Raw genomic sequence first — 57,274 nt, 5'->3', positions numbered from 1 at the left:
GTTTTTTATCTGCTGAATCGGTGATTTCGGATAAATAAGTTCAATTTTTTTCTACCTATCTGAAGTTCACTGATTAAATTATTCGATAACGCGATAAATATTTGAAGATTGTTGGCTTTCAAACAACAACTCAATACTCGGCAGAATGGTTTCACCATCCACCACGATGTGTTCAATTTTTTTGACCAACTCAGCTGCATGATGAATGTTGTGCTCTGCAAAGGAACGCAGCATCGCTTTCGCTTCAGTCACTTGGCTAAATTGATCTTTCACCTTGATATCAATCATCTTTGACATTTTTCCTTCCTCTCTCATTATCCAATTTGCAGTTTTTTATACCATAATTAGCCAAGCGATTAATCTTCAAGATGTTAGCGAATTTGGCAATGTAAACTTTTTTATCTGGAGGGATTATAAGAAAAAGAATATTAAACTGAATGAATTGTGCAGACATTAAAAAAGCTCGCATTTCTGCGAGCTCTGTGTTGGATGGCTAGTGCTAGATTTATTGTCTGGTGATAAACATCAAACTCAACTAACTGTCATTGATCCGTCCAACTTATCGGTAGCGTCTTATTGGTTTTACGACCTACCATGAGTTCAATATAGCAGTATTTTTTTAACCGACAATACTCTTTTACACTTCTAAAAGAAGACTTATACAAGATTCCAATTGTCATTTTTTTAAAGCAGATTAGAATATTTCTGGCTTGTCTTACGAAGAATTTTGCATTCATATCATCTTTATCTAATTTATTGATTTCTAGAAAAATACCTTATTAAGCATACAACTTCCCGTTGCATAGACGGCTCAATACTCTCGTTCATAATCTCAATAAGCGCTTTAAAATTTAAGTTGGAATATGATTTTTTATAAATAAAAAATACTTCCGGAAAAGGACGCAATATTCAAAGAAACTGCTGTCATGAATCGATACGACTAATTTTAAAATGATTATTTTTCAAAAAATGGCGACAATTTAATCTCCCATCAATGTCAATTAACCATATTTTTGTCTGATTATTTAATAACTTACATGAGGAAATCAAAATTATTCAATTGATTTTCTGAACGTTAAATACCATATTTTTATTTGCAGCATAGTCAAATATTCAGAACCTTACTCAGCTTTTCAAATTCACCCTATTTACAGCCAAGCGACCTATAAATTCTAAATTTGTTCAAAATAAAAACTCCCACCTAATGGAAATTTAATTTTATATCAACCTTAAACATTGAATATAAATGCAATACAATGCTCATAAATACATCGAGATATATCTAATTTTTTATGTCAGCTAATAATTTTAGGAAATACCTTGATCTCAATTTAAGGCAGTTAATACTTTTATTGGCTATTTTTAGTGTGTCTAGCCTTTTTATTATTTCTCTCATTATTAGCTATCAGATCGTAAAAAATCAGTTAATCGACAATTCTCTTGCCTTAAACGCTGACCATGCACATAAAATTGCATTAAGCACAGACAACCATTTTAGAAATATGCTTCTTGAACTGGACTATAGCGCCAAGATATTAGGTCAAGACTTTAATAACAATGAGCTAAGAGAAGCCGAGGTCAATAAATTAAAATATCAGTCTGAACACTATAACAGTGTTGTGATCAGTGACACCCAAGGCAGACTGATAAACTTTTCGCCGAATATTCTGCATATTGATAAAAGCAAAATACAACATACTCAAGGGATTATTGACTCTCTGCATAAAAAATCGACTTATATATCTTCACCCTATTTTTCTGTGCAAAAAAACATGATCGTGTTTATATCTCAACCTATTTTTGACAAGTCAAATCACTATCAGGGCTTCATCGGTTCAGCGATTTATTTAAAAGAAAAAAATGTAATTAATCAGCTTCTAACCACTTATAAAAATTATAAGAATAGTTATATGTATGTGATTAACAATGAAAATAAAATTATTTTCCATCCCGATCGTGAAAGAATCGGTCAATTGGCCAGCAATAATACTGGTCTGGAATATATGCATGCGCATAAAAATGGTCAAATTCGTTTAATCAATAGCCAGGGCACTGATAATCTGGCGGGTTTTTCTCATATTCCGACTTCAAACTGGATCGTGGTTTCCCAACAACCCACCCATGATTTACTTAAACAGGCAAATTCTATCCTTTATAAATTAGCCGCAGGATTCTTTTTATTTTATCTGCTTGTTTTTTATATTGTATGGCGACTGTCTGATTCTATCTCGGCTCCGTTGAACCAACTGGCAGATATGGCAAGTTTACTGAATCAGGCAGAAATCGGTTCAAAAATTAAGGATATCCAGCCCTGGTACTATGAGGTCACAAAATTCAAGTTAGCTCTACTGCTCAGTGTTCGCAAATTTTCACAACAAATGAGCAAAATGGATCATCATATTAATACAGATCCTTTAACCGGCTTGATGAATCGTCGTGGGTTGAATTATGTCATGACTCACAACATGAAAATGAACATCCCTTTTTCAGTGCTTCTGATGGATGTGGATCATTTTAAAAACATTAATGACAATTATGGTCATGATCAAGGTGATGTTGTCTTAAAGCATATTGCCAAGACGATGCAGCAAAAATTTCGTAAAGATGATATTTGCTGCCGCTACGGTGGTGAAGAATTTATCATTATTATACCGAACAGCAATCTCACTGAAGTGTATGAAAGTGCGGAAAGGTTCAGAAAAGAGATTGCAGGTAAAGAGATTCAGAATATAGGTCACATTAGCATTTCGATTGGGATTGCTTCTTGGCCAGACAGTTCTAAAAATATTCTAGACGTTTTGAAAATTGCCGATAACAATCTTTATCGGGCGAAAGATGATGGCCGCAACTGTGTGCGATACTAATTTGATTTATTTTTCAGTTTTATAGTTTAAATAAATGGTGCGCTCAGCGGGACTCGAACCCACGCCACAGGCTTCGGAGACCTGTACTCTATCCAGTTGAGCTATGAGCGCATCTTTTTTGGATCGCGCACATCATAACAAAAAAAAGCATAAGGTAAAGCAACTATCTCTAACTTCATCATTTTTATGCTTAAGCTTTATACAATGTTCCAAAACAGCAACACAGAATTGCATGTGAATCACTTGGCTTATTTTGCGAGATCACTCACAATATCTCAACTTTTCACCATTTGAGATATTCATGACTGATGCACTGATCTTAAGGGATGTGTCAAAGACCTATCGCAATGGCTTTCAGGCATTGAAAGGGATTAACTTAAATGTACCAGAAGGTGAATTTTATGCGCTATTGGGGCCTAATGGCGCAGGAAAATCTACTACCATCGGTATTATCAGCTCATTAACAAAAAAAACCTCCGGTACAGTCGAAATTTTTGGTCATAATCTGGATACCCACCCCTCTCAGGCCAAACAGTGCCTAGGCGTAGTGCCTCAGGAATTCAACTTTGCCCAGTTTGAAAAAACCTTTGATATTTTGGTGACTCAGGCAGGCTATTACGGCATTCCTAAAAAAATTGCACAGGAACGGGCGGAGCTTTATCTGACCAAACTGGGTTTATGGGAAAAGCGCTCCACTCAGGCTCGCATGTTATCCGGCGGGATGAAACGTCGCCTGATGATCGCGCGTGCCATGATGCATGAACCGAAACTGCTGATTCTGGATGAACCGACGGCTGGTGTTGATATCGAGCTGCGTCGTTCGATGTGGGAATTTTTGAACGAGATGAATGAAAAAGGCACCTCCATCATTCTGACCACGCATTATCTAGAAGAAGCGGAAATGCTGTGTCGCCGCATTGCGATTATCGATCGCGGTGTGATTAAAGAAGACACCACCATGAAAAGCTTCCTAAGTCAGCTCAATGAAGAATCGTTTATTTTTGATCTGGCCGAACCGATTGAACCTTTGCATCTCGATATCATAGGCGTGCGATTTAACCTGATCGATCCGATGACCTTAGAAATTACCATGGACAAGGCACATACCATGAATGATCTGTTCCAGTTACTGGAATCACAGAATATTCAGGTACGCAGTATGCGCAATAAATCCAATCGTCTGGAAGAACTTTTTGTGAAAATGGTCGAGAAAAATCTGGATGGAGCTGCGCAATGAACATTAATCAACTCAGCGTAGCTTTATATACCATTATCTATAAAGAAGTCCGTCGCTTTATGCGCATCTGGCCACAGACCCTGTTGCCACCTGCAATTACCATGAGTTTGTACTTCGTAATCTTCGGTAATCTGGTCGGCTCACGCATTGGAGAAATGGGCGGCTATAGTTATATGGAGTTCATTGTGCCCGGTCTGATTATGATGGCCGTGATCACCAACAGCTATGCCAACGTCTCGTCTAGTTTCTTCAGCTCAAAATTCCAGAAAAGCATTGAAGAACTGATCATGAGTCCGGTACCGATGCATGCCATTTTATGGGGGCATGTATTGGGCGGTGTGATTCGTGGGATACTGGTGGCAATCATTGTCAGTGCCGTGAGCTTATTTTTTGCCGATTTATACATCACTAACTGGTTTGTGACTATATATACAGTCTTGATTACTTCCCTGCTGTTTTCCTTGGGTGGTTTTATCAATGCCGTCTATGCCAAATCTTTCGATGATATCTCGATCATCCCGACTTTTGTTTTAACACCACTGACCTATTTAGGTGGTGTGTTTTATGCTATTTCGAGCTTAAGCCCATTCTGGCAAAATTTATCTTTAATTAATCCTGTCGTGTATATGGTCAATGCGTTCCGCTATGGCATTTTAGGACATAGCGATGTCAATGTTGCCATTTCACTGACAGTGATTACCTTATGTTGCGCCGTGCTGTATGCAGTGGCCTATCATTTACTCTCCCGTGGTTCAGGAATGCGTGAATAATGAGTGTAGAACAATCTCTCCTTGGTAAAGACACCAATTACCCGACAGAATATCAGCCTGATGTTCTGTTTCCGATTTCGCGCGCGCCTGCCCGTGAACAATACGCACATGTCGAAGCGATTCAGCAAGGTGCAGACTGGTGGCATGTATTTGAAATTTCCTGGTTAAATTCAACCGGTGTGCCGCAAGTGGCTATTGGCCGCATTAGCTTGCCAGCGTCCTCGCCGAATCTGATCGAATCCAAATCCTTGAAGCTGTATTTCAATAGTTTGAACTTTGCCAAGTTTGAATCTAAAGAAGCCTTTATCGCGACCGTAGAAAAAGATTTATCTACTGCGGCTGAAGCTGAAGTTAAACTGCAATTGTTTCAGGTCGATGAATTAGAGATCAGCAAGCCGGAAGGTATCTGTATTGATGAGCTTAAACCTGAGCGTCTGGAAAATCATCCAGATGCCAGTTTATTGGCTTTGGATTCGAAGGATGCAGCAGAAGGCGAAATACAGCTGTATTCACATTTACTCAGAAGTAACTGCCCTGTCACTGGCCAGCCGGACTGGGGAACAGTTTTTATACGTTATCAGGGTAAAAAACCTTGTTATAAGAGTATTTTAGCTTATATTATTTCCTACCGTCAGCATAATGGGTTCCACGAACAATGTGTGGAGCAGATGTTTGCCGATATCTGGCAACAACTGAAACCAGAAAAGCTGATGGTCTACGCAACCTATACACGCCGTGGTGGATTGGATATCAACCCTTGCCGTGTATCGGATTTAACATGGATGCCTCGCCCTATTCGTTTAGCGCGACAATAAAAAACATTGAGGTTGAACAATGCCATTTTTTGGGTTTATTCCTTCTGCAGAGCTTTTAAATACAATTCAGACTGCACAAAAAAACAAAAATTCAAGTGAGCCGCTTTACCCATTGCGTGATAAAACCGCATTGATGATTAATGATGAAATTATTGATGCGATTCTCACCGAGCTAGTGCGTCGCTTCCCTGCCAGTGATAAACGCGATACTGCGGAAAAACTGGCTGGCTATATTAAGTCGACTGTTGCGGTTTTGCTGAAGCAGCTTTTGAGTAAAGCGCCGAATGATGTGGTCAGAGAGTCGATTGCATTCTCTGAGCGCAGTCTGTTTAAAGATCCTGAAGGACATTTCCGCATTGGTGAGTCACTGGATGCCAGTCTGGTGACGAATTTAAAGCATCATTATGCGGAACTTAAAGCCGGTCAGAGTATCGATAAACAAGCGTTCAGTAACTTGTACAAGCAATTTGGTGAAGCGACAGTCCGACATTTTATGGTCGACTTTAATAAAACCCTGGATCTTGGCATGATCAAACGTAAGGCAGCAGATATTGGCGCATCTGCAGTGATCAAGGCTATCAATATGGCAGCAGATAAAATTATTCTGAATTTGAATAAAGATGAGCTGCGCGCCATGGCCGAATATCACGACACTTTGTTCTATACAGAATAGTTTTAGATAGCATGATTTCAAGATTCTCTGTAAATCTTGAGGAATTAGCCTGACTTCAGTCAGGCTTTTTTATGATCAGTGAAATAGCTTGTTACAGATAAGCGGCTCTATAAGACAGACTGCCGTAAAAATAGCCAATCCATCGCTATTTTTGTATAAGCGGCTAGGTCTCTTATTCATCCGAATGTTATCTTTAATCTGGCACTTTAAGCCTCACGATTGAAAAAATTTTATCAATCTTTTTCATGGCATGATTCAAATGACATCGCCAGCAACTCATCAAAAAACTGGAAATCGTAGCAAGATGTTGAAATCAGATTTTTATAAAAAGTTTAAGCAGCTTTCAATCGCACTTACCGCATTTGGTCTCAGCAGTTTGAGTCTGGCCAACGATTTCCAATATCACCCTTCTTATGCCGCTTTTAAGCAGAACGCCATGCAGAGCTATGGGCTGAGTGCCCAGCAAGTAGATTCCGCCATGAGCGGGACGCGTAATTTGCCTAATATTATCAATATCATGAATCGCCCAGGTGAAAGTAAGCCTTGGTATTCGTATAAAACTAACTTCTTAGCTGAATCTACCATTCAGCGCGGCGTACGTTTTAAACAGCAATATGCAGAAACGCTTAACCGTGCTGAACAGCAGTTTGGTGTACCACAGGCGATCATTCTGGGCATTTTAGGTGTAGAAACCGGTTTTGGTAGCAACAAGGGCTCTTTTGTCACTCGTGATGCCCTAGCAACCTTAGGGTTTGGCTATGAACGTCGTGCCCAGTATTTTCAGGATGAACTGGCTGCTTTAATTGCCTGGTCGTATAGAGATGGTGTTGCCACCTCTTCTGTGGTGGGTTCGTATGCCGGCGCTGTTGGCTATCCGCAGTTTATGCCGAGCAACATTCCAAAATTCGGAGTGGACTACGATGGCAATGGTCATATTGACCTGCGTAACTCAGCGGTAGATGCGATTGGTTCGATTGCCAACTATCTGGCACAGCACGGCTGGCAGCGTAATCAGCCCATTGCCTTTCCGGCACGTTATACCGGTTCAAATCCCGATGCCGTGATTGCCAAAGATCTGACTCAACCTATGCCTTATGGTGTGTTAAAAACGCAAGGCATCAGCCCAATGAATCCAATCGTAAAAATTGACGATCTGGATCTGGTCAATGTAATTCAATTACAAGAGAATTATGGCTCGATTTACTACATCACTTATCCAAATTTTCAAGTGATTACCACTTATAATCGTAGCCGTATGTATGCTACTGCTTTGTGGTTATTAGGTACCGAAATTACCAGCCGTTAACACTGAAAATTAATATAAATTATGAAAGTCAACATTTTTATGGGTTAATTTGTGCATATTTTAAGCAATTTCAATATTATGTTACAATATTGATTATTTTTAGATCAATCATTGTTTATTTTGCGTTCTTTTTTTAACTATTTTAATTAAACACTAGACAGGGTGTTGCTGGCATGAATATTATCCATTTCGTTAAATGTAGTTGCATAAGTTAAATATCAGGCATGTTTACATGGTTTTTCAGCCATTTATGAACAACCAATAGATATGCTGTTAGGAGTTGATTCGATGCATTCTTCAATTTTGAAGTCTTTTATGGCCATTGCCACGATCGTCACGCTGACGCAATCGCAGGCAGATATGGTTCCGTCATCTTCATTCACCAATGAAAATGACAATTCGCGTCTTGCAACGCGAGTACTCAATAAAGAAGCTCAAAGCTTCAATTCAAATTTCACAAATTTGAACAGCCTTTCAATCACTGAGCGTTCGGGCGATAAAGTTCGCCGTGAAACCATTGCAGCGAAAATTGAACTTCCTGCAGAAGAGCCTTCAGTGATTGAAAAACTGAATACAGTGGCTTCTAATACTGTACGTAAATTCAGTCAGACAGGTACAGCGTCTTGGTATGGTCGTCAATTCCACGGCCGTAAAACCGCAAGCGGTGAAACCTTTGACATGAACGCAATGACAGCTGCTCATCGTAGCCTGCCATTGAACTGCTATATTCGCGTAACCAACCGTAATAACGGCAAGAGCGTCGTGGTTAAAGTAAATGACCGCGGTCCTTTCCATGGTAACCGTGTTGTTGATTTATCTTACGGTGCTGCGAAACAGTTGGGTATTACCAGTGCCGGTACTGCAAAAGTCAGTATTGAACGTGTCGCTGGTCCGAATTCTTAAGATTTGACCTGCAACACATTTAACAAAAGCCACAGTAATGTGGCTTTTTTATTGTGCTCATTTTTACAGAAGAATATAAACGCCTCTGCTCAGCACTATCTTAAAGTTCTTTCAATAAAATTTTGGTAGGCTCATCCTGCCTAATAAAATCCCTTCACCTGCATGATTAACTTTTGACCATATCCGGATTCTGCTTTATATTTCCAGATAAGCAAAACATGTTCATGGAATGGAGCGAAGAATGAAAACAATATCTGAATGGTTTGATGAATATAGTGACAGCCATCAAAATAAAACCAATAAGCTGATTCACTGGGTTTGCGTACCGACCATCTATTTTTCGATTATTGGCATTCTAGCGCATTTCAGCGCTTTGCTGACTACCCTGCTACTGGTTTTGGCTTTTATCTTCTATGCACGCCTAGATCTTGTTTTGGCAGTAGCGATGGCTGTATTAACGTTGGTGATGGCTTGGCTCATCTGGATTCTGCCAGTCGGTACCGGTTTCTTTATTGCCCTGTTTGTCTTAGCCTGGATTGGCCAATTTTATGGGCACAAAGTGGAAGGTAAAAAGCCTTCGTTCTTCAAAGACCTCCAATTCCTCCTCATTGGCCCAATTTGGTGCATGGATGCCTATTTAGGTAAAATCCTACCGAACTGGAAATCGCGCCATAACAGCGCAATTATGAGGGTTTAAACGCCATATTCGATTTATCCAATTGGAAGAACCTTATTGATAGGTTCTTCCTTGATGTTTTAACCAGCCATCGACATGTTTTCGCGCAGGGTCATGATGCGTCCAGTGAATCACCCCGCCCTTGTCACTGTATTCATATTCTCCATAAAACTCGACCTGATCCTGTTTTTGAATACTCTGAATACGCGGTGCCAGATCGATATTATGTGCAACCAGTACAGTTTGGCCATTTGGTAATTCGAGGATAAACTTTTGATGGCGCGATCCTTCATGATCATCTGGCAAAACGGCAATCACCTGCCCGCTTGAACGCACTTGTAGATCACTCTGGCGCTGTTGAAACGCCCGTGCAATTCGGTCCAGATCATCAGTCGTTTGAGAGGGTACTAAATTAGGCTCTGAATCAAGCGTTTCAGTTGTAGTATCAGATGCGGATGGAATAAGTGGTTGGGATTGTTGTAGATCCAGGCCCAGATAAGCAGCAATCAACAGTGCAATGACTGCACCGATGCTCAGATTGGTTTTATTTGGCATTTTTATAACTTTTTATTAAATGATGAATACATGATCTGAGCTCTATCACTAGACCCAAATCCTGCTCTTGAATTGCTGATGAAGAATAGACCAGCATAAAAAAGCCCCATCAATCAGATAGGGCTTTTTCTAATTCCTCAGGAATTATTTTGCAGCAGCTTGAGCAGCAGCAACTTCTTCAGCGAAGCTCATTTCTGCTTTTTTCTCAATGCCTTCACCAACTTCGAAACGAACGAAGTTTGCAACTGTAGTACCAGTTGCTTTAAGAACGTCCGCAACTTTCTTGTCGTTGTCGATTACGTACATTTGACGCTCAAGCACAACTTCATTCAAGTATTTCTCAACAGAACCTACAACCATCTTCTCAACGATATTTGCTGGCTTGCCAGATTCAAGTGCTTTCGCTTCAGCAATTTCTTTCTCTTTCGCGATAAGCTCAGCAGAAACGCCTTCAGCATTTACAGCAACTGGGTTGAACGCAGCAACGTGCATTGCCAAGCCTTTACCTGTAGCTTCATCACCAGTGTAAGAAACAACAACACCGATTTTAAGACCGTGTTTGTAAACTGCAAGGTTTTCGCCTTCAACAATTTTCGCACGACGTACTTGGATGTTTTCACCGATCTTTTGAACAAGAGCGATACGCGCTTCTTCAACAGTTGCACCATCTTCTAGTTTCAATTCAGCGATTTGAGCAGGATCAGTTACGTTTGCAGCAAGTGCAGCAGCAGCAACTTTCGCAGAGAAACCAGCAAAGTTTTCGTCTTTTGCAACGAAGTCAGTTTGACAGTTAACTTCTAGAAGAAGTGCTTTGTTGCCGTCTTGAGCAATTGTGATTGCGCCGTCAGCAGCAATGTTACCTGCTTTTTTAGCAGCTTTAGCTTGACCAGATTTACGTAGGTTGTCGATCGCTAGTTCAACGTCGCCGCCCGCTTCTGTCAAAGCTTTTTTACATTCCATCATTGCAAGACCAGTACGATCGCGCAATTCTTTAACCATGCTTGCTGTAACTGCAGTCATGTTTATCTCCTAAATTCGGTAGAAAATGAATTCTTTTTAGAACAGAAACGGCCCAGAGGAGTTCTCATGGGCCGCCTGCATACATAACGCTTACTTTGCCACCATCACATGTCGCAAAAATGACAAGCTAGCGTCAAACGCATTAAGCCTCAGAAGCTGGAGCTTCTTCTGCTTTAGCTTGTGCATTTGCTTGTGATTGAGCATATTCTTTACCAGCAAGAATCGCATCAGCCATAGCAGAAGCATAAAGTGTTACTGCACGGATCGCATCATCGTTACCCGGGATAACGTAGTCTACGTTGTCTGGGTTAGAGTTTGTATCAACGATACCGATTACAGGAATACCAAGGTTCTTAGCTTCTTTGATTGCAATCGCTTCGTGATCAACATCGATTACGAATAATGCGTCAGGTAAACCACCCATGTTTTTAACGCCGCCTAAGCCACGCTCAAGTTTTTCCATCTCACGAGTACGCTCTAGAGCTTCACGTTTAGTCAGCTTAGCGAAAGTACCGTCTTGAGATTGAGTTTGAAGGTCTTTTAAACGGTTGATAGATTGGCGAAGTGTTTTCCAGTTCGTCAACATACCACCTAACCAGCGGTGATCTACATATGGTTGACCAGCGCGTTGAGCTTGTTCACGGATGATCGCAGAAGCTGCACGTTTAGTACCAACGAACAAAACTTTGTTCTTTTTGCTAGCCAAGTTGTTAGCAAAGTTCAAAGCATCATTTAACGCAGGAACAGTGTGCTCAAGGTTGATGATGTGAATTTTGTTACGCGCACCAAAGATGTAATCACGCATCTTTGGATTCCAGAAACGAGTTTGGTGACCAAAGTGCGCGCCAGCTTGAAGAAGGTCGCGCATGCTTACGTTGTAATCTGCCATTTTCTTTACCTTAAAGTTTGGGTTAGGCCTCCATATACCCGCATTCTCCACCCTAAAGGGCACCCAGAGTAATGTGTCGATATATGTGCGGATTTTTTGCCTCATCGCACAAAGCCCGTGAAATTTATTCACGAAAAAGCATTTGATAAAATGGGCGGCTATTTATACCATAGTCACACACAAATTTCCAAAAGTTTTTAGAGATCATGAACAACACTTATCAAGCTCCACGTCGACTCATCAAAACCCCTGACGAAATTGAAAAAATGCGTGTGGCAGGGCGACTGGCGGCAGAAGTTTTGGATATGATCAAACCGCATATTGTTCCGGGTGTCACCACTCTGGAACTTGATACGATTTGTCATGACTATATTGTCAATCAACAACAGGCGATTCCAGCATGCTTAGGCTATGGCGCTGCACCGGGTCGACCTGCCTTCCAACATACTATTTGCACTTCTGTGAACCATGTGGTGTGTCACGGCATTCCATCAGACAGTAAAAAATTGAAAAAAGGCGACATCCTGAACATTGATGTGACCGTGATTAAAGATGGCTACCATGGTGACACCAACATGATGTATATCGTGGGTGGTGAAACCACTATTCTTGCCAACCGTCTATGTAAGGTAGCGCAAGAAGCTATGTACCGGGGTATTGAAACTGTAAAACCGGGTTCAACTATTGGCGATATTGGTCATGCCATTCAGCAGTATGTTGAATCTGAGCGTTTTGGCGTGGTACGTGAATATTGTGGTCACGGTATTGGTACGACTTTCCATGACGAACCGCAAGTGCTGCATTATGGTCAACCAGATACTGGCATGGTGCTTGAAGAAGGCATGACCTTTACCATTGAGCCAATGGTCAATGGCGGCGACTGGAAAACCAAATTACTCGGTGATAAATGGACAGTGGTCACCAAAGATCATTCATTATCGGCACAATATGAACATACGATTCTGGTGACCAAAACCGGCGCGGAAATTTTAACAGCACGCCCGGACGAAGATTTGTCACGCTTTAGTGCGTAACCACAACATCAACAACACAAAATGGTCACTTTAAAGTGGCCATTTTTATTTTATATTTCATGCATTCGTATGCATGACCGAGATGTAAAAAGTCTCCCCTTGCCTGCTTCCAGCGCATCGAAATTCAAGATAAAGTTCGGCCAATACACCATTTTTTCCTTAAAGTTTTCCAAATTCTTTTGCCCTATCTGCACCATTTTAGGCTAAGATAATGTGCTTTTTATTTTTTAATCCCTATAAGAAGGAATACTGCCGTGGACGTACGTCTCTCTGATCGTGTGAATGCCATCAAACCGTCCCCTACGCTTGCTGTGACCAACAAAGCTGCTGAATTAAAAGCTGCAGGTCACAACGTGATTGGTTTGGGCGCAGGTGAACCAGATTTTGATACCCCTCAACACATCAAAGATGCAGCAATTGCAGCGATTAACAACGGTTTCACCAAATACACCGCTGTTGACGGTACGCCAGGTCTTAAAAAAGCCATTATTGCTAAATTCAAACGCGACAATAACCTAGACTATGCAGCAAACCAGATTCTGGTTTCTTGTGGTGGTAAGCAATCATTCTTTAACTTGGCTCTTGCTTTGTTAAACAAAGGTGATGAAGTCATCATCCCTGCACCATTCTGGGTAAGCTACCCGGACATGGTGATCATCGCTGAAGGTGTTCCTGTTATTGTGAAATGTGGTGAAGAACAACGTTTCAAAATCACCCCTGAACAATTAGAAGCTGCAATCACTGACAAAACACGTCTAGTAGTATTGAACAGCCCGTCTAACCCTACAGGTATGATCTACACTAAAGCTGAGCTTGAAGCGCTGGCTGACGTACTGCGTAAATACCCAGAAGTATTTATCGCATCTGATGATATGTACGAACCAATCCGTTGGGATGACGAGTTCTACAACATCGCAACAGTTGCACCAGACCTTTATGACCGTACTATCGTATTAAACGGTGTATCTAAAGCCTATGCAATGACTGGCTGGCGTATCGGCTACGCAGCGGGCCCTGCTAAACTTATTGGTGCAATGAAAAAGATCCAATCTCAGTCAACTTCAAACCCAACTTCAATTTCGCAAGTTGCTGCTGAAGCTGCCTTGAATGGTCCTCAAGATGTACTTGAGCCAATGATTGAAGCATTCAAACGTCGCCATGACCTAGTTGTGAAAGGCTTGAATGACATTCACGGTATTTCTTGCTTGCCTGCTGATGGCGCATTCTATGCATATGCCAACATCAAACCGTTGATTCGTGCCAAAGGTCTTAAATCTTGCACAGAATTCTCTGCATGGTTACTGGAAGAGACTGGCGTTGCAGTGGTTCCTGGCGATGCATTCGGTCTTGGCGGTTTTATGCGTATCTCTTACGCTACTGCTGACGAAGTACTGGTAGATGCCCTTGCTCGTATCAAGAAAGCTGCTGATTCTATCGAAGGCGTTGATGCTGCGATTGCTTCAATCGAAGCTGAAAAAGCTGCAAAATAATCTAGCTTCCTAGATAAAAAAACCCGCGAATTTCGCGGGTTTTTTTATGTTCTTCAACATGTATTAAACAGTGAGTCGTATTCGCTTATAGCTCAAGTATTTAATGAGCAAACAAACAAAACATAGACTTGCTGCAATCGTGTACGCAATACTCAACATCCACCAAAAACCATGAATCCCCAATGCATTGCTTTGCCAATTGAACAGTGTCATTGGATGATACGCCACATACCAACCACCACCTAAGCCCACGACCAGCACCGTACTGATAAAAATAAACATCGGTCTGACAATTCTCGCCAGCAACGTAGCATTGCCAAACTAATCACCAGTAGCTCATCAAAGATATGCATCCAACACATTAACAAGATCGATGCCAAGGCTAATGTAATCACCTGCGCATCATTGCTAAATAACCCTACAATCCAACTATCTAAACCCCAAATAGTCAACATGACAACGATAGCTATTAGCATCACAGCCATCAGTGCCCGTTTACTGAGTTGCCATGCAGCATCAATCTGCTCCGCACCGATTTTAGTCGACACCAAAATACCGAAGGCGGATGCCATCGACATCGGCAACATAAACATCAAGCCCAATAAACCAAGCATCACCTGATGTGCATTCACTACAATGTCACCCGAAGGCAAGATCAGCAAAGCAATCGCGCTGATGGCAAATACATCCACAAAAGTCACCACCGCATTGGGCAATCCAATTTTTAAAATTTTCCACAAAGTCTGCCAGTGAAAGAAAACACCAGACCACTGGATCTTTAACTTCCGCTCAAGGAAGAAAAAATAGTAAACAAACAACAGTACCCACTGCACAATCAAATGTGCCATGAATGCACCTTCAACCCCATAGCTTGTAACATAACCTTCAATGCCATAAATCAAGACATAAGCCAAAGCCACTTTGAGCAGTAAATAGATCATATTGGCGTAGAACACGCGCTTAGCCTGCCCACAGGCTTGGGTTAAAATATATAAAATGCGCAACAATAAATGCGCTGGAATCGTCCAAGCCAACAGCCACAGACATGACACAATCAATGCCTGTAAGGCCGCATCTGCCTTTAAAAAATGAAGTAAAGGAGTTGCATGATTAAACAGGTACATCGCAACAGCAGAAATCACCAGTACAATCAAAATACTTTGCTTCACAATACGCTGTATATCCGCATAATCCTGACGCCCATTGGCTTCTGCCAGCTCTTGCATCATGCCCTGTAACACCCCAATACCCGTCACAAAGCACAAAGAATAAACAGACAAACAGACAAACAGACAAACAGACAAACAGACAAACAGACAAACAGACTGCCAATGCAGCCACATGCTGAGGTGAAAAATGTGATAGAAAAATCACGTCGAACAAACTACTGAGCATAATAATGGCATTACTGAGAAAAATAGGCACCCAAAGATGCAGAAACTTTTTCATTACCCTATCACTCGATTTTTTAATTCTTTTATAAGATTCGTTTTTTGGCAGATTATTTAGATCTGAGATATTTCATTAGAAATGTATACCAGTATCCTGCCATAACTCATTCTATTTCTTATTTTTTATAAAAATGACTTTACTCAGGTGCAGGCAATGTACTTCTTACAAAATAATCCGCCATTCCTATACCAGATTGCTATTATCGATGTCACAATTTTGAATTAAATCTCAACAACTCAAGAATAATGACAGGAAAATTACAATGAACCCAAAAGAAATGAGCGGTTTAGCATTACTGGAAGCGATGCGTGATGAAAAAATCCCGGCCCCAAGTATTAGCGAAACCATGTCGATGCAACCAGCAGTGATTAAAAGCGGACATGTAGAATTTAAGGTAAAAGCTGATCATCGACATTTAAATCCGCTTGGCGGCGTCCATGGTGGTTTTGCTGCAACCGTTTTGGATACCGTGACAGGCTGCGCGATTCATACTTTACTTGAAGCAGGTGTCGGTTATGGCACCATTGATCTGAATGTAAAGATGTGCCGCCCCATACCTCAGAATCAGCCACTGAAAGCCGTAGGAAAATCAATTAATCTCAGTAGAAATTTAGGTATTTCTGAAGGTCAGATTCTGGATGAAGAAGGTCGCCTGTATGCTCATGCCACTGCGACCTGTATGATTATTCGGACTGAATGAATATTGGTAGCCTGTACAATTCATCAGACACTTCATTTAAATAATATTACTTTTCGCCTGCCCTGCTTTAACAAATGACAAGCGTGGTCGAGTTAAGCCTTGAAACTCAAAATAATGCTTGGAAACATTGGCTAATTCCACATCTTGTGTTTGTGTTGTTGAGGCTTGCCACGCTTTAGACTGATTAGTACCTGTCAAAAGATTACCAGAAATGGCATAGATATAAAGGTCTTTGCCTTGCTCTTTCAGATAGTCTGCATTCAGGAAAACTTCAAAGTTAAATTGACTTTCAGTTTCTACCAACCATTTTTCTGCAAACCATAATTGCAGCAAATCACCTAAATAAAGTGATTTTTGCGCCAAAGGCCATAGCGTGATATGAGCGTCTTTAACCGGGATATAATACTGTGCAGGATCGGCAATAATCTGAAGATAGTTTTCTTGATAATAAGCCAGTTGAGAGAAAATTTGAGGGATGCTGAGCGTATTCATTCGCTGTCTCCGATTTAGCCATTTTTGTGCTGGCAAGTAGGTTTAAATCCACACTGTTTGACCATTTGGTCAAACGACTTTATGGTTTTAATCTAGCAAGTGAAATTTATTCTGACAAGTATTTTTCGTAAAATTTATGCAATTGCCCAAATTAAAAACAGACAGGCTGTATTTATAATAAATATGATAATTTTTGCTTGACCCCCGTCAAAATCTCTCTATAATCGCTTTCAGATTCTCCAATAGCTCAGTCGGTAGAGCGACGGACTGTTAATCCGCAGGTCCCTGGTTCGAGCCCAGGTTGGAGAGCCAAATTCAAGAAAGCCCACTCATCATGAAGTGGGCTTTTTTATTATCTTAAAATTTGACGACTTGTTATTTTCAACTATTTAAAATGAATAATTATTTTCAATCCCTCATAAAATTCGATATATAAATACCCCTCTTTTCAAAATTTTGAGATATAAAAAATCCCCCATGCATGGAGGATTTTTAAACTGTCACCGAGATTAAGCCGCTTGAGCCGGAACACCGCTATGAAAACGGAAAGTTTCATCAGGCGCGAGAATTAGCTGTTTTTCAACTTCACGAATATGTAAGATTCGCTCCTGAATACCCTCTTTCGGATTTTTCAGTTTTGCTGTGGTTGCCACATCCATTGCCAAAGCCAAATAGTCTTCAAAATGGCGAGATTCGGATTTGAGCAGGTAACGGTAGTAACGTGCCAACTCATCATCAACACGCGAAGCAAGCGCGTAGAAACGCTCACAGGAACGCGCTTCCACAAAGGCACCAATCACCAAGACATCAATCAAGGCTTCAGGCTCAAAAGTGCGGATTTCCTTACGCAAACCACCAGCATAACGCCCTGCACTCAAGTTCTGCCAAGCCTGACCGCGCTTGTTCATCAATTCAAGTACTTGCTCATAATGCAGCATTTCTTCACGCACCAGCTGTGCAAGCTTCACCTGTAGATCAACAAAATAGCTATAGCGAAACATCAGGTTCATGGCCGTGCTGGCTGCTTTTTTTTCACAGTTGGCATGATCTTGCATCAAGATTTCAAGATTTTCGACCGCCATATCCAGCCATGCTTGCGGTGTTTCACAACCGAGGAAAGCAATCACCGGCTGCATCAGTTCATCATAATTAATATTCGACATAATTACTCTAATCTTAACGCGCTGACTTAATCACGGCTTTCATTTGCTGAACCGCTTGTGCCAGACCAACAAATACCGCATCCGCAATTAAAGAATGACCGATATTGAGCTCATGAATCTGTGGAATCGCAGCAATCAGCGTCACGTTATCCAAATTTAAGCCATGGCCCGCATTTACCACCAAACCTTTAGATGCAGCATATTCAGCACCTTTCACAATGCGTTCCAGTTCCGCTTGTTGCGCTTCTGGAGTTTCTGCATCGGCATAGGCGCCTGTGTGAATCTCAATCGTCGGTGCACCACAAGCAACTGCTGCATCAATTTGTGCAAAATCGGCATCAATAAATAAAGATACATCACAACCAATGGCTTCCAGCTCTTGAGTCGCGGCTTTTACAGCATCAAAATTACCCACGACATCCAGACCACCTTCAGTGGTCACTTCCTGACGTTTTTCAGGAACAAAGCAGACATGCTGTGGCTTGATTTCCTTGGCAAAGGCGATCATTTCATCTGTTACCGCCAACTCAAGGTTCATACGGGTTTTTAACGCAGGACGCATACGACGCACATCGTCATCCTGAATGTGACGACGGTCTTCACGCAAGTGCAAGGTAATGCCTTCTGCCCCTGCCTGTTCGCAGATCAATGCAGCATTGACTGGGTCTGGGTACGTCGTACCACGTGCTTGTCTTAATGTTGCGACATGGTCAATATTGACACCAAGTAATGCAGCCATAATTTTTTCCTAACTACGATTGAGATTGAGAGTTTTGAATCCAAAGTTGTCGACTTTTTAATGGTCGATCACCGAGCAAGGCCGTAATCACCTGTCGATACAGTTTCGTCAGTAATTGTAACTGTTCCGGATTAAAATCCCCACCATTTTCATGCGTCAACATGCTTAAAATCTGTTGACCAGACATGGTGAAGCGTAAGGCTTTGGCCGAAGGCATAAAGCCGGCATTGAGCTGAAAATAATAGTGCTGTAATGGATCAATCTGCGCCTGATTGGCATCTACCGAAAAATCCAGACCATAACCGAGTTCTTCCAACAAAACATGCTCAAACTGGCGCAAGATCTGTTTTAAATATAAATTTGGATTGGATTGTGCGGATAACTGCTGCAATGCAGTCAAGGTCTCAGCATATTTGGCAAAAGTTTGCGGCATTTCGACTTCTAAAGGACATAGCCGCAACAGGATTTCATTCAAATAAAAACCCGAGAAAAAAGCATCGCCAAAAAAGAAAATCGGCTGATTGACAATTTCCAGTTTAGTAAAGTTTTTAAGTTCGGATTTACCTGAAGCTTGCAAACGAATGGGCTGATACTGCGGTGGTGGCATTTGCCTGAGAATACCATCTACCCTGCCATATTCCTGGGTGAATAAATGCACAATATGACTGCGTTCACGGTACTTACGATGATGAATCAAATAGCCATGCAGTACTTCGTTACGCATAAGCGGGTACTTTAATCCTTATCTTTTTTTGATTTTTTATCATCTTCTTCGTCATCCCCATCCGGGATCACTGCACCCACAACAGCCGCAGTACCTTTGACTGCGACTTTTGTGGTTTTATAAGCCACCTTGACAGGAACCGTGACCACTTTATGAATACAGCCTTGCAGGAATAAAACACATACAACCACTGCCAACACTTTTATCATCACGGTATTCCTTAAAGGGTCTTACAAATTTTTATCGCTTAGATATCACTATAACCTAAGCTTTTTAATGCACGCTCATCATCAGACCAGCCACCTTTGACTTTCACCCAAAGGGTTAGCATTATTTTTTGCTCGAACATTTTTTCCATGTCGAGACGCGCATCCATACCGATTTTTTTCAGTTTGACACCTTTTTCGCCAATCACAATGGCTTTTTGGCTCGGACGATCGACAAAAATCGTGGCATCAATATAGGTACAGGCTGCTTTCATACGACCGGTTTTTTCATTCAAGACCGGCTCTTCAGTTTTGAAGGATTCGATCTGAACGGTCAAATCGTATGGAAGCTCTTCACCCAGCTGACGCATGATCTTTTCACGGATAATTTCAGACGCCAGGAAACGCTCTGAACGATCGGTCAGTTGATCCAGTGAATACAGTGGTGGCTGGAACGGAAGATACTTGGCAATCGTGTCACGTAAATGTTCAAGATTGGCACCACGAAGTGCAGATACCGGTACGATTTCCGCAAAGTTCATCAGCTTTTCCCGTTCACGAATCAGCGGCAGAGCTTCATTCTTGTTTTCAAAAGTATCCAGCTTGTTGATCACTAGAATCACTGGCATTTCAGCATTTTTTAGCTTTTCCAGAACCAGATCATCGTTTGGCGTCCACTTTTGTGCATCCACCACGAATAAAACCAGGTTCACATCACGCAAAGCCGAATGTGCCGCACGGTTCATCATTTTATTGATGGCACGGACTTCTTTTTTATGCATCCCCGGTGTATCGACAAATACAGCCTGAGATTTTTCACGTGAATCAATCCCCACGATTTTATGACGTGTGGTTTGCGGTTTACGTGAAGTAATTGAAAGCTTCTGACCCAGAATATGGTTCATTAAGGTAGATTTACCCACATTCGGGCGACCGACAATGGCCACAAAACCACTACGATAATCTGATGGGATTTCGGTGCCTTGTGCACTAAAAAATTGACTAATAAGGTCGTGACTGTCGCTGTGCGACTCGTGATCAGCATCAATGTGATCGGAATGAGTAGTCATTAAGACTTATGCTCCAAAAGTTTCAAAATATCCGCCGCAACGGCTTGTTCAGCAAAACGCCGGCTCGCGCCTTCGCCTTGCATAGTCGGTAATCCCGCAATCTGGCATTCCACTTTAAAATGCTGATTGGGTGCATCACCTTGAATATCTACAACCTCGTAAACTGGGAGAGGTTTCTTACGTGCTTGTAAATACTCTTGTAAGCGAGATTTAGGATCTTTAAGCTGATCTGTCGGCTCAATATGATCTAAATAGGGCTCGTACCATTTTAACACAATCGGTTCTAGCACAGTGAGATCACCGCAGTCGACATAGATTGCGCCAATAATGGCTTCTACTGTATCTGCCAGTATAGACTCACGATGATGACCACCAGATTTTAATTCACCGGTACTGAGAATTAAATTCTGGCTCAGTTTTAAATCATTGGCGATTTTTCCTAATGCTTCCTGACGAACCAGGGTTGCACGCATACGCGTCAACCGGCCTTCATTTTCGCTTGGATAGGCATTAAAAAGATAATTCGCAATGATCATCCCTAAAAGAGAATCGCCCAGAAATTCCAGGCGCTCGTAGTTGTGTTTATGACTGACTGAACGATGAGTCAATGCCAGTTTCAGCAAATCAGCCTGTTTAAACTGATAGCCGATTCGTTTAGCAAGACGTTCATCATTTAGCTTTGACTGTGCTTTGATCAAACTCTTTCTCAAACTTCATCACTAAATCGATATTCATTATGAAATTTTTACGAATTTCATAATTCTTGTGCACCTGTAAACCATCGGTATTGGTAACTTTGGCAATTTCGTCAAACTTCAGATCACGAATATTATTCATTTCTAAACGCTGACTCATCTGTTGACGGAATGTTTCTGGCGTTATATTGGCTGGAGCGCTTTTTAACAGCGCCTCAATCTCACCATCTACCATACGATCATCGAAGTATGGCCCCCACACTGCAATCGCCACTTTTGCAAGAAATGCAAAGCCCACGATTGCAAATAAAACCCCAATATAAGAAGCACCTTGTTGATGTCTCATTTTTATTTTCCTTATTGAAACAATTAATCGATTGTTCCGTTTCGACCAAACGATGGCAATTTAAAGCCAGGTTCTTTATGCATCCAGATATAGAAGGCACGACCTGTTAAGTTTTCTTCCGGAACAAGCCCCCAAAAACGACTGTCAGCACTCTGATCGCGATTATCCCCCATCGCAAAGTAATGACCTTCTGGCACTTTCACTTCCCAATATAAACCATTTTCACCTGAATATTTACCATTTTCCAGATAGTTAATAAAAGGTGCCTGACGAGCGACATTCACACCTTCCAGCTCACGCATGGTAAAGGTATGCTCACCCAAGGTTTCTTTATGATAAATGGCATTTGGAGTATCTAAACGGTCTTTTTCGCGGCTAAATTCTACTGGAACTTTCGCCACTTTTTCACCATTAATGCTCAACTGGCCATGATCATAAACAATATGATCGCCTGGCAAGCCGACAATACGCTTGATATAACTGATGGTCGGTTGCGGTGGATAACGGAATACCGCTACATCACCACGTTCCGGGCTGCCGGTATCAATAATTTTGGTATTGACCATAGGCAGTTTGATGCCATAGTCAAATTTATTCACCAGAATAAAATCGCCGGTTTCCAGCGTCGGCACCATCGAATCGGATGGAATATTAAAAGGTTCATATAAAAACGAACGCAGTACCAGCACAATCGTCAGTACCGGCCAAAAGTCATAAGCCCAGGTGATAATGAAATTCTCATGGCCTTTGCCTCGGGTTTGTCTTTGTTTCAAAACAAACTTGTCTAGCAACCACACTGCAACAAAAAACAGGGTCGCAGGCACAAGAATCAAATTAAAATCAAAATCCATGGGCTTATATCCTTATTATTTTAGCGTTCGACTTTTAATACGGCTAAGAACGCTTCTTGCGGGATTTCTACGCTACCCACCTGTTTCATGCGTTTCTTACCTTCTTTCTGTTTAGACAGAAGTTTTTTCTTACGTGACACGTCACCACCATAACACTTCGCCAATACGTTTTTACGCATCGCTTTCACAGTCGAACGTGCAATGATTTGCGCACCAATTGCCGCCTGAATCGCGACATCAAACATTTGACGTGGAATCAGGTCTTTCATTTTTTCAACCAGTGCAATACCACGATGGCGTGCATCGTTACGGTGACAGATCATCGCCAAGGCATCGACTTTTTCACCATTGATCAAGACATCTACTTTGACTAAAGAGGAGCTTTCAAAACGGACAAAGTTATAGTCGAGTGATGCAAAACCACGTGAACAAGACTTCAATTTATCAAAGAAATCCATCACCACTTCGGCCATTGGAATTTCGAAAGTAATAGAAACCTGATTCGCCATAAACTTCATGTCTTTTTGCACACCACGGCGCTCAACACACAATGTCATGACGTTACCCAGGTATTCTTGCGGCACAAGAATATGACATTCAGCAATCGGTTCACGCAGATCTTCAACGGTTGAACCATCCGGCATTTTGGATGGACTGTCGATATAAATCGTCTGACCATTCTTCATCACCGCTTCATAAATTACAGTTGGCGCAGAAGAAATCAGGTCAAGATCGTATTCGCGTTCCAGACGCTCCTGTACGATCTCCATGTGCAGCATGCCCAAGAAGCCACAGCGGAAACCAAACCCGAGTGCATCTGAACTTTCAGGTTCAAAGAACAAGGCCGAGTCATTAATTTGTAGCTTATGCAATGCTTCACGGAAAGGTTCAAAATCGCTGGCATCAATTGGGAATAAACCGGCATAAACCTGCGGTTTCACCTTTTTAAAGCCCGGTAATGTTGCCACTTCAGGTGTCGCTGCCAGAGTAATCGTATCACCGACCGGTGCACCGAAAATATCTTTAATACCTGCAATGACAAAACCAACTTCACCCGCTTCCAGCATACCGGTTTCAGTATGTTTCGGGTTAAAGATACCCACAGAAGTAATGATGTGCGTTTGACCTGTTGATTTAATCAACATTTTGTCGCCTTTACGCACACGACCTTGCTTGACCCGAACCAGAGAAACCACACCCAGGTAGTTATCAAACCATGAATCTACAATCAGGGCTTGCAATGGTGCTTCACGATCACCTTCCGGTGCAGGAATTACATTGACCAGTGTTTCAAGCACACCTTCAATACCCAAACCTGTTTTTGCAGAACAGGTCGGCGCTTCTGTGGCTTCAATTCCGATAATGTCTTCAATTTCCTGAATGACACGTTCAGGTTCGGCTTGCGGCAAGTCGATCTTATTCAGTACCGGAAGTACTTCCAGACCTTGTTCAATTGCGGTATAGCAGTTGGCAACAGACTGTGCTTCTACGCCCTGCGCTGCATCTACCACCAGCAAGGCACCTTCACAGGCAGCGAGCGAGCGTGATACTTCATACGAGAAGTCGACGTGTCCCGGTGTATCAATAAAGTTCAACTGATACTCTTGACCGTTGGGATGAGTATAGTACAAGGTTACCGAAGTGGCTTTAATGGTAATCCCACGTTCGCGCTCAAGCTCCATTGAGTCAAGGACTTGAGCCTGCATTTCACGATCTTGCAAGCCGCCACAAGTTTGAATAAAGCGATCCGCTAGGGTCGATTTACCGTGGTCAATGTGCGCAATAATCGAGAAGTTACGAATGTTTTTAATATCAACAGATTTTTTAGCTTGCGCCATGGGTTACCTTGAGAAAAAACACGCTATGTAATTTAAAAATATTACATAACAAAAGCCGAATAGAAATTGCGAAGGATTATAGCAGAATGGTGATCTAGAAAAAGAATTATATTTTTTCCTTTATTCCCTAGGTCGCGTACACCTCAGTCAGATGAAATCTGGATCACCATGATTAGAAAATAGCTCCCCAGCTCCACTTCTTCCTCAATATTATCAAAGTGTACTGATCAAACTGGAAAATGTTGCCTCATTAATCCAGATGTAAAGTTGAAAAGTCAAAAGGATTTACATGCTCTGAAAGTGGCTGATAAGCCTGAGTAAAAGTTGGTGACATACGCTTTGGACGCCCCGTGGCCATTTCGATACAAGCCCATTGCGTACTGCCGTTAAACAACAGGGTCTGATCCTGTGGTCGATAAAATGCGTATTGTCTAAAGGAATACAGGGCATTGATATCATTCAGCCAAGTGCGCAGAATAATCTCGTCTCCTTCAAAAGCTGCCTTGCGATATTGCACCTGATGTTCAACTGCGACCATGGCATGTTTCAGCTCTACATATTGCTTGAGTCCCAAGCCCAGCTTTTCAATATGAGCGGATGCGACATCCTGCATCCATTGCACATAGATCACATTGTTCACATGACCCAATCCATCAATATGTTTGGCTTGAACCGTTAATGCAAGATCAAAAATACCGCTCACTGTGCTGTTATCCTTTCCATGATTTTAAGGTTATAGAGTCTACCGAATTTATCGCTGCGGTAAATTGCAAAAAATAAAAAACCGCTTCTACAAGCGGTCTTTCATGAAAATCCAGCAATTTTATGAGATACGCATGCCGACCACAGCAAGCTGACCCTGACGAATTAAGGTCACGCGCGCGATGCTACCCTTTTTCAGTTCAGACACCTCTTGCACAAACTGATTGGAATTCAGTACTTTCTGGTTATTAATTTGCGTGATCACATCATTCGGCATAATTCGTGCCTGTGCCGCAATACCACCCGGTCGTACATCCTGAATCACCACCCCACCTTTAATTTCTAACTGCGTCAGCTCTGCCGGACTAAGATCACGAATTGAAACCCCGATTACTGGCCCTTTGTTCGGCTGTGCCTGCGTGCCTGCTTTTGCTGGGGTATCATCTGGTGCCGCACTTAAAGTCGCTGAAAGATTACGACGTTTATCATCACGCAAGATTTCAAGCTGTACCTGCTGCTGGGGTGCAGTACGGTTCAGATAGTTCAACAATTCACTGGTACGTGAAATTGGGGTACCGTTGTATTTTAAGATGACATCACTGGCACGCAGACCTGCACGTGCAGCCGGTGAGTTCGGTGCAACCTGAGTCACCAAGGAACCTTCAGGTTTAGGAAGGTTATAAGATTCCGCCAAGTTACGGTCGATATCCTGCAAACTCACCCCCAGATATGAACGCGTCACTTTGCCGTTCTTCTTCAGCTGATCTGCAACTTCCATCGCGACATCAATCGGAATCGAGAAAGACAAGCCCATATAACCACCGGTTCCACTAAAGATCCGTGAGTTAACACCGACTACTTCACCACGCTGGTTAAACAGAGGGCCACCGGAATTACCCGGGTTTAGAGCTACATCGGTCTGGATAAAAGGTACTGCGGTTTCACCCATCATATTACGCATTTTGGCACTGACAATTCCGGCAGAAGCGGAATAATCAAAACCAAATGGCGAACCAATGGCAAGTACAGGCTCACCAACACGTAAGCGTCCTACATCCCCTGTCCGTAATTCTGGAAAATTCGAACCACTTACCTTCAGCAAAGCTACGTCGGTACGTGCATCACTCCCTACAACAGTGGCATCAATTTCACGACGGTCATTCAGGGTAATGGTGACTTTGGAAGCATCTTCAACCACATGGTGATTGGTCAGCAGATAGCCATCCTTGCTGATAAAGAATGCACTGCCATAACCGGTTTTTTCCTGCGGCATACGCTGCTGCGGAATAATCACCTGATTGCCAAAAAAGCGGCGCAAAATTTCCGGCACTTGTTGTTGTAAGAGCTCTTCTTCGCTCATTTTTTTAACGACATTGACACTGACTACAGCAGGACTGACCTGCTCCACCAGATTTGAAAAATCAACCGGCGTGACCGCCTGCAACTGTGCAGCACTCATGGTAAGGGTCGCTGCAAATAATCCTTTTTTTAAGTCTAGAATTTTCATATAAATTATTCACTCAAATTGTTGATAAATTTATGTAAATAGGTTTTATCACAAACACTGTAAAGTTTAAGTAATAATATGTTTCAATACTTTATTTTGGGCAATATCTCATTATTAAAGCATTAAGTTAAGGCTTTGATTAATTTTTTTCATCAATAAATGAGCACTTCAACGCTTGCCTTTTGTACAAAAAAGCGCTGTTATTACCAAACTTTTTTTAAAATTAGCTGATGGACATGTCTAATTTATCCCTTACCCATCAATTTGACGTCATTATTGTGGGCAGTGGCGGTGCCGGTTTAAGTTTAGCCTTATCGCTCCCGGAACATTTTAATATTGCAGTCTTGGCGAAATCCACCCTGACAGATGCCAGCACTTTTTATGCTCAAGGCGGCGTGGCCGCAGTACTGGATGAAATGGATTCGATTGAACAGCATATTGATGACACCATGATTGCAGGCGCACAGCTATGCGAAATGAATGCGGTTAAACAGACGGTAGAAGGTGGCAAACCTTCAGTTGATTTCCTGCTGAAACACGGTGTGCAATTTACCCTCGATGAACAGGAACAATTACATCTCACCCGTGAAGGTGGTCATTCACAGCGCCGAATTATTCATGCGGCCGATGCCACGGGTCGTGCCATTTCCACTACTCTGGTACAACGTGCTCAAGAAAAACAGAATATTAAAATTTTTGAAAATTATATTGCGATTGACCTGATCTGTTCACAAAAGCTGGGGTTAGACGGCGATAATCGCGCGCTGGGTTTATATGTACTGGATGAAAAAACTGAAAAAGTGCATACCTTCTTGGCACCATTTACCGCGCTAGCCTGTGGCGGTGCCATGAAAGCCTATCTTTACACCTCAAATCCAGATATTGCTACGGGTGATGGTATTGCCATGGCTTATCGTGCCGGCTGCCGGGTCGCAAATATGGAATTTAACCAGTTCCATCCGACCTGCCTGTATCATCCACAAGCACGTTCTTTCCTGATTACTGAAGCAATGCGTGGTGAAGGCGCTTATCTGCGTCTGCCTGATGGTGAACGCTTTATGCTGCGTTTTGACGAGCGCGCCGAACTCGCACCGCGTGATATCGTGGCACGTGCCATCGACTATGAAATCAAGCGGCTCGGTATTCGTCATGTCTGGCTGGACATTACCCATAAAGATGAAAGCTTTGTCAAAGAGCATTTCCCTACCCTGTATGCTCGTTTGCTCGAACTGGGTATTGATATTACTAAGGACATGATTCCAGTTGTTCCGGCAGCCCATTACACCTGCGGTGGTGTCATAGTCGATGAAAACAGTCAGACTGATATTGTCGGACTCTATGCGATTGGGGAAACCTCTTATACTGGCCTGCATGGTGCTAACCGTATGGCCAGTAACTCACTTTTAGAATGTTTTGTCTATGGAATGAGTGCAGCCAAGCACATTCAGGAAAATTTCAAGGCCGATCAGCCAGCTCCTGCAGTTCCAGCTTGGGATGATTCTCAGGTGACCAACCCGGATGAGGATGTCGTGATTCTGCAAAACTGGGATGAGCTACGTCAGACCATGTGGAACTATGTTGGCATTGTCCGCACGACCAAACGCCTGGAACGTGCGCTACATCGTATTGAAATGCTGAAAAAAGAAATTACCGAGTACTATCAGGATTACCAGGTCAGCAAAAATCTGATCGAGCTGCGCAATCTGGTGCTGGTGTCCGAGATGATCGTGCGCTGCGCCATGCACCGTAAAGAATCTCGCGGTTTGCATTTCACCCTGGATTATCCCGAGCTGCTACCAGAATTACGCAAAACAGTCCTCGTCCCACCAAATTTTGAAGTGGAAACGCCTTTGGTGAATTGTTAAAAGTAGATGGAGATAACATCCTTGGATGATATCTCCTTTTCTTTTTAGATTTTTATCTGCTCAAAGGTAGCTTAGGCTATTTACAGTCAATCTTTTATATTTCAGATAATTAACGTTGTGGTGGAATTGAATATGTTCCGGTCACATGCGCCACAGGTTCATCCTGATCAATCGAATAAATCCAGACTTCTCCCACAATCAATGCTTTGCCCACCTTGATGAGCTTACACTCTCCCCGTATATCTGTTCCACCTGAAGGTTTACGTAAAAAATTGATATTCAAGTTAGTGGTCACAGCCAAACCAACCAATCCAATTTCACCCAGAATCGCGACATAAAGAGCAAAATCCGCCAAGGTCATCATGGTTGGGCCAGAAACTGTGCCGCCTGGGCGCAATTCTTCTGATCTCACCTGATAAAGCAGAGTGGCTCCACGCGGAGAAACGGCTTCAATCCGGCACTTCTCCAGACTTTGCGGAAATTCTTTTTGTAAAAATTGTTCTATCTCAGTTTTGGTCGTTTTCATATGATTAAAAAATCTTCTATATCAGTCTTAATATAGAAGATTCTTCACAGATAAACCTAGAGAAAAATTAAATAAAAAGTATTTTAATTCCAAGCTTATTTTAAATAACTTAAGGCCTGCTCAAATACCTGCTCAGGCGTTTGAGTTGCATCCAGACGTTTGATCCGTTCAGGATGACGTTGCCATAAAGTTTCATATCCCGCTCTCACTTTCTCAAAGAAAGTGACTTTTTCCTGTTCAAAGCGATCCAGCGCACCACGTTCACGTGCTCGGTTCATCCCCAATTCAATAGGCGCTTCTAACCAGAAAGTAATGTCCGGCATGCGTGCGACAAAGTGGTCATTCAGTAATTGCAACTTTGTTTCACTGAGACCCCGACCTGCACATTGATAGGCAAAGCTGGCATCGCTAAAACGGTCACACAGGACAATTTTCCCGGCTTCCAATGCAGGCAGAATCACTTGTGCCAGATGCTGGGCACGCGCCGCATACATCAATAACAGCTCGGTATCATGCGCCATGGTTTCTTCATGATTCACTGTCAACAATAGCGAACGAATCTGCTCAGCCATTGGGGTTCCACCCGGTTCACGAGTCAAAATGACATCTTTACCCTGTGCGATAAAATCTTCATAGATCGAACGAATGAGCGTGGTTTTACCTACACCTTCTGTGCCTTCAAAGCTAATAAACATACTCATTCCTTATTTTTCGAGCGTAAAATCGTCAGATATTCCTGTACGGCTTTATTGTGGTCATTCAGATTGCTCGTGAACTTATGTCCACCATTACCGGTAGCGACAAAATACAGATTGTCAGAATTATCCGGATGCATGGCTGCTTCAATGGCTTTCTTGCTTGGCAACGCAATTGGCGTTGGCGGCAAACCTGAAATAGTATAGGTGTTATACGGCGTCGGTGTGCGTAAATCTTTACGGGTAATATTGCCATTATAATTATCGCCCATTCCGTAAATCACTGTTGGATCGGTCTGTAAACGCATGCCAATTTTTAAACGGCGTACAAATACCCCAGAAACCTGTTCCAATTCACGATCTACACTGGTCTCTTTTTCAATAATCGATGCCATAATCAGCGCGTCATATTTATTCTGATATGGCAGATCAGTTGCACGTTTCGCCCACGCCTCATCCAGTGCTTTCATCTGGCGCTGATACAGATTGGTCAGAATTTTACGGTCAGTTTCACCTTTGGCAAAGAAATAAGTATCCGGTGCAAACAGCCCTTCAGGATGTGAAAACGGAATATTCAATTCTTTGAGTAATTGCTCAGTAGGCAGATGCAGTACTTCTTTGGTGACTAAATCATTTTTCTTCAGGGCATCAATCAGTTGCTTAAAGGTCGTGCCTTCAATTACCAGAATCCGGCTCATCTGGGCATTGTCTGCATCGGAAATCATCTCCAAGACCTGACGGATGCTCATGCCTTGGCGTACTTCATACACGCCCGCTTTCATGGTGTCATGAATCATGATGCGCTGATACAGCTTGAGAATGATCGGGAAACTCACCTGATCTTCTGTGGCCAGACGATCAATAAAACCGGAATAGGTTTGACCAGATTCGATCGCGAGCAGCTGTTTTTTTCCTTCTACAGGATACTCCTTCCACAAACTGCTTTTCAGGATTAACGCCAAGATCAAAGCAATCCCCATCAGGACCAAGGCAATTCTTTTGAAAGATGAGGAGAATCTCGCTTTATTTTTCTTTTTGGCTTTAGGTTTGGAAGCTGACATATTAAGACATCTGGTTTAATCGAAGACGGTTAAAAAGTTCAATACAAGCATTGCCATCCAAGGCGCGCTGCTCAAATTGTGTGACAATTTTCATCGGGCTGAGTGCATTGCAGAAAAACAGACTCCGAATATGGGAAATTTCATCCATACCGATATATCGTTGCTCATAGACAATACCCTGATCTTGCATACGTTGTAGAATTTCTGCACGCATGACACCGAAGACGCCATTATAACGGAGTTCTGGCGTAATCCATGTATTCTTTATAAGAATGAAACAATTACTGCTCACCCCTTCGACAATGCCACCTTGTACATCTGTCACTATTGCCTCAGGCCAGCCGCGTTGATCTGCTTCCTGTTTCAGCAAAACCTGCTCTAGACGGTTTAAGGTTTTTAGCCCTACCAGACTCGGCATCGTCAGTCCTAATGCCTGCTGTAAAATGCCACTTTGAATCTGCTCAAACTTAAAATCCTGTACGGTTTGAGGATAATAAAATAGCCAGAGATCTGCGGGATGATCCGGCAAACTATAACCGCGCTGACCCACTCCACGACTGAGCACAATCTTTAATGTCCCGTTCAGCTTACCCTCTGATTCCCCGAGAAGCTGTAAACTTTCCGTGATCAGATCGAGATTGGCATTCAGGCTTAAGCTCTGATTGCTGTTTTGCAAACGTGTCAAATGACGATCATACAATTCAATCCGGTTATGTCGAATCCGGGCCGTAGTAAAACAGCCATCACCATAATGAAAGCCACGATCCAGCACATCTATCTGGCTGACCTGTTGGGCATTTTTTAAATACAGCATATTTTGCAGCCTCTAAAATGAAAAATTGAGCAGTCAGATTCAGGCTTCACCTATATATCTTTTTTACTCACATCCAATTCTTTTTTAATTATTTTTTATGCAAAAAATCTCAAGCTATTCTTGCCTCATCTAACAAAAGCTAAAAAACTTGAGGCAAAAAATGAACACGCGTAAATTAAAAATTGGGGTACTGGCAGCGCTACTTTCAGCAAGCGCCTTAAGCGTTTCAGCAAAAGATTTCCTGAACGTGTCTTATGACCCGACTCGCGAATTGTACGACAACTTTAATAAAGAATTCAGTGCTTACTGGAAAAAAACCACTGGCCAGGAAGTCAATTATAAACAGTCGCATGGCGGTTCAGGCAAACAGGCACGTGCGGTGATTGATGGTCTGGATGCAGATGTTGTAACACTGGCACTGGCAGCAGATATTGATGAAATTGCAGAACGTGGTTTGCTGCCTAAAGACTGGCAAAAGAAATTCCCGCAGAATTCGACACCCTATACTTCAACCATCGTTTTTCTTGTACGTAAAGGCAATCCAAAAGGAATCAAAGACTGGGGAGATCTGGTTAAACCAGGCATAGACATTATTACCCCGAACCCAAAAACTTCAGGTGGTGCACGCTGGAATTATCTGGCTGCCTGGGCGTGGGCCAAACACCAGAAAGGTGGCAATGATGCCAAAGCACAAGACTTTGTCCGTCAAATCTACAAACAAACCAAAGTACTGGATTCGGGTGCACGTGGTGCTACCACGACTTTCGCTGAACGCGGGATTGGGGATGTATTACTGGCTTGGGAAAATGAAGCACATTTGGCCGTCCGCGAACAGCCGGGAAAATTTGAAATCATTACTCCTTCTCTGTCTATTCTGGCTGAACCACCCGTGGCAATCGTAGAAAAAAATGCCAAGAAAGATGGTAATGAACATCTGGCCAAAGCCTATTTAAATTACCTCTATTCACCTGCTGGACAGACTGTGGCGGCGAAAAACTTTTACCGTCCACGTAATGCGAATGTATTAAAGCAATACAGTACCGTATTCAAGTCCTTAAAACTGGTCACCATTGATAAAGAATTTGGTGGCTGGACCAAGGTTCAGAAACAGCATTTTGACAATGGCGGTGTGTTTGATCAGATTGTCAAAGCCAATCACGCAAAATAATACTTTAAATGCAGTTCATTATGGCCTTTATTCATAAGGCCATTCTTATTTCAAACACTTAAGAGCTTATTTATCTCTTTTTTTCATATAAAATTCATTTTTAATTATTTTTTATGCATAAAGAATAAGTTTATTCTGCGCTTATGTTACAGAACATATCAGAGATTCAGTCCAGATGAGCATTTCAAACACATTAAAACTTGGGGTTTTAGCAGCTGTTATCTCGGCAACCTCATTTGGTGCAGCAGCACGTGATTTTCTCAATGTATCCTATGATCCGACCCGTGAACTGTATGAAGATGTAAATAAGAATTTTGGCAAATATTGGGAAAGCCGTACCGGTCAAAAAATCAATTTCAAGCAATCGCATGGCGGTTCAGGCAAACAGGCACGTGCCGTGATTGATGGTCTGGATGCTGATGTAGTCACGTTGGCACTGGCGGCCGATATTGATGTGCTGGCAGAAAAAGCTAAACTGTTACCTGCGGACTGGCAAAAGAAATTGCCTCAAAACTCGACGCCTTATACTTCAACCATCGTGTTCCTGGTGCGTAAAGGCAATCCGAAAGAGATTAAGGACTGGGGTGATCTGGTCAAACCGGGCGTAGCAATCATTACCCCAAACCCGAAAACTTCAGGCGGTGCACGCTGGAATTATCTGGCGGCTTGGGCTTGGGCCAAACATCAGGCGGGCGGCAACGATAAGACTGCGCAAGAATTTGTTCGTAAAATTTATAAAAATACCAAAGTTCTGGATTCCGGGGCACGTGGTTCAACCACGACCTTTGCTGAACGTGGCATTGGGGATGTTTTACTCGCATGGGAAAACGAAGCGCATTTAGCCCTTCGCGAACAGCCGGGCAAGTTTGAAATTATTACCCCTTCTCTGTCGATTCTGGCTGAGCCACCGGTGGCGATTGTAGAAAAAAATGCCAAGAAAAAAGGCAACCAGCACTTGGCTCAAGGTTATTTGAACTTCCTGTATTCGCCATTGGGTCAAGACCTGGCAGGTAAACATTATTATCGTCCACGTAATGCCAAAGTACTGGCCAAATACAGCCAAGTATTTAAGCCATTAAAACTGGTGACGGTTGATCAGGAATTTGGCGGCTGGAACAAAGTACAAAAGACTCACTTTGAAAATGGTGGTGTATTTGACCAGATCGTTAAAGCCAACAGCGCGAAATAATTTTCCAAGCTGATTGATATAGGAGCATCGACATGATTCATACGCTTATCGTTCCTGGTGTAGGTGGCAGTGAATACAACCACTGGCAAACCTGCTTACAACACCGGCTGATGCGATGCTCCCGTGTGCAGCAAAAGGACTGGAATCATCCGGTACTGGATATCTGGGTAGCAGAATTTGTCAAAACTCTGCAAGCCATTCCAGCAGAGGTTCAGATTGTCGCACACAGCTTTGGCTGTCTGACCAGTATTGCGGCCCTTGCCCAACATCCCGAACTCAATGCAAAAGTAAAAAATCTGCTATTGGTGGCACCAGCTAATCCGGCACGATTTGGGGAAAATGGTTTTTCGCGCGACAGTCAGACTGACTACAGCACCTATTTTCAACAGCTCAAGCTTCAGGTGCCCACCACGTTATTGATCAGTGAAAATGATCCCTGGTTAAGTTTTGAAGATGCCCACATACTGGCCCAAACCTGGAAAATCAAACCAATTAATCTGGGTGCAGTCGGTCATGTCAATGTCGCTTCTGGTTTTGGCCCTTTTCCTGAAATTGAACACTATTTGATTTCAGAAAACACTATGCCCCATATCAGCAAAGTTGATGAGAGCAAGTGTTATTTTAAATTTGCATTTTAGTCGCTGCAAATTATGCTTGTGCCCAAATTGTTTTTTTATTTTAGCTGATTGACTTCAATCAGCTTTCTCTCTTCTGAGGAGTAATCATGTCGCAGCGATCCCGAGTGCTGCCAGGATTTGGTCTTTCTCTAGGCTTTACCCTAGCGTATTTGTCATTAATCGTTTTGATCCCGCTGTCAGCTGTTTTTATTAAATCACTGGGCATTGGCTGGGATGGCTTATGGGAAATCCTGAGCTCTGAACGTATCTTGAAATCATTGCAGTTAAGTTTCACCGCGGCCATTGTCGCTGCACTGGTCAATGTAGTGTTTGGCCTGTTACTGGCGTGGTGTCTGGTACGTTACAGCTTTCCGGGCAAACGTATTGTCGATGCCCTGGTAGATTTGCCTTTTGCCTTACCCACTGCGGTTGCGGGTATTGCCCTGACCTCTTTATATGCACCGACCGGCTGGATTGGTCAATATTTAGAACCGATTGGCATTCAAGTCGCTTATACCCCGATTGGTATTACACTGGCATTGATCTTTATTGGTCTGCCTTTTGTAGTGCGTACGGTTCAGCCAGTCCTTAGCGATCTGGAAACCGAACTGGAAGAAGCTGCATCTGCATTGGGTGCCAACCGTTTTCAGATTGTGACCAAAGTGATTTTCCCAATTCTGCTGCCTGCGCTGATCACTGGCTTCGCTTTAGCCTTTGCCCGTGGTGTCGGTGAATATGGTTCAGTGATCTTTATTGCTGGTAACCAGCCTTTTGAAACGGAAATTGCACCCTTAATGATTATTTCTCGCCTAGAAGAATATGACTATGCCGGTGCAACCACGATTGCTGTCGTCATGCTACTGATTTCCTTCGTGATGCTATTCCTGATTAACTTATTACAGGCATGGGCTAGCCGTCGTACCGGGAGAACTGCGCGATGAGTTTAAATACCAACAGCAATGCGCTGGCTGAAAAGTTGCAATCCCGTGATGCAACCCGTGAGCCAACTTGGGTACGTTATACGCTGCTCACTATTGCCTTAATCTTCTTTTTAAGCTGCCTGATTCTGCCCTTGATTCTGGTTTTTGTTGAAGCCTTTAAACAAGGGGTTGGCGTTTATACCCAAGCGCTGGTGCATCCGGATACCTTGTCAGCTGTGAAACTTACCTTGCTGACTGCTGCAATCGCAGTACCGCTTAACGTCGTATTTGGTGTTGCGGCAGCCTGGTCTGTGGCGAAGTTTAACTTTCCCGGTAAATCATTCCTGACAACCATTATTGATCTCCCCTTCTCGGTTTCACCTGTAATCGCGGGTATGATGCTGGTGCTGATTTTCGGTACCCAAGGCTGGATGGGTTCCTGGCTGATGGATCATGATATCAAGATCCTCTATGCGGTGCCTGCAATTGTCCTGGCGACTATCTTCATTACTGTACCTTTTGTTGCACGCGAGTTGATTCCGTTAATGGAAGCACAAGGAACCGACGAAGAAGAAGCTGCGATTGTACTCGGCGCATCTGGCTGGCAGACTTTCTGGAAAGTGACCCTGCCCAATATCAAATGGGGTCTGATTTATGGCGTGATTCTGTGTAATGCGCGGGCCATGGGTGAATTTGGTGCGGTGTCGGTGGTTTCTGGCCATATCCGTGGTGAAACCAATACCTTGCCGCTACACGTCGAAATTCTTTATAACGAATATACCTTTAGTGCTGCGTTTGCCGTGTCTTCGCTTCTGGCTCTCCTCGCAATTGTAACCCTGATTTTAAAAACATGGGTGGAACTGCGCCAGGAAAAACAAGACAAACGTAATGAAGATTCAACAGTTTCTTAAGGAATGCCCACATGAGTATTCAAGTACAAAATATTGAAAAACACTTTGGTGCATTCCATGCACTGAAAAACATTTCGCTGGATTTCCCGGATGGTCAACTGGTCGCGCTTCTTGGCCCATCTGGTTGTGGCAAAACCACTTTGCTACGGATTATTGCCGGCCTGGAATCTGCGGATGGTGGCCAAGTGATTTTAGAAGGTCAGGATGCCACCAATGTTCATGTGCGTGAGCGTGAAGTTGGTTTTGTATTCCAGCACTATGCCCTGTTCCGTCATATGACGGTATTTGACAACATCGCCTTTGGCCTGCGTGTGCGTCCACGTAAAACTTGTCCATCGGAAGCGGAAATTAAAAAACGTGTGACACGTTTACTCGACTTGGTTCAGCTCGGTTTCCTTGCTGACCGATATCCAGCTCAACTTTCTGGTGGTCAGCGTCAGCGTATTGCCCTTGCACGTGCTCTGGCAGTTGAACCGCGCGTATTGTTACTGGATGAACCTTTCGGCGCACTGGATGCCAAAGTCCGTAAGGAGCTACGTCGCTGGTTGCGTACCCTGCATGACGAATTGCATATTACTTCGATCTTCGTGACTCATGATCAGGAAGAAGCACTTGAAGTTGCAGATCAGATCGTAGTAATGAACAAAGGCAATGTAGAGCAGATCGGTTCACCGCGTGAGGTCTATGAAACACCAAAAACTCCATTTGTATTCGACTTTTTGGGTCAGGCGAACCGTTTTGAAGGTCAGAACAATGCAGGCATCATCCAACTCGGCGAAGACCGCATTCAATTTGAGGGTGCAAAAAATGCCGCTCAAGGTGAAGTGATTTTATTCGCACGTCCAGATGAACTACGCATCCATGCACAGCCACACGACAATGCCATTCAAGCGACTTTCATTCGTGAATTATGGATCGCGGGTAAAGTAGTTGCAGAGCTAAATGATCGTCAAGGCAATCTGATCGAAATTTTACTAACACCTGATGAAGCGAGAGCGCATCAATTCCGCCCAAATCAAACTGTTTGGTTAAGTGTGGTGAACTTGCATTTATTTGAAAACCAGGTCGCTTAAGATCAAAAGATGGGGCTTTAAAATGCCCCATCCTCTTCTAGGGTAAGAGAATTATGAATTTCCAACAATTAAGAATTATACGAGAAACGGTTAGACAAAACTTTAATTTAACTGAAGCTTCCGCTGCGCTTTATACTTCACAGTCCGGGGTAAGTAAGCATATTAAAGATCTGGAAGATGAACTGGGAGTGCAGCTATTTATCCGTAAAGGTAAACGCCTACTGGGCTTAACCGAACCAGGTCAGGCACTTTTAGGCATTGTGGAACGCATGCTGGTCGATGCCGACAATATCAAACGTCTGGCGGATGATTTCAATAAAGTCGATGAAGGCACATTAACGATTGCCACGACGCATACCCAGGCGCGTTATGTGTTGCCACCAATTGTCAGCCAATTCAAAAAAGAATTCCCTAAAGTTCATTTGATTTTGCAACAGGCCAGCCCGGTTGAAATCACGGAAATGTTACTTCAAGGTCAAGCCGATATCGGTATTGCGACTGAAGCGCTCACCACTGAAGATAATCTGGCCAGCGTGCCTTACTATAACTGGCAACACAGTATTATTACCCCGCACAATCATCCACTGGCAAGCAAAGAACACGTGCTCATCGAAGATCTGGCGCACTACCCGATTATTACCTATCATGGTGGTTTTACCGGTCGCTCCAAGATTGATACCGCCTTTGAAGAAGCTGGTTTTGATGTAGATATTGTGATGTCCGCGCTTGATGCCGATGTCATCAAGACCTATGTAGAAATGAATATGGGCATCGGCATTGTCAACGATGTGGCCTATGACCCGGAGCGTGATTACCGTTTAAAGCAGATTGAAACCGATATTTTCGGCGTAAATACCACCTGGATTGCAGTGCGTAAAGGTCATTTATTACGCGGTTATGGCTACGAGTTTATTTCCCTCTGCTCACCAGACGCAGATATTAAGGCACTGAAAAAAGTGGCTTATCCAGACGAATAAATTGCAGTATTTTAAGTTTTTAATCAAAGAGGCTACATCGCCTCTTTTTTATTTTTTGAGTGGATAAAGAATATAAATATCAAGCATAATCACGTGCATAATAAATTGAATTATACCAAGATGATCAATAATAAATTTGCTCTTTTCTCCATGGGCTTGTTTTTCTCCGGGTCAGGTTATGCAGCAGCGTTTGAACAATCTAACCAAAGCATCCAATCGTTTTTTGAAAAAAATCATTATGCTGAAGTTTCATTGGCCTGGATTCGCCCTGATATCAGCGGTCAGGTACAACATACCGAAGAGCTGCAACAATTAGGCATCACCGATTTTTCAACAGGAAATCTTGCCCATAACCAATTGATCTCCAATGTCGCATTAAAATTCCAGTTGAATCCTCAAGTGTCGTGGGGACTGATTTACGATCAGCCTTATTCTATAGATATCGCTTATCATTATGATCCTGTTTTTGCAGGTGCGGCACTTCCAATTGAGGCTGCTACCATTCAGTTTGAGAGCCATAATTTGACCTCATTAATTGGCTTTCAACCAGACGATAACTGGAATTTTTATACAGGGCTAAGTTATCAGAGCTTAAAAGGAAATTTATATTTATCCGGGCAGACATTTATGTATTCAATGGGTATCGGGCCACACTTGAACGAGATCCCGCTTGGGGCTGGCTTGCAGGAATCAGTTATCAGATTCCAGAATATTTTTTTAGAACCGCACTGACCTATCGTTCTGCAATCACTCATCACAATAAAACCACTGAATCGATTGTTGTAGGTACGAATCCAGCACCTTATACAGAAATTCAAACTCCTCAGTCAGTAAATCTGGATTTTCAGACAGCTTTAACTGATCGAAATGCGTTCTATGGCACGCTGCGTTGGTCGAACTGGCAAAATTTCGTGATCCAGCCACCTAAATTTGGCGCTGTAATTGACTATGCGGCCTTACAGTTCCCTGAAGTAAAACCTTTTAGAATGATTGATTATCGTGAGGATCAATGGTCTGGCAAAATTGGACTTGCCCATCAATGGCCATCTTTTGGCATAAATTCTATCGAACTTTTATGGGATTCCGGTACAGGAAATCCGGCTTCAACATTAAATCCGAGTGATGGATATTGGGGCATCGGACTAGGCCATCTTTATAAGATCCAAGAGACCTGGGATATTGCTACAGGACTCTATTATTTAAAATTTCAGAAACCTGAGGTTGCAATATCTGATTCGCTTACTCCTCAAATAGCGGGTTTATCCGCTGTTTCTGACAATAGTGCCTGGATCGCAGGTTTGAAACTGGGTTACCACTTTTAAAATTGTTCTAAAAAAACAAAAAAACGAGCCGAAGCCCGTTTTTTTATGAGGTTAAATCTTAGAAGCGGAAGCTTACACCAAGTTTAGCGACTGGTAGCCATTCGTACTCATTGTCGTTACGAATATCATCTTCTTCCAACTGAACTTGTTGGTTAAAGTCAGCAATAACTCCAGGATTTGTAGGAGTAGCAACTCCACTTGAAGTTAAGTTAACTGTTGGATTTCCATTGTAGTAAGCACCAATTTCACCAAACACACCCCAACGATTAGTAATCGCTGGAGAGAAACCAATACCTAGGTAGGGTGCAATATTATTTTTATAAGATAGGTCACCACTAATACGTGCATCTCCTACTGCCTTGAATTCAACATCATTTACGGAGAAGGTTTCACCCGAACGAACTCGACGATCGATATCATATTGATTATCTACATAAGCTACACCAGCCGCCATATAGAACCAGTTTGCCCAAGGACGGATTTCAGCATTTAGGTAAGTCAGGTTATTGTCCATATCCAGGTCATAATCAGAACCATTGATTGATAAATCATCCGACCAGGAAATATCACCGCCGTTATAACCTAAAGTGACGCCTACATATGGGTTAGCACTCCAGGAAATTGCACCACCATAACCGGTAGTACCGACTTCAGCACGAACAGAAGCTGGTTTAAAGAAAGAGAATTCAGCAACGCCTTCATCTGTTACGATTGTTTCATCAGCAGCCATCGCAGAACCCGCTGCTAGAGCTAAGACTGATACTGCTAAAATATTATGTAAAGATTTCATTATTTCTCTCCTCAAAAGAACTTATTTTGATCATTAGTTATTCGTGATAGGCTCAATATAAAGGACTTAAAAAATATTTTTTATTCACATTTTGCTCATCTTTTGTTATTTTTTGATACAAATTAATTTTTCTTGTTGAGAACCAAGTGTTTTCTAACACTTCTCCTACATTTCAACATAATGAAAAAGTACACTTATCACTTTAATAATTTCACGCTTTCTACACTTCTGGTTATTTTTCATCTATTTTTAGTGCTTTCAACTATTTTTCCTGCAATATAGTGTAAAATCTAGAAAATTTTTTTCTGGAAGGAAGATCATGTCGCAGCTTTCAACAATCATTGAACAAGCGTTTGAAGACCGTGCGAATTTTACAGCTGCAGATTGCTCTGCTGAAATCCGTCAAGCAGTTGAGGAAGTAATTGCTGGTCTAGACAATGGTACTTTACGTGTTGCTGAAAAAATCGATGGTGAATGGGTTGTTCATCAATGGATTAAAAAAGCGGTATTGTTATCATTTAAATTAAACGACAACAAACCAATGGAAGCTTGTGATCTTCGTTTCTATGACAAAGTAGAGACGAAATTCTCTGGTTGGACTGAAGAACAATTCAAGGCTGCTGGTGTACGTGTCGTACCACCTGCTGTCGCACGTAAAGGTTCTTTTCAGGCCAAAGGCGTAATCTTGATGCCTTCTTATGTCAACATCGGTGCTTATGTAGATGAAGGCACGATGGTTGATACTTGGGCAACTGTAGGTTCATGTGCGCAAATCGGTAAAAATGTTCACTTGTCAGGTGGTGTAGGTATTGGTGGTGTGCTTGAACCGCTTCAAGCGAATCCAACCATTATTGAAGATAACTGCTTTATCGGTGCACGTTCTGAAATCGTTGAAGGCGTGATCGTTGAAGAAGGTTCTGTGATTTCAATGGGCGTATTCATTGGTCAATCGACCAAGATTTATGACCGTGCCACTGGCGAAATTCATTATGGTCGCGTACCAGCAGGTTCAGTCGTTGTTGCTGGTAGCCTTCCATCTAAATGCGGTACTTATAGCTTGTATGCTGCCATTATCGTGAAAAAAGTTGATGCACAAACTCGTTCTAAAACAAGCCTGAACGATCTATTACGCGAAGACTAAGATGTCTTAACTTAGAGGACACATTTGTGTTCCTCGGAGCTTCAACTGCTCCTCGTCTCTACGATTAGTAATAATCGTAGGGATTTTTATTTTTATACCTGGTTATTTATTTTTCATTGGTAAATTTTGTTATGAATACGCTTCGATCTTCTGCAATCCCAGTTTCTGATCCGTCTGCGGGTTTACGCATTACGGAGATTTTCTATTCATTGCAAGGTGAAGCCAATGCCGCAGGACTGCCAACAGTATTTATCCGTTTAACCGGTTGCCCATTGCGTTGTAGCTATTGTGATACCACCTATTCCTTTGAAGGCGGTGAGCGTCAGTCTCTGGACGATATTATCCAGACCACGCTTGATTTTAAAACCCCTTATGTCTGTGTGACCGGTGGTGAACCACTGGCGCAGCCCAATGCCCTACCCCTGATGCAGCGACTGGCAGATTTAGGATGCGAAGTTTCACTTGAAACCAGTGGCGCTTTAGATGTGTCCAAAGTGGATTCACGTGTTTCCAAAGTCCTCGATTTAAAAACACCAACTTCAGGTGAAGTTGCACGGAATTTGCTTTCTAATCTCGATCATTTAACTGCACATGATCAAATCAAGTTTGTGATATGCAATCGTGAAGATTATGAATGGTCAAAGCAGCAGTTAGAACTGTACCAACTTCAAGACAAAGTGAGTACAGTTTGGTTTTCGCCTGCATTTGCGGTCGAAAAAGGTGCAGTTCAGTTACCACCACTGGCACGTGATTTGGCTCAGTGGATTTTAGAAGACCATCTCCCTGTTCGTTTCCAGTTACAGCTGCACAAGTTGTTATGGAATGATGAAACTGGTCGTTAATTTTTTGTAAAGTATTTTTTTGGAGAATCAGCTTATGCGCCCTCGTGCCATTGTCCTGTTATCTGGCGGTTTAGACTCAACCACATGTCTGGCTTGGGCACAGGCACGCTATGAATGTATCGCACTTAGTTTTCGATATGGTCAGCGTTCAACGACCGAGCTGGATGCAGCAAAAGCTTTAACGCAACATGCGGGTGTGGAACATCGAGTGATCAATATTGATCTGGGTAATCTGGGTGGCTCAGCCCTTACCGATCATAGTATTGAGGTGCCCGACCATGAACAGGCTGGCATTCCGATTACCTATGTTCCGGCACGTAATACCATCTTCTTGTCTTACGCCTTAGCAGCAGCTGAAGTGTTCGAAGCTGAAGCGATTGTTATCGGAATTAATGCAGTTGATTACTCCGGTTATCCGGATTGCCGTCCGGAATTTATCGAGGCATTTGCCAACATGGCACGCCTTGCGACCAAGGTTGGCGTAGAGGGTCAGGCGCTCAAATTTGAAACACCTTTGTTACATTTATCCAAAGCAAATATCATTCGCTTAGGTATTGAACATGGCGTAGACTACAGTCAAACGGTGTCATGCTATCAAGCAGATGACCAAGGACGTGCCTGTGGCAAATGCGACAGTTGTCGTTTACGTAAACAGGGTTTTGCGGACGCAGGTGTTGAAGACCCGACACGTTATATACCGTAATAACAAGGTAGAGTTTATGAAGAATTTAAAATCAAGCATCGTGCTTTCAGCAATTGTTTCAGCTGCTGCTATGTTCGCAACTACGGCTCAAGCGGCTGATGACAAATTACAACAAGCTTATAAAAGCACCAATGTAAAATCTGCATTGATCAATGTTTGTAAAAATGAAACTGGCAAAAGTAAAAAATTGACGGCTGCTGAAGTCAGCAAATATTGTGGTTGTGCTATTGAAGCAGATGGAAAATTAACCAATGCACAAAAATGGGAAATTCAAAGCACCATTAACCAGAAGAAAAGCCCAGGCACTTTAGCTTTTGTACAGAAGCAGAATAAAGATCTTCAAGCATGCTTTGGTCCACAGTTAACAGGCAAACTGAAAACTTTGACTGAAGAAGCAATGAAATCAGCCCAAGCGGCACCAAAGAAATAATATCTGATTATTCTTTGATAAAATAAGCCACTATAATGTGGCTTATTTTTTTTGAAAAAATTTAGAGAAAACAGGAGTTTTTATGTCTGAAATTAGTTTGCTTGACCAGAATTTTCCTGCGACGACAGGGGAAATTAATTTAACCCAGTTAAATACAGAATGGCTGGTGATTTATTTTTATCCTAAAGATTCTACACCGGGCTGCACAACTCAGGCAGTAGGATTTTCCTGTTTAAAAGATCAGTTCGATGCTTTAAATACCACAATTCTTGGCGTATCCCGTGATTCGGTAAAAGCTCATCAGAACTTTACTGAAAAGCAGAACCTGAGTATTAATCTGATCAGCGATAAAGAAGAAGTGTTGTGTCATCATTTTGATGTAATCAAAGAAAAGAACATGTATGGTAAACAAGTGATGGGCATTGAGCGTTCGACTTTCATTTTCCATAACGGTCAACTGGTCAAAGAATACCGTAAGGTCAAAGCAGCAGGTCACGCAGAACAAGTTCTGGAAGATTTAAAAGCTTTACAAGCTGCTTAATTGCATGCTTGTGTATAAATAGAAGCTCGAACCATTCGGGCTTTTTTTTACGAGCAAACTTATATAATTAAGTATTTTATATTTCCCCTAGTTCATTGCACACTGGCCTGATAGATGAAGATTCACTTTATCCCCTACGCCGGCAATTCCTTTTTTCATACCAAAATCCCTACGGTTAATCACGGCAGATGCCTGAACATCAAGCAGGTTGGCATTCGACATACTGGGTTTAAAGGTTGTTTCAAAAATCACAGGCTTGGTCACACCACGCAGGGTTAAATGACCTAAAACATTGTATTTGCCATTGCCCAAGTCTTTAAACTGGATACTTTTAAAAATTACAGTCTTATATTTTTCTACATAAAACAGGTCTTCGCCCAAAATCATATGTTTAAATAGCGGCTTACTAAAGCTTAAACTTTCCACATCCATGACCAGATGAGTTGAGGCATTGTGCGGTGCTTTAGCATCAAACTGCATTGTAGATTGGACCTGATTGAACTTGGCTTTAACCACAGTCAATCCCATCGACTTGATCTCAAAACCGACATCACTTTTGGGAGTTAAGGTCCATGATCTTGCAAAAGACTGACTGGTCAAAGCTAAACAGATCGCTAGGCTAAGGAGTCCAGTTTTTATTATTGTTTTCAATTTTAAATCCACCTTGCTTAATTTCTTATTGATCGGATTTAAGTACACGGCTTAATCTGAAACTAAATTTTCTTGTTTTTTGAGCGAACAGGTTTTCGTTATTTTTATACCAGTTTATTGAAGTTTTTGTAAAATCATTCATGACTAACGGACAAAATACTTGCGCTGATTTTTCTCTTATAAGTGGCTCTGCTAGGCTAGCAGGAGACTGTTTTCATCTTATAAAATTCTGATTTTATAAATTTTTTGTACAAACAGATCGTTTATTTTAAGTTCAATTTATATTGGAAATATCCATGTGCTTGCAGCACTGAAAAGAGTTGTTTTCTGCGCTGCCTATTCTCCATCACTATCTAAAATGACACGCTTAGATAACTCTTAACCGATCTATCGGCTTTCGTAGCCTGAATCAAATACTGAGAATTAATGACACTGCGACGCCCCACATAGTACAAGCAATAATAGCATCCAGTATTTTCCATGCTTTTGGATGTTGGAACCAAGGCGTCAGTATCTTTGCCCCATATCCCAAACTAAAGAAGAAAAACCAGGAAGCACAGACAGCACCTAAAGCAAACCACCATTTTCCTAAGGCGTATTGGGTTGAAATTGATCCAATCAATATGACTGTGTCTAAGTAAACATGCGGATTTAGCCAGGTAAAAGCCAGGCAGATCATCAGTACTTGTAGAAAATGCTCTGTTAGCTGATCACTTGGTGCTAAAACCTCTGTTGATTTAAATGCGCTGATCGCATGGTGCAAACCATAATAAAATAGGAATCCTGCGCCAATATATTTAGAAAATATAACAATATCCGGATAATGTTCAATGACGCGCGCAAAGCCCAGTACGCCAAGCAGAATTAAAATGGAATCAGACAAGGCACAAATCACACAGACCCAGAACACATGCTGTTGTTTTAAACCTTGTTTTAATACAAAAGCATTCTGTGCACCGATACTGATAATCAGGCTCATTCCCACAGCAAAACCACTCACCATATAACTGAACATCACATTCCCCTTTTTTTTGAATAAATGAATTATGCAAAAAAATGAGTGCGATTAATTAAAACTAAGTTAATATCAATTTAACTAAATTATTTTTAGATAACAGATATGCTGAATGCAAAACAATGTGATGCTTTTTACGCAGTTGCAAAAACGGGAAGTTTCGATCTTGCTGCCGAGCAGCTAAATATTACTGCCTCGGCAGTGACCCTTCGTGTTCAAAGTCTGGAAAAAAAATTGGGACAATTGCTTCTGGTGAGAGATCGGCCTTGCCGTGTGACTCAATCCGGACAAACCTTATTGCATTATTTACAGCATCAACGTTTGCTAGAACAGAATCTGATGCAGGATTTGGGTGGACAATTGCAACAGGAAGGTTTCTATTGTCTGAATATTGCCACCAATGCTGATTCGCTCGCGACCTGGCTATTACCAACCTTACAAGCCCAGCTGATCCAGCATAAAATTGTGTTGCATTTTCAGGTGGATGATCAATCACAGACTCATCATCTGTTAGAAGCAGGTCTCGTCAATGCCTGTTTGAGTACTGAAGCCAAGGCAATGAAAGGTTGCCGGGCAGAATTGATCGGACAGATGCAATACCGTCTCGTTGCTACGCCTGAATTTTCCCGAAACTGGTTTCATCAAGGCGTACATCGGGATGCGCTACGCCTTGCCCCTGCCATTATTTTTAATGAAAAAGACCAACTCCATACCCAATTTATTCAGCACGAATTTGGCCTGAATCTAGCACAATATCCTCACTTTTTTATTCCATCGACCCATGCATTTTTTGATGCGATTGTCATGGGTCTAGGCTATGGCTGGCTGCCGGACTATCAAACCAGGGATTTGCTAGAGTCAGGTCAACTGCTTGAGCTTTCAAGGGAATTACGCATTGAAGTCCCCCTATATTGGCATCACTGGAAAGAACAGTCTCCTGCCTTGGAGATTTTAAGTGAATGTCTAAGACAGCATGCTCAAACTACCATGAATCAACCCATAACGACCTAATACTTTTAAAGCAGATTGGTTTTATCATTCTGGGAAAATTTTTCACTAAGTTGCTGATAGGTCGTGGTTTTTTGGAAATTTTCTAGAAAATCAATCGTGCCTTGTGGAAATTTATCTCGTTGAATTTCGCCACGATAATAAGCTTCACGCATCGGCGTGGCAGATAAGGCATCTTCAAGGCTGTCAAGTTCGACCATTTCCCATTCTGGAAAAAACTTTAAATAATAAGAAGAATCATCTTTAAAGTGCCCAATCAGCCCAACTTTGGCATTTGGTTCAATAACCTGATTCACCAGCGATTTCACTAGTTTCTGCCATTTTTCATCATTATAAACATCAATGACTTCTACAAATTTGATCCGAGCCCGATCTTCTGGACTAAAATTTGACAGGATCATGGCTTCACGCTCCGAAGCCAAGAATGGATTCTTGATATTGCGTTCATTTTGCGCAGAACCGAGAGCCAAAATCACATGTTGACTGTGCTGCAGGGCAATATTAATAGTTTGCATGTGTGCCAGATGAAAAGGCTGAAAGCGGCCAATGAAAACCAGATAATCAAATGTATAGTTCATAAGGGATCAGTTTTTTATGACTCATGAGTTGTGCTGTCCCAATAAATATGCGACATAATCATTCCCATAAAATCAAATTAAGTTTTAAAGCAAGGATAGTACGATGACACTGAGCTGTATTCAACAACCTCATGAGCATTTGAATGCGAATTTAGAACATGGTGTACTCACTTTGGCCATCAATCGCCCGGAAGCGAAAAATGCGCTATATAGCGAGCTTTATTTATGGATTGCGAAAGCCTTGGATGAAGCAGATCAGGCGCCTGAAGTTCGTGTAGTTGTATTGCGTGGTCAGGATGCAGACTTTAGTGCCGGTAATGATATGCAGGATTTTATGAAATCTGCTGCGAAGAAAGGTCAGGCACCCGCTGCTGAAGGCCCGCCGTTTGTTTTACTCAAATCTGCTGCAAAATTTTCCAAGCCTTTGATTGCTGCGGTGCGTGGTGTTGCAATCGGCATTGGCGTGACAATCTTATTGCATTGTGATCTGGTCTATAGTGACAATACTGCCTTGTTCCAGATTCCATTTGTCAGTCTGGGTCTATCGCCTGAAGGCGCTTCAAGCAAGCTGTTGATTCAGCAAGCGGGTTATCATAAAGCGGCCGAATTATTGCTGACTGCGCAAAAATTCAATAGCGAAAAAGCACTCGACGCAGGTCTGGTAAATAGCATTGAAGAAGATGTTTACACCAAAGCAGCAGCACAAGCTACCCAACTCTCTGCCCTGCCATTGGCATCACTGGTGCAATCCAAAGCCTTGATGAAACACAATGTGAATGAAATTGTGGAATGGATTGACCATGAAGCAGAGATTTTCATGCAGCGTGTCGGCTCACCAGAAATGCTGGAAGCGGTTCAAGCCTTTATGCAAAAACGTAAACCTGATTTCACACAATTCAACTAATTTTCAAACTTATGAGTTCAATGAGGTGGTTTAAACTGCCTCAATCTTTTATTTTTCCAAGAATCTGAAGTATGCCAAATCAAAACTCCGAAACCTCTTCCCAAACAACAGATAGCTCAAATCCAGAAAAGAAACGTTATTACGAACCTGCACCCCAAGATATAGATGTCGATAATTTTCGTAAAGTAATTGAAAGCCGACGTTCAGTACGTAAATTTACCAAAAAGCCAATTCCTGTTGAAGTTCTAGATGCCTGTCTGGATCTGGCATTGTTGGCCCCGAATTCGTCGAACTTGCAGCCTTGGACTTTTTATGTGGTACAAAATTCAAGCAAGAAAAAACATCTGGTCAAAGCCTGTATGAGTCAACTGGCAGCCAAAACAGCTTCTGAGCTAATTGTCTGTATCGCACGTACCGACCGTATCGATGAAATGGCGAAACGTAATGTAAATGAATTTCCATTTCCAGAAGCACCGCCCGCGATTAAGAAATACTATAAATATATTCCTTACAACTATAAGACTGGTTATCTGAATGCTTTTGGTAACTTTAAGAAAGTGGCTTTCAAAGTTGCCCGTACATTGGACAAACAAATGCCAGTGTCTGCTTTCAGCCCGGCTGATGCGAAACTCTGGGCGACCAAAACGACGGCGCTCGCTTGTGAAAATCTGGTTTTAGCTTTACGTGCTTATGGTTTTGACAGCTGTATGATGGAAGGTTTTGATGAGCCGATGGTTCGTGAAATTCTGAAATTAAATGATGAACAGTATCCGGTCATGGTAATTGGTGCAGGTGAACGTGCCGAAGATGGAGTATTCTTCCCTCAGTACCGTTTTGATCGTGAGCTTTTTATTCAGAAGATTTAAGCTTCTCATCTTAGAAATTAAATAGCTTAAATCTGGTAGATATCTTGTGACATGGATGTCACATCATTCACTTTTTATTCGCTAAAAACTATATAAGATAAATCTTAAGGGAAATTTCATATTTTTTATTAACGCCCTTTCATAAGTTGTTTTTTACTAAGTTACAAATTTTAGATGCCAGAAATTAAATCTTAAATCGGGTCTTTTCCCATTATTCTGCTCGTGCTCAGTAAATATTTTGAAAGCTTTCACACTACCAAATACATGCACAATTCCGATTCTTCTTCCATTAATTTTTTGATTATAAGTTTTGAGTTCAAGATCCAATTTAGTGATTTCTCTAGTTAAATTTCTTTTTAATCGAGAATTAAGCTGAACTAAAAAGTTTAAAAAAATTTTACACAATCACACAAAATGTCTATTGCGGAATCTAAAAGATAGTTTATTTTTCTTCTATTTTTCATGAAGATAATTTTTATACTTTTAAAGTATAAAAAAATTAAAATATTAAATATCAATATAAAACAATATCTTAATATGCTTTAAAAAGACTTACAAAACTATCTTAAGCTTACTGAATTAAAGTTAAGGCAAAAAGAAAGATGAATTTTCCGAAATAAAAAAATGCTAACCGGAACGAATATTTAAGTATTTCTTAATTGAAAATGGTATTTTTTGTGATAGATCATTTAATCATTAAGATGATTTAATCAGTTCGCATAATAACAATAGATAAATAAAAAAAAATTTGACTGAAATTTTGGCTCTCTAGTTCTTTTATAAAAAGAGGCTCGAAGAAGCAAAAAAGAATTAGAGGGTTCATCTTAAAAAGAAGTTAAATAGGAGGTGAAGACGTACTGAAGATAAGATTCATAACCTTATAATAGGATAGTAAATATTTTGAAATAAAATGCATTTTTTAAACAAATTAAAAAGACCCTAACATATAGAAGAGTTGAGGCCATGACAAAAAAGTACAGTAAATTTTTATCCATTCCTACAGATTTTAATTTAGAAGATTCACCCTATCATTGGATTAGTCAAGTGCATACCCAATATGTGCAAAATGTTGACTATGCCTTAAAGAAATACGGTTTAGACAATTCTCGCAGACGTATTTTGCTGGCATTAAAATTTAAAAATAGAGCGAGTATTTCTGATTTATCTGACATGTTGATTTATAAGATGTCGACCACTACTAAAATCATCTATCGCCTAAAAGATGAGGGATTAGTACATACTTATTCCTGTGAGGATGATGCACGAATTACCCGAGTATTATTAACCGAAAAAGGTCAGCAAATGATTAAAAAGATTAATGATCTTAGCATTGTTGTACTAGAGCAATCTTTCGATGGTTTAACACCGTTGCAAATTGAAAAAATGCTACACAGTCTTAAGCATATTTTCCGCAATCTAGCTCCTTCGCATTAGTTGAATTAAAGGGAAATTAAAGTATATAAAAATTGAGTTAAAATCAGGGGAAATTATATTTTTTAAATTTCAGGAAATAATATTATAATAATTCGCATAAAAGATATCTATTTAAAATAATAGATATCTTTTATAATTAAAAAAAATAATCATCTGTTTAATTAATATTTATATAATAACAACATTTAAAAAATTAATTCAAATCATAAATTATTTTAACTAGATCAAAGCCAATTACGGAACAGCATTAAAATTTAATCTAGATTTAAACCTAGGAGCAAACTAATGAAAATAAAATATCTAGTAATCTGCGTTATCTGCTTATTAACTGGCTGTCAAGCAACGGCACCGCTTATGAAGAATAGTATCACTTTTGTTGTAGGGCCATCCGACTTTGAGCATAACTTTGTTTTTAAAAACAATTAGCCATTGTGTCGTAATTTTTATGATAGCGATGGAAATATGCCTGTAAAAAGAAAAACTAAATATTTAACTACAGATAACACTTGTAAAGTATCTCCTGAAGGTTATGTGCCTGAACAAATTATTATTGAATATGCCCCTTGGTTGACTTATGAAGAGCAAATAAAAAAAGGATATGGTGTTCCTGAAGAACTACGTTATGCTCAAGGAGAAGAGGCAGCAAAAAAAAGACTCGCTATAATGGCAGCGCAACAGGAAGGTGTAGCAAAAATCCCAGCCACAGCATGGAACCGTATTGTACTAACTCCTCCTCAAGAAGTAGAAAAATATAAGTACCAAGTTTCTGAAGGTAAAGGCAACCGTAGTCAAGGTAAAGAGATTCATTACCTCATTTCCCTGAATCCCGATGGTAGCTACGACATAAAAACCAAATTGTATTGGGTCTCAAAATATCAAGAATTCTGGAATTGAATTTCAATTGTAAGCCTATGATAAAGTCCGTTTGATTTCAGAGGTTTCTACTTATATAGATAGCTATATATACCTAACTCAAGCTCATATTGTTCTCAATTTCCGATAATCAATCCAGTTACAATGAAACCCGACGGGTACACGTACCTGTAAATGAATGGTTGCAATCGGCCCTTCAGCCATATGCTGTGCATCCAGAATCACCACTTTGGATGGGCATCCATCTAGAGCATGAACATAAGACATGAGCCAGCCCTCATTTTCAGCTTGCGCCCCTTCCCGTGCGACGAATATCACCTCTCCTGTTACCCAGTTTTCTCCAAAAGAATAGCTTTCTGAATTGCCAGTTTCCACATCATGGCTCAAAAGAGTATTGCTGCTGACATGAAAAGGATCATCAAACTCGCCAAAGGAAATAGTGTAGACATAGCGATAAGGCCGTCCGGTATAAGCTTCATTAATCTGTGGGAATTCCTGTTTCATCTCGGATAATATCGTCCGAGCCACTTTCCCAGTGCCGTGTTCAAAAATGAACCGCTCCAGCCGAATATCCTGATCTTCAATCGGTCCCTGAATCGAACTGACCAACGCTTTGGAGTGCACCACCGCATCCATAACCACATCACCAGAATCCAGCTCATAAGCATTCACGGTATGAAAAATAAAACAGGGATCAATCTCATACCAGCGAATATCTATTGCCTTACCGCCAAAAGGCAATATACCAATGCGTGCCTGCCGTTTTGGATTCCATTGATATGGCAATATTGGACCCTTTAAAGCACTGCGTACAGAAAAGTTCACATTCAGGTCCAGAATCAGCACCTGAGATCTGGTAATGGCACAATCATGAATCATCGGACCATGTTTCACTGGAATGTCGACGTGATGTTTCAATTTTCCTGTGGAATTTATCTGTAGATAAAAAACTTTGTTCTGACTTAAAGCATCATAACAAATCGCATGAATATCGCCCGTTTCAGGATCAACATGCGGATGGGCAGTAAATGGAAAATCCTGATCATCTTCAAACAAATGATGTCGTTTTGACTCCAGTGCAGCATTCAACTCAACTGGATAAGCTCCCGCTTCTACCAGTGCCCAGATTTTTCCGGCAAAGTGGATAACATTGGTATTGACAGCATCCGCGACACCGCGCGTTTTACCTGGAATTTGTGGTCGATGAAGTTTTTTCTGCACACTGGCAGAACCGATATAACTGCTTTTATACCAATGTGCCTCGCCACCCTTCAGTCTGAGCGCATGCAACATACCATCGCCCGTAAACCAGTGATAGTTGCGTGGGTTTTTAACATTAATAGGATTTGGACCAATCCGCATTAATGCGCCATCCAGTTCTGCAGGAATCTGCCCTTCAACCTTTAAATCTGTGGAAAAGTGTTCCTGCCGCTCTGGTGCAAATATACCTTTCAGATAGGGATTATCTGGCGAATATGGAATGCGCTGATGCAGGATTTCTGTACCGTACTGGATAGATTTACTGAGGGTATTCTTAAGCGCACTGCTCAGCGGTTTTGGCCACGGCATTGTTATTTTCCTTATTATATTTTTTCTTTGGATTATTCTGGAAGAAATGATAATAACAAAAGCAGGTCGGCTGGTTTCTGAATCTAGATTAACGGCGCGCTAAGTTAAACGCGCCGCAGCAGAGTATCAATTTTAGACTTTGATATCCAGAAGCTGAATAAATTCAAAGGCTGGCTCTTCATAAGGATGACTTTCTTTCAGCGCCTTGGCCACTTCGACTGCCTTTTCATCCGGCACCAGAATTTCTACCCGCCATTCTTGTACCTGTTCCAGTTTACCCACTTCACCAATATGAGGATCTGCACCTTCCTGCGGCTTAAACTGTCCGGTTCCTAAAACCTGCCAGGCACAATTCGTATACTCACCAATACCGCCCGCTCCTGCTGAAAATACTGCATTCTTGGTGTCTTCCAGATTTTCATCTGGCACGTAGTAAATCAGCTTTAACATATATTCCTTCCTGAAATTCAGATGCTTGTCGTATTGTGAAGGGCTTGGACAATCATCTTCAATGCAGGATTTTGAGAATTCTTGTTAAATGTTGCATATAAACCCAGTTTTGGCAGTGCCTGATCAGTCTGGATGATTTTCACATGATCATTCAAAAAACGCAGTAAATATTCGGGCGCAAAACTAAAGCCCATTCCCATATTGGTCAGATTAATGTGTTGCAAGACATTGGTCACCCACAACAGCTGTTCATGTTCGAACTGATCAATATAAAGCAGTTTATCCAGCTTTTCATAAAATACGGGCGAAGCATTCTGCTCGCACATAATCATATTGTGATTTTTCAGTTCCTGTAATTTCAGGATTCGATCTGTAGGATGTAAATGCTGAGCAGCAACTAGATAAGTTTGCTCGGTTAATAAATGAATATTGTCAAAATCGGGATGATCCAGATGAAAACGGGTAATACATAAATCCAGTTCAGCATTTTTTAGCCGCTGAATCTGTTCCATACAGGTCAGGCTATGCAGATGGATTTTCAAGTCCGGCATGGTTTTTTTAAGCTGTGCCAGAATCTGCGGCATCACTTTGATTTCTGCCACGTTTAGAAAGCCAATATGAATCTGGTTATTTTTCTGCTGTGCAACCTGACGTGCTGCTGCCACCGCCAGCTTGGCATTTTCCAGTGCTTTTTCGGCATAGACCTGAAAAGCCCGTCCTTCATCGGTGAGTTTGACTTTTCTCGATAAACGATCAAACAGGACAATGCCTACTTCCTGTTCCAGATCCTTAATTTGCTGGCTTAACGACGGTTGGGCAGTAAACAGCTTTTCGGCGGCCTTGGTAAAACTTTGTTGCTGCGCCACGTTGATAAAATAGCGTAAATGTCGAAGTTCCATAGGCTGCCCGGTTTCTGATCAGGTCAGCATCTTAAGATTATGACCCACGTATTGCAAATAAGAATAGGTCGATAGTTTATATGAATATCGCTATATCAGCAGATCCTGATTTACTAGAGTGTATAGCTATATAGATGGCTTGTTCTTCACGCATATACATGGAGTCTTGTATGACACAACACTATGACACTGATGTTCTGATCATTGGTACCGGTCCTGCAGGTTCAACATTAGGTCTGGCCTTAGCCAATTATGGCATCAAGGTACAACTGTTTACCCAGTTTAGCTGGCTGGCGAACAGTCCACGTGCGCATATTACCAACCAGCGTGCTATGGAAGTATTACGTGATTTGGGTGTTGAAGAACAGGTTAAAGAGATTGCAACACCATGGGATCAAATGGGTGAAAGCCTGATTACCACCAGTCTGGTCGGCGAAGAAATCGCCCGTTTAAGTGCATGGGGTACAGGTGATGAGCGTCATGGCGATTATATCAAAGGCAGCCCATGTCCTTTAGTTGATTTGATCCAACCCAAAATGGAAGCTTTACTGGTGAAAAATGCCGGTGAACGTGGTGCAATTTATAACTTCAATACTGAATACCTGTCACATGTGCAGGACGAAGATGGCGTGACTGCTACTTTCCTGAACCGCATTACCAATACTGAATTTAGCTTAAGAGCAAAATATCTGGTGGGTATGGATGGTGCTAAATCTCGTGTATTGGAACAGCTCGGCTTGCCACTGGAAGGCGTGATGGCACGTGCCGGTACCGTCTATGTGACCTTTAAAGCTGATCTTTCTCAATACGTTCAACATCGTCCTGCGATTCTGCAATGGATCGTGAATCCTGAAGCTAGCTTTGGCGACCTCGGCATGGGATTGTTACGTGCCATTACGCCATGGCATGAATGGATTATGGGTTGGGGCTTTGACATTTCCAAAGGCGAACCACAAGTGACTGAAGAACAGGTACGTGCTCGCCTGAATGCCTTTGTCGGTGCGAAAGTTGAAGAAGTCGAAATCCAGAAATTGTCGTACTGGTATGTGAACCAGACCTGGGCAACTGAATATTCTAAAGGTCGCGTATTCTGCGGTGGTGATGCGGTACACCGTCATCCACCATCGAGTGGCCTAGGTTCAAATACCTGCATGCAGGATGCCTTTAACCTAGGCTGGAAACTAGCATACGCGGTAAAAGGCTGGGCTGCACCTTCCCTGCTGGATTCCTATACGACTGAGCGTGCACCGGTCGGCAAGCAAATTGTGGCGCGAGCGAATCAATCACGTTTTGATTATAAATACCTGAAAGAAGTCTTTGGTTTTGACAATGGTGTGACTACACAAAAACAAATGCTGGAACGTATTTTTTCGGAAGATGAGCAAGGTGCTGAAATCCGCAAAAAGCTGTTTGAAGCTTTGGAAATTAAAAACTTCGAATTTAATGCACAAGGTGTAGAGCTGGACCAGCGATATAGCTCCAATGCAGTGATTAGCGAATCTGAGCCTGAAAGATTTGAGCGAGATCAACAGCTTTATTTACAGGCAACGACTCGCCCGGGTGCTAAAGTTCCGCATACCCGGCTGATCAATACCAAAGGTCAAAAGCAGTCGACTTTAGATATTACCGGTAAAGGTCGTTTTACCCTGCTCACAGGTTTATCTGGCAAAGGCTGGAAACAGGCTGTTGAAGTACTGAACTTACCTTATCTGAATGTGATTCAGATCGGTTCTCGTGACTACCGTGATGTGTATGGCACTTGGAACAGCAAATCTGAAATCCATGAATCTGGCGCAGTGCTGGTTCGTCCGGATGGTTATGTGGCTTGGCGTTATCAGGACAGTACCAATGAGGCTTTTGATTATGAAAATACGCTAAAAGCAGTACTCAAACAGGTTCAGCTAGTTATTTAATGAATAAGTTTTGAAAAGACCACCTTCGGGTGGTTTTTTATGCTTTTAAAATAATGACATATACTGACTCTCAGCTTTTCTTGAAGCCACTTTGTTCTAAAATTTCTTTCCTAAACTCCCTGATTGATTAAAACTTATTTAATCGCAACGATTCCTTCCAATACCAATGCACATATACAATTGATTTTTTGATAAATTTCACATTAATACAGTGTAATTTACCTCATTCAGGTTCAGTCATACTGTTCTGCCTTGTATAGCTAGGACACATTCATTTTGCTGATCTGTGGTTCAAACTTCTCCCGCACTCAGCCAGCAAGATAATGTTCGTTGTGAAGTAAGCACATGTCATGGCAAATCTCTCCCAGATATTCGACGGCTTTAGGAATGGTCGAAAACTTAACTTCAACTTTTGATCCTCTCATTGATACCGCGAATGCAATGCCAATGACATTCCGGCCTGAAACACTTAAACGCAAAAATTTTATGTTTTCAAATCAAAAGAATGGATGATCTTGATTTGAAAATAAAATCTAAATTCAGGATTTCCCCCAATGTTATTTAATTGGTTAAAACAGTTATTTTCATCACTTTTCAATGGATTTAACCCATCCAAAGCGGACAATCCACAAAATGAAACGGCGCTAGATTTGGGTAATCGTCACTCGATTGATACCACCTCTAAACATGATGAAGTAGGTATTCCTTTTTATCCGAATCTGATTAAACATTTGGAACTAGATCACCAACAACTTCTGAATCTGTACGGCAACATTGGCAATTCTTTAAATCTACAGGAATATCATTTACTG

General features: G+C 41.8%; 58 protein-coding genes, 2 tRNA genes and 2 pseudogenes (1 of these 62 only partly in view). 33 read left to right on the top strand and 29 right to left on the bottom strand.

Annotated elements, in window-relative coordinates; all coding sequences use genetic code 11:
• Positions 1-78: 78 nt before the first annotated feature.
• The gene (locus tag H0S56_RS04950) at positions 79-297 is read right to left on the bottom strand and encodes a hypothetical protein (RefSeq protein WP_004645598.1); all 219 of its coding nucleotides are present in this window, start codon (positions 295-297) and stop codon (positions 79-81) included.
• Between the two features lie 995 nt (positions 298-1,292).
• Between H0S56_RS04950 and H0S56_RS04945 the strand changes: the two genes are divergently transcribed.
• Positions 1,293-2,864, top strand: a complete 1,572-nt coding sequence (locus H0S56_RS04945) for a sensor domain-containing diguanylate cyclase (RefSeq protein ID WP_195725800.1) — start codon at positions 1,293-1,295, stop codon at positions 2,862-2,864.
• A 35-nt stretch (positions 2,865-2,899) separates the two neighbouring features.
• Here H0S56_RS04945 and H0S56_RS04940 read toward each other — a convergent pair.
• Positions 2,900-2,975: transfer RNA gene (locus H0S56_RS04940), tRNA-Arg, on the bottom strand.
• Between the two features lie 190 nt (positions 2,976-3,165).
• On the opposite strand from H0S56_RS04940, the gene H0S56_RS04935 reads away from it, so the two are divergent.
• The 7 genes from H0S56_RS04935 (at position 3,166) to H0S56_RS04905 (ending at position 9,265) form a co-directional block, all read left to right on the top strand.
• The gene (locus H0S56_RS04935; protein WP_005106465.1) at positions 3,166-4,101 is read left to right on the top strand and encodes an ABC transporter ATP-binding protein; all 936 of its coding nucleotides are present in this window, start codon (positions 3,166-3,168) and stop codon (positions 4,099-4,101) included.
• Positions 4,098-4,871 carry an ABC transporter permease gene (locus H0S56_RS04930; RefSeq protein WP_004279041.1) on the top strand — a complete coding sequence of 258 codons (774 nt, stop codon included), beginning with the start codon at positions 4,098-4,100 and terminating at the stop codon, positions 4,869-4,871. Before H0S56_RS04935 ends, H0S56_RS04930 begins: the two co-directional genes overlap by 4 nt.
• On the top strand, positions 4,871-5,686 hold the full coding sequence (gene queF / locus H0S56_RS04925; RefSeq protein ID WP_195725799.1) for an NADPH-dependent 7-cyano-7-deazaguanine reductase QueF: 816 nt from the start codon (positions 4,871-4,873) through the stop codon (positions 5,684-5,686). The genes H0S56_RS04930 and queF overlap by 1 nt, the downstream gene beginning before the upstream one ends.
• A gap of 19 nt (positions 5,687-5,705) precedes the next feature.
• Positions 5,706-6,359, top strand: coding sequence for a hypothetical protein (locus tag H0S56_RS04920; RefSeq protein ID WP_005247485.1), 654 nt, complete (start codon positions 5,706-5,708; stop codon positions 6,357-6,359).
• A 304-nt stretch (positions 6,360-6,663) separates the two neighbouring features.
• Positions 6,664-7,665, top strand: coding sequence for a lytic murein transglycosylase B (mltB, locus tag H0S56_RS04915; protein ID WP_180039131.1), 1,002 nt, complete (start codon positions 6,664-6,666; stop codon positions 7,663-7,665).
• A 288-nt stretch (positions 7,666-7,953) separates the two neighbouring features.
• Positions 7,954-8,568: a septal ring lytic transglycosylase RlpA family protein gene (locus tag H0S56_RS04910; RefSeq protein ID WP_004279046.1), complete on the top strand. Its 615-nt coding sequence runs from the start codon at positions 7,954-7,956 to the stop codon at positions 8,566-8,568.
• Positions 8,569-8,809: 241 nt separating this feature from the next.
• A complete protein-coding gene (locus H0S56_RS04905) occupies positions 8,810-9,265 on the top strand; it encodes an Mpo1 family 2-hydroxy fatty acid dioxygenase (protein WP_195725798.1) in 456 nt (151 codons plus the stop codon).
• A 33-nt stretch (positions 9,266-9,298) separates the two neighbouring features.
• Here the strand turns inward: H0S56_RS04905 and H0S56_RS04900 are convergent, their stop codons facing one another.
• From H0S56_RS04900 to rpsB, 3 genes are all read right to left on the bottom strand, one after another.
• Positions 9,299-9,799, bottom strand: coding sequence for a DUF3465 domain-containing protein (locus tag H0S56_RS04900; RefSeq protein ID WP_026055722.1), 501 nt, complete (start codon positions 9,797-9,799; stop codon positions 9,299-9,301).
• Between the two features lie 144 nt (positions 9,800-9,943).
• On the bottom strand, positions 9,944-10,819 hold the full coding sequence (gene tsf, locus H0S56_RS04895) for a translation elongation factor Ts (RefSeq protein ID WP_004279049.1): 876 nt from the start codon (positions 10,817-10,819) through the stop codon (positions 9,944-9,946).
• A gap of 142 nt (positions 10,820-10,961) precedes the next feature.
• Positions 10,962-11,708 carry a 30S ribosomal protein S2 gene (rpsB, locus tag H0S56_RS04890; protein WP_004279050.1) on the bottom strand — a complete coding sequence of 249 codons (747 nt, stop codon included), beginning with the start codon at positions 11,706-11,708 and terminating at the stop codon, positions 10,962-10,964.
• 206 nt (positions 11,709-11,914) lie between these two features.
• Between rpsB and map the strand changes: the two genes are divergently transcribed.
• Both map and H0S56_RS04880 read left to right on the top strand, forming a co-directional pair.
• Positions 11,915-12,742 carry a type I methionyl aminopeptidase gene (map, locus tag H0S56_RS04885; RefSeq protein WP_114540898.1) on the top strand — a complete coding sequence of 276 codons (828 nt, stop codon included), beginning with the start codon at positions 11,915-11,917 and terminating at the stop codon, positions 12,740-12,742.
• 254 nt (positions 12,743-12,996) lie between these two features.
• Entirely contained in the window at positions 12,997-14,232 is a 1,236-nt protein-coding gene (locus tag H0S56_RS04880; protein ID WP_005103791.1) for a pyridoxal phosphate-dependent aminotransferase, read from the top strand.
• Positions 14,233-14,474: 242 nt separating this feature from the next.
• Here the strand turns inward: H0S56_RS04880 and H0S56_RS04875 are convergent, their stop codons facing one another.
• Positions 14,475-15,512 carry an MATE family efflux transporter gene (locus H0S56_RS04875; RefSeq protein ID WP_265088324.1) on the bottom strand — a complete coding sequence of 346 codons (1,038 nt, stop codon included), beginning with the start codon at positions 15,510-15,512 and terminating at the stop codon, positions 14,475-14,477.
• A gap of 434 nt (positions 15,513-15,946) precedes the next feature.
• On the opposite strand from H0S56_RS04875, the gene H0S56_RS04870 reads away from it, so the two are divergent.
• Entirely contained in the window at positions 15,947-16,384 is a 438-nt protein-coding gene (locus H0S56_RS04870; protein WP_005247499.1) for a PaaI family thioesterase, read from the top strand.
• Positions 16,385-16,420: 36 nt separating this feature from the next.
• Here H0S56_RS04870 and H0S56_RS04865 read toward each other — a convergent pair whose 3' ends face one another.
• Complete coding sequence (locus H0S56_RS04865; protein ID WP_005247501.1) at positions 16,421-16,876, bottom strand: hypothetical protein; 456 nt, start codon at positions 16,874-16,876, stop codon at positions 16,421-16,423.
• 236 nt (positions 16,877-17,112) lie between these two features.
• Between H0S56_RS04865 and H0S56_RS04860 the strand changes: the two genes are divergently transcribed.
• A tRNA-Asn gene (locus H0S56_RS04860) sits at positions 17,113-17,188 on the top strand.
• Between the two features lie 197 nt (positions 17,189-17,385).
• Here H0S56_RS04860 and miaE read toward each other — a convergent pair.
• The 11 genes from miaE to H0S56_RS04805 all read right to left on the bottom strand — a co-directional run bounded on the left by miaE (position 17,386) and on the right by H0S56_RS04805 (position 26,717).
• Positions 17,386-18,039 (bottom strand): tRNA-(ms[2]io[6]A)-hydroxylase, encoded by a 654-nt coding sequence (gene miaE, locus H0S56_RS04855; protein WP_195725797.1) that lies wholly within the window; start codon positions 18,037-18,039, stop codon positions 17,386-17,388.
• A 13-nt stretch (positions 18,040-18,052) separates the two neighbouring features.
• Entirely contained in the window at positions 18,053-18,778 is a 726-nt protein-coding gene (pdxJ, locus tag H0S56_RS04850; RefSeq protein ID WP_195725796.1) for a pyridoxine 5'-phosphate synthase, read from the bottom strand.
• A gap of 13 nt (positions 18,779-18,791) precedes the next feature.
• Positions 18,792-19,502: a DNA repair protein RecO gene (gene recO / locus H0S56_RS04845; RefSeq protein WP_195725795.1), complete on the bottom strand. Its 711-nt coding sequence runs from the start codon at positions 19,500-19,502 to the stop codon at positions 18,792-18,794.
• Between the two features lie 11 nt (positions 19,503-19,513).
• Complete coding sequence (locus H0S56_RS04840) at positions 19,514-19,711, bottom strand: NF038104 family lipoprotein (RefSeq protein WP_005263469.1); 198 nt, start codon at positions 19,709-19,711, stop codon at positions 19,514-19,516.
• 38 nt (positions 19,712-19,749) lie between these two features.
• Positions 19,750-20,778: a GTPase Era gene (gene era / locus H0S56_RS04835; protein ID WP_195725794.1), complete on the bottom strand. Its 1,029-nt coding sequence runs from the start codon at positions 20,776-20,778 to the stop codon at positions 19,750-19,752.
• Positions 20,778-21,476, bottom strand: a complete 699-nt coding sequence (rnc, locus tag H0S56_RS04830) for a ribonuclease III (RefSeq protein WP_004279062.1) — start codon at positions 21,474-21,476, stop codon at positions 20,778-20,780. Before rnc ends, era begins: the two co-directional genes overlap by 1 nt.
• Positions 21,448-21,819 (bottom strand): DUF4845 domain-containing protein, encoded by a 372-nt coding sequence (locus H0S56_RS04825; RefSeq protein WP_005103798.1) that lies wholly within the window; start codon positions 21,817-21,819, stop codon positions 21,448-21,450. Before H0S56_RS04825 ends, rnc begins: the two co-directional genes overlap by 29 nt.
• Before the next feature lie 23 nt (positions 21,820-21,842).
• Positions 21,843-22,670: a signal peptidase I gene (gene lepB / locus H0S56_RS04820; protein ID WP_129717231.1), complete on the bottom strand. Its 828-nt coding sequence runs from the start codon at positions 22,668-22,670 to the stop codon at positions 21,843-21,845.
• A gap of 20 nt (positions 22,671-22,690) precedes the next feature.
• Positions 22,691-24,508 carry a translation elongation factor 4 gene (gene lepA, locus H0S56_RS04815; RefSeq protein WP_004731667.1) on the bottom strand — a complete coding sequence of 606 codons (1,818 nt, stop codon included), beginning with the start codon at positions 24,506-24,508 and terminating at the stop codon, positions 22,691-22,693.
• 250 nt (positions 24,509-24,758) lie between these two features.
• Complete coding sequence (locus H0S56_RS04810) at positions 24,759-25,211, bottom strand: acyl-CoA thioesterase (RefSeq protein ID WP_195725793.1); 453 nt, start codon at positions 25,209-25,211, stop codon at positions 24,759-24,761.
• A 120-nt stretch (positions 25,212-25,331) separates the two neighbouring features.
• Positions 25,332-26,717 (bottom strand): Do family serine endopeptidase, encoded by a 1,386-nt coding sequence (locus H0S56_RS04805; RefSeq protein WP_195725792.1) that lies wholly within the window; start codon positions 26,715-26,717, stop codon positions 25,332-25,334.
• Positions 26,718-26,947: 230 nt separating this feature from the next.
• Here H0S56_RS04805 and nadB point away from each other — a divergent pair, with 230 nt between their 5' ends.
• Complete coding sequence (nadB, locus tag H0S56_RS04800; protein WP_195725791.1) at positions 26,948-28,582, top strand: L-aspartate oxidase; 1,635 nt, start codon at positions 26,948-26,950, stop codon at positions 28,580-28,582.
• 109 nt (positions 28,583-28,691) lie between these two features.
• Here the strand turns inward: nadB and H0S56_RS04795 are convergent, their stop codons facing one another.
• From H0S56_RS04795 to pabC, 4 genes are all read right to left on the bottom strand, one after another.
• Positions 28,692-29,108 carry a PaaI family thioesterase gene (locus H0S56_RS04795; protein ID WP_180037166.1) on the bottom strand — a complete coding sequence of 139 codons (417 nt, stop codon included), beginning with the start codon at positions 29,106-29,108 and terminating at the stop codon, positions 28,692-28,694.
• A 95-nt stretch (positions 29,109-29,203) separates the two neighbouring features.
• Positions 29,204-29,803, bottom strand: coding sequence for a dTMP kinase (gene tmk, locus H0S56_RS04790; protein WP_195725790.1), 600 nt, complete (start codon positions 29,801-29,803; stop codon positions 29,204-29,206).
• 2 nt (positions 29,804-29,805) lie between these two features.
• The gene (gene mltG, locus H0S56_RS04785) at positions 29,806-30,864 is read right to left on the bottom strand and encodes an endolytic transglycosylase MltG (RefSeq protein ID WP_195725789.1); all 1,059 of its coding nucleotides are present in this window, start codon (positions 30,862-30,864) and stop codon (positions 29,806-29,808) included.
• Position 30,865: 1 nt separating this feature from the next.
• The gene (pabC, locus tag H0S56_RS04780) at positions 30,866-31,678 is read right to left on the bottom strand and encodes an aminodeoxychorismate lyase (RefSeq protein ID WP_195725788.1); all 813 of its coding nucleotides are present in this window, start codon (positions 31,676-31,678) and stop codon (positions 30,866-30,868) included.
• A 160-nt stretch (positions 31,679-31,838) separates the two neighbouring features.
• Between pabC and H0S56_RS04775 the strand changes: the two genes are divergently transcribed.
• The 8 genes and pseudogenes from H0S56_RS04775 to H0S56_RS04740 all read left to right on the top strand — a co-directional run bounded on the left by H0S56_RS04775 (position 31,839) and on the right by H0S56_RS04740 (position 39,855).
• Complete coding sequence (locus H0S56_RS04775) at positions 31,839-32,846, top strand: sulfate ABC transporter substrate-binding protein (protein WP_195725787.1); 1,008 nt, start codon at positions 31,839-31,841, stop codon at positions 32,844-32,846.
• A 175-nt stretch (positions 32,847-33,021) separates the two neighbouring features.
• Positions 33,022-34,035 (top strand): sulfate ABC transporter substrate-binding protein, encoded by a 1,014-nt coding sequence (locus tag H0S56_RS04770; protein WP_195725786.1) that lies wholly within the window; start codon positions 33,022-33,024, stop codon positions 34,033-34,035.
• 32 nt (positions 34,036-34,067) lie between these two features.
• Positions 34,068-34,673, top strand: a complete 606-nt coding sequence (locus H0S56_RS04765; protein ID WP_005247530.1) for an RBBP9/YdeN family alpha/beta hydrolase — start codon at positions 34,068-34,070, stop codon at positions 34,671-34,673.
• Between the two features lie 86 nt (positions 34,674-34,759).
• A complete protein-coding gene (gene cysT, locus H0S56_RS04760; RefSeq protein ID WP_004279076.1) occupies positions 34,760-35,593 on the top strand; it encodes a sulfate ABC transporter permease subunit CysT in 834 nt (277 codons plus the stop codon).
• On the top strand, positions 35,590-36,483 hold the full coding sequence (cysW, locus tag H0S56_RS04755; protein WP_114540881.1) for a sulfate ABC transporter permease subunit CysW: 894 nt from the start codon (positions 35,590-35,592) through the stop codon (positions 36,481-36,483). The genes cysT and cysW overlap by 4 nt, the downstream gene beginning before the upstream one ends.
• Positions 36,484-36,494: 11 nt before the next feature.
• Positions 36,495-37,556, top strand: a complete 1,062-nt coding sequence (locus tag H0S56_RS04750) for a sulfate/molybdate ABC transporter ATP-binding protein (protein ID WP_195725785.1) — start codon at positions 36,495-36,497, stop codon at positions 37,554-37,556.
• Positions 37,557-37,609: 53 nt separating this feature from the next.
• Positions 37,610-38,533 (top strand): CysB family HTH-type transcriptional regulator, encoded by a 924-nt coding sequence (locus tag H0S56_RS04745; RefSeq protein ID WP_195725784.1) that lies wholly within the window; start codon positions 37,610-37,612, stop codon positions 38,531-38,533.
• A 93-nt stretch (positions 38,534-38,626) separates the two neighbouring features.
• A pseudogene (locus H0S56_RS04740) lies at positions 38,627-39,855 on the top strand (OmpP1/FadL family transporter).
• A 58-nt stretch (positions 39,856-39,913) separates the two neighbouring features.
• Here H0S56_RS04740 and carO read toward each other — a convergent pair.
• Complete coding sequence (gene carO, locus H0S56_RS04735) at positions 39,914-40,645, bottom strand: ornithine uptake porin CarO (protein WP_168730823.1); 732 nt, start codon at positions 40,643-40,645, stop codon at positions 39,914-39,916.
• Between the two features lie 319 nt (positions 40,646-40,964).
• Between carO and dapD the strand changes: the two genes are divergently transcribed.
• From dapD to H0S56_RS04710, 5 genes are all read left to right on the top strand, one after another.
• Complete coding sequence (dapD, locus tag H0S56_RS04730; protein ID WP_004645637.1) at positions 40,965-41,786, top strand: 2,3,4,5-tetrahydropyridine-2,6-dicarboxylate N-succinyltransferase; 822 nt, start codon at positions 40,965-40,967, stop codon at positions 41,784-41,786.
• A gap of 131 nt (positions 41,787-41,917) precedes the next feature.
• On the top strand, positions 41,918-42,628 hold the full coding sequence (gene queE, locus H0S56_RS04725; RefSeq protein WP_195725783.1) for a 7-carboxy-7-deazaguanine synthase QueE: 711 nt from the start codon (positions 41,918-41,920) through the stop codon (positions 42,626-42,628).
• A gap of 34 nt (positions 42,629-42,662) precedes the next feature.
• Entirely contained in the window at positions 42,663-43,331 is a 669-nt protein-coding gene (gene queC, locus H0S56_RS04720) for a 7-cyano-7-deazaguanine synthase QueC (RefSeq protein ID WP_195725782.1), read from the top strand.
• A gap of 16 nt (positions 43,332-43,347) precedes the next feature.
• Positions 43,348-43,761, top strand: coding sequence for a hypothetical protein (locus H0S56_RS04715; RefSeq protein ID WP_005097581.1), 414 nt, complete (start codon positions 43,348-43,350; stop codon positions 43,759-43,761).
• A gap of 82 nt (positions 43,762-43,843) precedes the next feature.
• On the top strand, positions 43,844-44,302 hold the full coding sequence (locus H0S56_RS04710) for a peroxiredoxin (protein WP_114540876.1): 459 nt from the start codon (positions 43,844-43,846) through the stop codon (positions 44,300-44,302).
• An 87-nt stretch (positions 44,303-44,389) separates the two neighbouring features.
• On the opposite strand, the gene H0S56_RS04705 is transcribed toward H0S56_RS04710, so the two are convergent.
• Entirely contained in the window at positions 44,390-44,953 is a 564-nt protein-coding gene (locus H0S56_RS04705; protein WP_195725781.1) for a YceI family protein, read from the bottom strand.
• A gap of 409 nt (positions 44,954-45,362) precedes the next feature.
• On the bottom strand, positions 45,363-45,968 hold the full coding sequence (locus tag H0S56_RS04700) for a LysE/ArgO family amino acid transporter (protein ID WP_071850386.1): 606 nt from the start codon (positions 45,966-45,968) through the stop codon (positions 45,363-45,365).
• A gap of 105 nt (positions 45,969-46,073) precedes the next feature.
• Here H0S56_RS04700 and H0S56_RS04695 point away from each other — a divergent pair, with 105 nt between their 5' ends.
• On the top strand, positions 46,074-46,979 hold the full coding sequence (locus tag H0S56_RS04695) for a LysR family transcriptional regulator ArgP (protein WP_195725780.1): 906 nt from the start codon (positions 46,074-46,076) through the stop codon (positions 46,977-46,979).
• A 5-nt stretch (positions 46,980-46,984) separates the two neighbouring features.
• Here the strand turns inward: H0S56_RS04695 and H0S56_RS04690 are convergent, their stop codons facing one another.
• Positions 46,985-47,554 carry a nicotinate-nicotinamide nucleotide adenylyltransferase gene (locus tag H0S56_RS04690; RefSeq protein ID WP_195725779.1) on the bottom strand — a complete coding sequence of 190 codons (570 nt, stop codon included), beginning with the start codon at positions 47,552-47,554 and terminating at the stop codon, positions 46,985-46,987.
• A 103-nt stretch (positions 47,555-47,657) separates the two neighbouring features.
• Between H0S56_RS04690 and H0S56_RS04685 the strand changes: the two genes are divergently transcribed.
• From H0S56_RS04685 to H0S56_RS04670, 4 genes and pseudogenes are all read left to right on the top strand, one after another.
• Positions 47,658-48,458, top strand: a complete 801-nt coding sequence (locus H0S56_RS04685; RefSeq protein ID WP_180181256.1) for an enoyl-CoA hydratase-related protein — start codon at positions 47,658-47,660, stop codon at positions 48,456-48,458.
• 71 nt (positions 48,459-48,529) lie between these two features.
• Positions 48,530-49,324, top strand: a complete 795-nt coding sequence (locus tag H0S56_RS04680) for a nitroreductase family protein (RefSeq protein ID WP_195725778.1) — start codon at positions 48,530-48,532, stop codon at positions 49,322-49,324.
• Positions 49,325-50,287: 963 nt separating this feature from the next.
• Complete coding sequence (locus tag H0S56_RS04675) at positions 50,288-50,758, top strand: MarR family winged helix-turn-helix transcriptional regulator (protein ID WP_195725777.1); 471 nt, start codon at positions 50,288-50,290, stop codon at positions 50,756-50,758.
• A gap of 285 nt (positions 50,759-51,043) precedes the next feature.
• Positions 51,044-51,652 (top strand): annotated as a pseudogene (locus H0S56_RS04670) (hypothetical protein).
• Between the two features lie 84 nt (positions 51,653-51,736).
• Here the strand turns inward: H0S56_RS04670 and H0S56_RS04665 are convergent.
• The 3 genes from H0S56_RS04665 to H0S56_RS04655 form a co-directional block, all read right to left on the bottom strand.
• The gene (locus H0S56_RS04665) at positions 51,737-53,200 is read right to left on the bottom strand and encodes a carotenoid oxygenase family protein (protein WP_195725776.1); all 1,464 of its coding nucleotides are present in this window, start codon (positions 53,198-53,200) and stop codon (positions 51,737-51,739) included.
• A gap of 132 nt (positions 53,201-53,332) precedes the next feature.
• Complete coding sequence (locus H0S56_RS04660) at positions 53,333-53,650, bottom strand: NGG1p interacting factor NIF3 (protein WP_138742567.1); 318 nt, start codon at positions 53,648-53,650, stop codon at positions 53,333-53,335.
• Positions 53,651-53,667: 17 nt separating this feature from the next.
• A complete protein-coding gene (locus H0S56_RS04655) occupies positions 53,668-54,549 on the bottom strand; it encodes a LysR substrate-binding domain-containing protein (RefSeq protein ID WP_195725775.1) in 882 nt (293 codons plus the stop codon).
• A gap of 170 nt (positions 54,550-54,719) precedes the next feature.
• On the opposite strand from H0S56_RS04655, the gene H0S56_RS04650 reads away from it, so the two are divergent.
• Positions 54,720-56,462 carry an FAD-dependent oxidoreductase gene (locus H0S56_RS04650; protein ID WP_195725774.1) on the top strand — a complete coding sequence of 581 codons (1,743 nt, stop codon included), beginning with the start codon at positions 54,720-54,722 and terminating at the stop codon, positions 56,460-56,462.
• 554 nt (positions 56,463-57,016) lie between these two features.
• On the top strand, positions 57,017-57,274 hold the start of the coding sequence (locus H0S56_RS04645; protein ID WP_227554927.1) for a hemerythrin domain-containing protein. Its footprint extends 312 nt past the window's final position; only the first 258 of its 570 coding nucleotides appear in the window; its start codon is at positions 57,017-57,019; its stop codon lies beyond the right edge, outside the window.

This window comes from Acinetobacter lwoffii (assembly GCF_015602705.1).
GTDB classification, from domain to species: Bacteria; Pseudomonadota; Gammaproteobacteria; order Pseudomonadales; family Moraxellaceae; genus Acinetobacter; species Acinetobacter lwoffii_E.
Note: the sequence above shows the minus strand (reverse complement) of the source record. Positions and strands in the feature narration are given on the sequence as shown.

Excerpts from the sequence above, each read along its gene's own strand:
- H0S56_RS04745 (WP_195725784.1), top strand. The coding sequence starts at position 37,610 with ATGAATTTCCAACAATTAAGAATTATACGAGAAACGGTTAGACAAAAC.
- H0S56_RS04695 (WP_195725780.1), top strand. The coding sequence starts at position 46,074 with ATGCTGAATGCAAAACAATGTGATGCTTTTTACGCAGTTGCAAAAACG.
- pdxJ (WP_195725796.1), bottom strand. The coding sequence starts at position 18,778 with ATGGCTGCATTACTTGGTGTCAATATTGACCATGTCGCAACATTAAGA.
- H0S56_RS04840 (WP_005263469.1), bottom strand. The coding sequence starts at position 19,711 with ATGATAAAAGTGTTGGCAGTGGTTGTATGTGTTTTATTCCTGCAAGGC.
- H0S56_RS04660 (WP_138742567.1), bottom strand. The coding sequence starts at position 53,650 with ATGTTAAAGCTGATTTACTACGTGCCAGATGAAAATCTGGAAGACACC.
- H0S56_RS04765 (WP_005247530.1), top strand. The coding sequence starts at position 34,068 with ATGATTCATACGCTTATCGTTCCTGGTGTAGGTGGCAGTGAATACAAC.
- dapD (WP_004645637.1), top strand. The coding sequence starts at position 40,965 with ATGTCGCAGCTTTCAACAATCATTGAACAAGCGTTTGAAGACCGTGCG.
- queE (WP_195725783.1), top strand. The coding sequence starts at position 41,918 with ATGAATACGCTTCGATCTTCTGCAATCCCAGTTTCTGATCCGTCTGCG.
- tmk (WP_195725790.1), bottom strand. The coding sequence starts at position 29,803 with ATGTTTATTAGCTTTGAAGGCACAGAAGGTGTAGGTAAAACCACGCTC.
- recO (WP_195725795.1), bottom strand. The coding sequence starts at position 19,502 with ATGCGTAACGAAGTACTGCATGGCTATTTGATTCATCATCGTAAGTAC.
- lepB (WP_129717231.1), bottom strand. The coding sequence starts at position 22,670 with ATGGATTTTGATTTTAATTTGATTCTTGTGCCTGCGACCCTGTTTTTT.
- H0S56_RS04770 (WP_195725786.1), top strand. The coding sequence starts at position 33,022 with ATGAGCATTTCAAACACATTAAAACTTGGGGTTTTAGCAGCTGTTATC.
- H0S56_RS04675 (WP_195725777.1), top strand. The coding sequence starts at position 50,288 with ATGACAAAAAAGTACAGTAAATTTTTATCCATTCCTACAGATTTTAAT.
- queC (WP_195725782.1), top strand. The coding sequence starts at position 42,663 with ATGCGCCCTCGTGCCATTGTCCTGTTATCTGGCGGTTTAGACTCAACC.
- H0S56_RS04680 (WP_195725778.1), top strand. The coding sequence starts at position 48,530 with ATGCCAAATCAAAACTCCGAAACCTCTTCCCAAACAACAGATAGCTCA.
- H0S56_RS04710 (WP_114540876.1), top strand. The coding sequence starts at position 43,844 with ATGTCTGAAATTAGTTTGCTTGACCAGAATTTTCCTGCGACGACAGGG.
- H0S56_RS04700 (WP_071850386.1), bottom strand. The coding sequence starts at position 45,968 with ATGTTCAGTTATATGGTGAGTGGTTTTGCTGTGGGAATGAGCCTGATT.
- era (WP_195725794.1), bottom strand. The coding sequence starts at position 20,778 with ATGACTACTCATTCCGATCACATTGATGCTGATCACGAGTCGCACAGC.
- H0S56_RS04690 (WP_195725779.1), bottom strand. The coding sequence starts at position 47,554 with ATGAACTATACATTTGATTATCTGGTTTTCATTGGCCGCTTTCAGCCT.
- H0S56_RS04930 (WP_004279041.1), top strand. The coding sequence starts at position 4,098 with ATGAACATTAATCAACTCAGCGTAGCTTTATATACCATTATCTATAAA.
- lepA (WP_004731667.1), bottom strand. The coding sequence starts at position 24,508 with ATGGCGCAAGCTAAAAAATCTGTTGATATTAAAAACATTCGTAACTTC.
- H0S56_RS04655 (WP_195725775.1), bottom strand. The coding sequence starts at position 54,549 with ATGGAACTTCGACATTTACGCTATTTTATCAACGTGGCGCAGCAACAA.
- tsf (WP_004279049.1), bottom strand. The coding sequence starts at position 10,819 with ATGACTGCAGTTACAGCAAGCATGGTTAAAGAATTGCGCGATCGTACT.
- queF (WP_195725799.1), top strand. The coding sequence starts at position 4,871 with ATGAGTGTAGAACAATCTCTCCTTGGTAAAGACACCAATTACCCGACA.
- H0S56_RS04865 (WP_005247501.1), bottom strand. The coding sequence starts at position 16,876 with ATGAATACGCTCAGCATCCCTCAAATTTTCTCTCAACTGGCTTATTAT.
- H0S56_RS04905 (WP_195725798.1), top strand. The coding sequence starts at position 8,810 with ATGAAAACAATATCTGAATGGTTTGATGAATATAGTGACAGCCATCAA.
- H0S56_RS04750 (WP_195725785.1), top strand. The coding sequence starts at position 36,495 with ATGAGTATTCAAGTACAAAATATTGAAAAACACTTTGGTGCATTCCAT.
- H0S56_RS04805 (WP_195725792.1), bottom strand. The coding sequence starts at position 26,717 with ATGAAAATTCTAGACTTAAAAAAAGGATTATTTGCAGCGACCCTTACC.
- H0S56_RS04950 (WP_004645598.1), bottom strand. The coding sequence starts at position 297 with ATGTCAAAGATGATTGATATCAAGGTGAAAGATCAATTTAGCCAAGTG.
- H0S56_RS04775 (WP_195725787.1), top strand. The coding sequence starts at position 31,839 with ATGAACACGCGTAAATTAAAAATTGGGGTACTGGCAGCGCTACTTTCA.
- mltG (WP_195725789.1), bottom strand. The coding sequence starts at position 30,864 with ATGTCAGCTTCCAAACCTAAAGCCAAAAAGAAAAATAAAGCGAGATTC.
- H0S56_RS04920 (WP_005247485.1), top strand. The coding sequence starts at position 5,706 with ATGCCATTTTTTGGGTTTATTCCTTCTGCAGAGCTTTTAAATACAATT.
- H0S56_RS04935 (WP_005106465.1), top strand. The coding sequence starts at position 3,166 with ATGACTGATGCACTGATCTTAAGGGATGTGTCAAAGACCTATCGCAAT.
- H0S56_RS04910 (WP_004279046.1), top strand. The coding sequence starts at position 7,954 with ATGCATTCTTCAATTTTGAAGTCTTTTATGGCCATTGCCACGATCGTC.
- carO (WP_168730823.1), bottom strand. The coding sequence starts at position 40,645 with ATGAAATCTTTACATAATATTTTAGCAGTATCAGTCTTAGCTCTAGCA.
- cysW (WP_114540881.1), top strand. The coding sequence starts at position 35,590 with ATGAGTTTAAATACCAACAGCAATGCGCTGGCTGAAAAGTTGCAATCC.
- H0S56_RS04715 (WP_005097581.1), top strand. The coding sequence starts at position 43,348 with ATGAAGAATTTAAAATCAAGCATCGTGCTTTCAGCAATTGTTTCAGCT.
- H0S56_RS04650 (WP_195725774.1), top strand. The coding sequence starts at position 54,720 with ATGACACAACACTATGACACTGATGTTCTGATCATTGGTACCGGTCCT.
- H0S56_RS04870 (WP_005247499.1), top strand. The coding sequence starts at position 15,947 with ATGAACCCAAAAGAAATGAGCGGTTTAGCATTACTGGAAGCGATGCGT.
- H0S56_RS04825 (WP_005103798.1), bottom strand. The coding sequence starts at position 21,819 with ATGAGACATCAACAAGGTGCTTCTTATATTGGGGTTTTATTTGCAATC.
- H0S56_RS04665 (WP_195725776.1), bottom strand. The coding sequence starts at position 53,200 with ATGCCGTGGCCAAAACCGCTGAGCAGTGCGCTTAAGAATACCCTCAGT.
- pabC (WP_195725788.1), bottom strand. The coding sequence starts at position 31,678 with ATGCTGTATTTAAAAAATGCCCAACAGGTCAGCCAGATAGATGTGCTG.
- map (WP_114540898.1), top strand. The coding sequence starts at position 11,915 with ATGAACAACACTTATCAAGCTCCACGTCGACTCATCAAAACCCCTGAC.
- nadB (WP_195725791.1), top strand. The coding sequence starts at position 26,948 with ATGGACATGTCTAATTTATCCCTTACCCATCAATTTGACGTCATTATT.
- rpsB (WP_004279050.1), bottom strand. The coding sequence starts at position 11,708 with ATGGCAGATTACAACGTAAGCATGCGCGACCTTCTTCAAGCTGGCGCG.
- H0S56_RS04900 (WP_026055722.1), bottom strand. The coding sequence starts at position 9,799 with ATGCCAAATAAAACCAATCTGAGCATCGGTGCAGTCATTGCACTGTTG.
- H0S56_RS04945 (WP_195725800.1), top strand. The coding sequence starts at position 1,293 with ATGTCAGCTAATAATTTTAGGAAATACCTTGATCTCAATTTAAGGCAG.
- H0S56_RS04685 (WP_180181256.1), top strand. The coding sequence starts at position 47,658 with ATGACACTGAGCTGTATTCAACAACCTCATGAGCATTTGAATGCGAAT.
- H0S56_RS04795 (WP_180037166.1), bottom strand. The coding sequence starts at position 29,108 with ATGAAAACGACCAAAACTGAGATAGAACAATTTTTACAAAAAGAATTT.
- mltB (WP_180039131.1), top strand. The coding sequence starts at position 6,664 with ATGTTGAAATCAGATTTTTATAAAAAGTTTAAGCAGCTTTCAATCGCA.
- cysT (WP_004279076.1), top strand. The coding sequence starts at position 34,760 with ATGTCGCAGCGATCCCGAGTGCTGCCAGGATTTGGTCTTTCTCTAGGC.
- miaE (WP_195725797.1), bottom strand. The coding sequence starts at position 18,039 with ATGTCGAATATTAATTATGATGAACTGATGCAGCCGGTGATTGCTTTC.